The organism is Pseudomonas sp. PA-1-3F (assembly GCF_021609665.1).
GTDB lineage: Bacteria > Pseudomonadota > Gammaproteobacteria > Pseudomonadales > Pseudomonadaceae > Aquipseudomonas > Aquipseudomonas paracarnis.
In genome coordinates this window covers 1-56414 of record NZ_WJZD01000031.1, presented here as the reverse complement: position 1 = coordinate 56414, position 56414 = coordinate 1, and the positions used below count along the sequence as shown (strand labels likewise).

Below are 56414 nucleotides of genomic sequence, written 5' to 3'. Positions count from 1 at the left end.
ATCAGGAGAGCGAATACATGTCGACTCATGATACGTACTACGTACCAGCGCAAAGCAAATGGCCAATAATTGCCACGATTGGCCTGCTGGTCACCGTGTATGGCCTGGCCGTGTGGTTCAACGACTTGAAGGCCGCGCGCCCTGAATCTCACGGGCCGTGGATCTTTTTCGTCGGCGGTTTGCTGCTGGCCTACATGCTGTTTGGCTGGTTTGGCGCGGTGATCAAGGAAAGTCGTGCTGGGCTGTACAGCGCCCAGATGGACCGCTCGTTCCGCTGGGGCATGACCTGGTTCATCTTTTCGGAGGTGATGTTCTTCATCGCCTTTTTTGGTGCGCTGTTCTACGTGCGCGTCTGGGCTGGGCCTTGGTTGGCGGGCGAGGGGCCCAAGGGCATTGCGCACATGCTGTGGCCGAACTTCGAGTTTGCCTGGCCCCTGCTGAACAACCCCGACCCCAAGCTCTACCCTGCGCCCAAAGGCACCATCAGCCCCTGGGGCCTGCCATTGGTCAATACCATCCTGCTGGTGAGTTCCAGCGTGACCATCACCATTGCCCACCATGCCCTGCGCAAAGGCCATCGTGGTGCACTGAAACTCTGGCTGGCGATCACCGTGCTGCTGGGCTTGGCGTTTCTTGGATTCCAGGCCGAGGAATACATCCACGCCTACAAAGAGTTGGGCCTAACCCTGGGTTCAGGCGTGTACGGCGCGACGTTCTTCATGCTCACGGGCTTTCACGGCGCCCACGTGACCATCGGCACCATCATTCTGTTTGTGATGCTGATGCGCATCCTGCGCGGGCATTTCAATGCCGAGCACCAGTTCGGTTTCGAGGCGGCCAGTTGGTATTGGCACTTTGTGGACGTGGTGTGGATCGGGCTGTTTTTCTTTGTCTATGTGCTGTGACGCCGCTTACCACGGCGCATGAGAGACCAATTGGCCGCTGAAAAAGCCCCAGGCGATCAAGCCCACGGTGATCACGGCCAGCGTGACACGCACGGTCAAGGCAGTGACGAGGCGGTTGGAGTTGCCCTCGTCCTTGACCAGGAAGAACAAGCCACTGAACAGGCTCACGACGGTCGCGATCAGCATCAGGGCAATGGCGGCTTTGAGCATGGTCTGGCTCCGGGCTAATTGGGGAGGGGCGATGAGATCGAGTATAGCCAGTGCCATGCAACGCTTTCGTCCGGGCATCGCGCCGACGCTGGTGGTACTGGTGTTGCTGCCATTGATGGTGGGCCTGGGGTTTTGGCAATTGTCCCGCGGGCACGAAAAGCAACGGTTGGTAGACCGTTATGCCGAGCGCCGCGCCGCCGAGCCGGTCAGCAGTGCGCAGCTCAATGACATGGCTGATCCAGCCTTCCGTCGTGTTCACCTTCGCGGGCAACTGGATGGTGAACACAGCGTATTGCTGGATAACCGCATGCGTGACGGCAAGGCGGGTGTCGAGTTGCTGCAACCCTTTCATGACCAGGCCAGCGGCCTGTGGCTGTTGCTCAATCGCGGCTGGCTGCCCTGGCCGGACCGGCGTATCGCGCCCGCCTTTACTACTCCTGAACAGACGCTGAACCTCGACGCCTGGGTGTACGTCGCCCCCGGCGAGACCTTCCAACTGCATGCCGACCCGGCCAGCACGCAATGGCCGCGCCTGCTTACCGCACTGCACCCCGCCGCGCTGTGGGACGAACTGGGGCGCAGCGGTTTTGACTATGAGCTGCGTGCCGAAGCGGGCCCCGGTACCTACGAAACCACCTGGCCCGTCGTCGCCATGGGCCCGGAAAAACACCTGGCCTACGCTGTGCAATGGTTCGCCATGGCCATGGCGTTGCTGGCGCTTTACCTCTACCTCGGATGGCATAACAAAAAGGAGAAGCCCCATGGGAGCGGCCATGAATCCACCCAGCACATCTGACACGCCTGATCGGCGCAAGGGGCGCTGGCAGCTGATTTTGATCTTGATGATGGTGATCGGCCCGATGGCGCTGGCCACCTTCATGTACAAATTGCAGTTCTGGGTGCCGGACAGCCGCAGCTATCACGGCGAACTGATCGGCAACGGCCAGACCCGCGCCGACATTGGCGTGCAGGCCGATGAACAGCGCTGGCAACTGCTGGTCACCGCCCCCGCCGCCTGTGCCGCTGATTGCCAGCAACTGGTGTACCTGGCGCGCCAGCTGCAGATCAGCCTTGGCCGGGATGCATCCCGTGCCAGCCATGCCCTGGCCGGCGCGCAACCGTTGAGCAGCGAATACGAGGCCAAGCTCAAGGCCGAATATCCACAGCTGCAGCGCTACCCGCTGGATGTGTCGACCTTTACCAGGAACGCTGCTGCGCCCGGCGAGGCGCAACTGTGGATCGTCGACCCCCACGGCAATCTGGTGCTGCGCTACGACGCCAAGGTCAAGGGCAAGGACTTGCTCAACGACCTGCGCTTGCTGCTGAAACTGTCGAACATCGGATAAGGGCACCCTCATGGCCAAGCCTGGATTTCGCCTCGCGCTGTTTGCCACGCTTCTGGCGTTGTTTGTCGTGCTGCTCGGCGCCTATACCCGCCTGACTCACGCCGGTCTCGGCTGCCCGGACTGGCCGGGCTGCTATGGCTTTATCAGCGTGCCGCAAAGCGAAGCCCAACTGGCCCATGCCGAGTTGCACTTTCCCGACACGCCGGTGGAGGCCGACAAAGGCTGGGCCGAGATGACCCATCGCTACTTCGCGGGCAGCCTGGGCCTGTTGATCGCGCTGCTGGCGGCGCGTTCGTGGCGTCATCGACGTGATCCGGGCCAGCCCGTGAAGCTGCCGCTGTTCCTGCTGGCGGTGGTGTTCGCCCAAGCGGCGTTTGGCATGTGGACCGTGACCTTGAAGCTCTGGCCGCAAGTGGTCACAGGGCACCTTTTGGGCGGCTTTGCGACCTTGAGCCTGCTGTTTCTGCTGACCCTGCGGCTGTCCGGCGTACTACCGGCGCTGGTCGTGCCCAAGCGCCTGCAATATTGGGCGACGGCGGGCCTGGTGCTGGTGATCGGGCAGATCGCCCTAGGCGGCTGGGTCAGTTCCAACTACGCGGCGGTGGCCTGTGTCGATTTGCCTACCTGCCATGGTCAGTGGTGGCCGACGGCGGACTTTGCCAATGGCTTTCACCTGACCCAGCACATCGGCCCCAATTACCTGGGCGGGCAACTCGACAGCGAAGCGCGCACCGCCATCCACCTGACGCATCGCATCGGCGCTGTGCTGGTCACGCTGGTGCTGCTCGGTTTGGCCTGGCAACTGCGAGCAGTGGGGATGACGCGCCTGGCCGGCCTGCTGTTGATCGCTCTGGCCGCGCAGATCTGCCTGGGGGTGAGCAATGTGGCGTTCGGCCTGCCGCTGCCGGTGGCGGTCGCGCACAACGCTGGCGGGGCAGCGTTGTTGTTGACGCTGGTGCTGGTCAATTATCACGCGCGCACCAGCCTGGTTCGGGTGCGTCACCCGCGCCTGTTCGGCTGGCGTTTTATCCCGCGCAAACAGGTGTCGGGCCTTATCACCCTTAAAGGAGAGCTGCCATGGCGACCGTGATCGGCGCACGTCGCGACCGGGCGATCTGGCGTGACTATTTGGAGCTGACCAAGCCCAAAGTAGTGGTGCTGATGCTGATTACTTCGCTGGTGGGCATGTTCCTTGCCACCCGCGCCGGGGTGCCCTGGACAGTGCTGGTGTTCGGCAACCTCGGCATTGCCCTGTGTGCCGGCGGCGCGGCGGCGGTGAACCATGTGGTCGATCGACGGATTGATGCCGTGATGGCGCGCACTCACAAGCGGCCGATGGCTGAGGGGCGTGTCTCGCCGATGGCGGCGTTAGCGTTTGCGTTGTTCCTGGCTATTGCAGGATTAGCCCTGCTGCTCGCGTACACCAACCCGCTGGCGGCCTGGCTGACCTTGGCTTCGCTGCTGGGTTATGCGGTGATCTATACCGGCTTTCTCAAGCGAGCAACGCCGCAGAATATCGTCATCGGCGGTCTGGCCGGTGCGGCGCCGCCGCTGTTGGGTTGGGTGGCTGTTACTGGGCATGTGAGTGCCGAACCCTTGCTGCTGGTGCTGATCATCTTCGCCTGGACTCCGCCACATTTCTGGGCCCTGGCCATTCACCGCAAAGAGGAATACGCCAAGGCCGACATCCCGATGCTGCCGGTCACCCATGGCGAACACTACACCAAGGTGCATATCCTGCTGTACACCTTCGCCCTGCTGGCGGTGAGCCTGATGCCCTACGTTATCCACATGAGCGGGCTGCTCTACCTGGGCTGTGCGCTGGTATTGGGTGCGCGCTTTCTGCAATGGGCCTGGGTGTTGTACCGTGGCAGCCAGCCGCACGCGGCGATCAACACGTTCAAGTACTCTATCTGGTACTTGCTGCTGCTGTTTATCGCCCTGCTCGTAGACCACTACTTATTGTTGAACCTATGACTCGAACTCAAAAAACCGTCTTCATCCTCGTGGCCCTGGTGGCGTTGATCATGGGCCTGACCGTCAACAAAGTGCTCTCGGGCAAAGGCCAGGGCGATCCCACTGCGCTGATCGACGCCGGCATCATTCTGCTGCCGCAAAGCCGCGAGTTGCCAACGGTGACCATGACCGACCAGGAAGGCCAGCCGGTGGTGGTCAATGAGTTGAAGGGCAAGTGGAGCCTGCTGTTTTTCGGTTACACCTTCTGCCCGGATATCTGCCCGACCACCCTCGCCCAGCTTCGCCAGATCAAGAGTGAGCTGCCCAAAGAGGCTGTGGACAAGTTGCAGGTGATCCTGGTCAGCGTCGATCCACACCGCGATACCCCGGCGCAGCTCAAGCAGTACCTGGGTTACTTCGACCCACAGTTCCAAGGCCTGACTGGCGCTAACGTGGAGGATGTGCAGAAGGTATCGAATGCGGTGAGCATTCCCTTCATTCCGGCGGATACCAGCAAGCCGAACTATACAGTCGACCACAGCGGTAACCTGGCACTGATCGGCCCGGATGGTACTCAGCGTGGGTTTATTCGTGCGCCATTGAACAACCAGAAGCTGGTGGCGCAGTTGCCGGGGTTGCTTCAGCGCAAGTGAGCACCTGATGATCGTTCCCACGCTCTGCGTGGGAATGCAGCTAGGGACGCTCTGCGTCCCCAAGCGTGACGCAGAGCGTCACAAGAGGCGTTCCCACGCGGAGTGGGAACGATCAGATCAGGAGAGATCAGAACGCTGGCTTGATCGCGCCTTTGTACTTCTCTTCGATGAATTTCTTCACTTCAGGCGTGTGCAAGGCTGCAACCAGCTTCTTCACCGCGTCTGCATCCTTGTTGTCTTCGCGGGTTACCAGAATGTTCACGTAAGGCGAGTCGTTGCCTTCGATCACCAGGGCATCCTTGGACGGGTCCAGCTTGGCTTCCAGGGCGTAGTTGGTGTTGATCAGCGCCAGATCGACCTGGGTCAGCACGCGCGGCAAGGTGGCGGCTTCCAGTTCGCGGAATTTCAGGTTTTTATCGTTGCCGGTGATGTCCTTGATGGTCGACAGGATGTTGGTCGGGTCCTTCAGGGTGATCAGGCCGTTCTTGGCCAGCAGCAACAGCGCACGGCCGCCGTTGGTGGCGTCGTTCGGGATCACCACGTTGGCGCCGTCAGGCAGGTCGGCCAGTTTTTTGTACTTGCTGGAGTAAGCGCCCAGAGGTTCGAGGTGCACAGCGCCGACGCTCACCAAGTGAGTGCCTTTGGCCTTGTTGAATTCATCCAGGTACGGCTGGTGCTGGAAGAAGTTGGCATCCAGGCGCTTTTCAGCCACCTGTACGTTCGGCTGCACGTAGTCGGTGAAGACTTTGACCTTCAGATCCACGCCTTCTTTGGCCAGGGCAGGCTTCACGAATTCGAGGATCTCGGCGTGAGGCACCGGCGAAGCAGCGACCGTAATGGTCTCGGCGTGGGCGGAAAACGCAGCCACGGCGGCGAAAGCAACCAGTAGTTTTTTCATCCAGCAAGCTCCTTGTTCGGGCATCTGCCGGCTATGTGCCGGCAATGGCCGTTATTTACGAGAAAAGTGCACCACCAGCCGGTCGCCGACGGTTTGCAGAATTTGCACCAGAATCAACAGCATCACCACAGTGACCACCATCACATCGGTCTGGAAACGCTGGTAGCCAAAACGGATTGCCAGGTCGCCCAGGCCGCCAGCACCGACCACACCAGCCATCGCGGTGTAGGAAACCAGTGTAATCGCCGTCACCGTAATCGCCGCGAAGATGCCAGGGCGGGCCTCGGGCAATAGGGCATTGGTGATGATCTGGCGGGTGGTGGCGCCCATGGCCTGGGTGGCTTCGATGATGCCACGGTCCACTTCGCGCAGGGCGGTTTCCACCAGGCGAGCAAAGAATGGCGTGGCACCGACGACCAGTGGTGGGATCGCGCCGGCGACACCCAGCGACGTGCCGGTGATCAGTACCGTGAACGGAATCATCACGATCAACAGGATGATGAACGGCAGCGAGCGCAAGATATTCACGATCAGCGACAACAGCGCGTACAGGCCTTTTTGTTCGAACAGCTGGCGCGGGCTGGTCAGGAACAACAGCACGCCCAGGGGCAGCCCCAGTAGCACGGTGAAGAACAGCGAGCCGAACAGCATGGTCATGGTGTCGCCGGTGGCGAGCCAGATTTCAGACCAGTCGATATTGGCGAAGAAACTCAGGAAAACGTCCATCAGCGCAGGACCTCCATGTGAACGTCGGCGGCGGTGAAGCGTGCGAACGCGGCTTCCATGTCACCGCCGGTGACGGCGAGGGTCAGTTGCCCGTAAGGGATGTCTTTGATGCGGTCGATACGACCGGCAAGAATGCTGTAGTCCACACCGGTTTCCCGTGCGACGGTACCCAGCAGTGGCGCATAGGTCGCGTCCCCTTGGAACGTCAGGCGCACGATACGGCCTGGCACATGGGCAAAGTCGTCGCGCTGCTCGCCTTCGTCCACCTGTTCGGCTTCTTGTACGAAGCGCTTGGTGGTCGGGTGCTTGGGGTGCAGGAACACGTCGGCCACCGAGCCTTGCTCGACGATTACCCCGGCGTCCATGACGGCGACCTGGTCGCATACGCGGCGGATCACGTCCATTTCATGGGTGATCAACACGATGGTCAGGTTCAACTCGCGGTTGATCTCGGCCAGCAGTTGCAGGACCGACGCCGTGGTTTGCGGGTCGAGGGCGCTGGTGGCTTCGTCACAAAGCAGGATTTTTGGCTTGGTCGCCAGGGCTCGGGCGATGCCGACGCGCTGTTTCTGGCCGCCGGACAACTGCGCCGGGTACTTCTTGGCGTGGTCCGACAAGCCGACGCGGGCGAGCAGCTCAGCCACACGCTGGTCGATTTCCTTGCGCGACAGTTCACCGGCGAGCGTCAGCGGCAGCGCGACGTTGTCGGCCACGGTCTTGGACGCCAGCAAGTTGAAGTGCTGGAAGATCATCCCGACCTGCTGGCGAAAGCGCCGCAGGCCGTTGGCGTCCAGCGCAGTGACTTCTTCGCCATCCACCTTGATCTGGCCGCCACTGGGCTCTTCCAGACGGTTGATCAGGCGCAACAGGGTGCTTTTACCGGCACCCGAGTGGCCAATCAGGCCAAACACCTGGCCGTTCTCGACGCGCAGGCTGGTGGGGTGCAGGGCGGGGATATCCTTACCGGCGACGCGGTAGGTTTTATGGACGTTTTGAAACTCGATCACGTAGCGAACCTTGTGGGGCGCATTGAAAAGGGATCAGCGGTTAGCCGGGCGCGCATTTTAGCCTGTCCATCTAGTGTTTCTTAGCATTTATTTCGTATCCATCCAGCGATTTGGCAATAACGAGACCAAAGGTCATAAAAAAGGAACGGCACAAAACCCCATCAGTCACTACATAAGCAATTCGATGTCCCGGTGCCGTGCCTGGGGTTTCGCTCAAACGAGCCGGGGACCGCTCTGGCCACTTTGACTAAGGAGTTTTGACTGATGAGTACCAAGAAGCCAGCCACCCCGCCCAAGAGTGAACTCGCGGGCACTGATACCCTGGACCGAGGGAATACCAACGCCAAGCTGCAGGCGTTGGAAGAATTCCGTTCCGACGCGACCGGCCAGGCCCTGCGCACCAACCAGGGCGTGAAGATTTCCGACAACCAAAACAGCCTGAAAGTCGGCGCCCGCGGCCCTTCGCTGCTGGAAGACTTCATCATGCGTGAAAAGATCACGCACTTTGACCATGAGCGTATCCCCGAGCGCATCGTGCATGCCCGTGGTACGGGGGCCCATGGCTATTTCCAGAGTTACGGCGACCATTCGGCGCTGACCAAGGCCGGTTTCCTGCGCACGCCTGAACACAAAACCCCAGTGTTCGCACGTTTTTCCACGGTGCAGGGCCCGCGTGGTTCCGGCGACACCGTGCGTGACGTGCGCGGTTTTGCCGTGAAGTTCTTCACCGACGAAGGCAACTTCGACCTGGTGGGCAACAACATGCCGGTGTTCTTCATCCAGGATGCGATCAAATTTCCTGACTTCGTCCACGCGGTGAAACCCGAGCCTCATAACGAGATTCCTACCGGCGGTTCGGCCCACGATACGTTCTGGGACTTTGTTTCGCTGCAACCGGAATCCGCGCACATGGTGATCTGGGCCATGTCCGACCGCGCCATTCCAAAAAGCCTGCGCGCCATGCAGGGCTTTGGGGTACACACCTTCCGTTTGATCAATACCGAAGGTAAGTCCAGCTTCGTGAAGTTCCACTGGCGTCCAACAGTCGGCACCTGCTCGCTGGTATGGGATGAGGCGCAAAAGCTGGCCGGTAAAGATACGGACTACCACCGTCGTGACCTGTGGGAAGCGATTGAAAGCGGCGATTACCCTGAGTGGGAGCTGGGCGTACAGATCGTGGCCGAAGAAGACGAGCACACGTTTGATTTCGACTTGCTCGACCCGACCAAGATCATTCCAGAAGAACTGGTACCGATCACGCCGCTGGGCAAAATGGTGCTCAACCGTAACCCGGACAACTTCTTCGCTGAAGTCGAGCAGGTTGCGTTCTGCCCGGGCCACATCGTGCCGGGCATCGATTTTACCAACGACCCATTGCTGCAGGGCCGGCTGTTTTCCTACACCGATACCCAGATCAGCCGACTGGGCGGGCCGAACTTTCATGAGATTCCAATCAACCGGCCTGTCGTGCCTTTCCATAACGGCCAGCGCGACGCTCAGCATCGCACCGTGATTGATAAGGGTCGTGCGTCCTACGAGCCAAACTCTATTGATGGTGGTTGGCCGAAAGAAACCCCTGCTGGTCCTACCGATGGTGGCTTTGAGTCCTACTACGAGCGCGTCGATGCCAACAAAGTACGTGAGCGCAGCGAATCCTTCGGTGACCATTTCTCCCAGGCGACGCTGTTCTACAACAGCATGAGCCACCACGAGAAAGAGCACATTATCGCGGCCTACAGTTTTGAGCTGGGCAAGGTGGAGCGCGAGTTCATCCGTGCGCGCCAGGTCAACGAGATCCTGGCCAATATCGACCTGGAGCTGGCCAAGCGCGTTGCGCAGAACCTGGGCTTGCCGGCGCCGACCAAGGGCACCGTGCCTGCCCGTGAAACGTCGTTGAAAGAATCGCCAGCCTTGAGCCAGGTGAACTTGCTGTCGGGCGATATCAAAACGCGCAAAGTGGCGATTCTGGCAGCCAACGGCGTTGATGGTGCGGCCATTGACGCGTTAATAGCCGCGCTTGAAGCTGAAGGCGCCCATGCCAAGTTGCTGGGGCCTACTTCGGCGCCGGTGACCACCGCGCAGGGCAAGACGCTGCCGGTCGACGCCTCGATGGAAGGCATGCCGTCCATTGCCTTCGACGCAGTGTTTATCCCGGGTGGCAAAGAGTCCGTGAAGGCGCTGAGCGGTGATGGCGTGGCGTTGCATTACGTACTGGAAGCCTACAAACACCTGAAGGCGATTGCGGTAGCCAGCGATGTGAAGCCGTTGCTGGACCTGCTGAAACTGGAGGAGGATGCGGGGTTGATCGTGGGCGCGGATGCCAAGGCGTTCAAGGCCTTCTTTGCGGCGATTGCCCAGCATCGAGTGTGGGCGCGTGAGCCGAAATCCAAGGCGATTCCGGCTTAACTTATCGGTTGTTTGTTAGATCGTCATCGCAGGCAAGCCAGCTCCCACACTGTTCAAATGTGCGAGCTGGCTTGCCTGCGATGCTTTTAATCCGCCTTGCGCGGAATCAGCACAACCTGCGCCGGAATATGTTTCAGGATTTGCCGGTGAATTTTCAGGTCATACCCCGAATCAATTCGCTTCACCCGCTTGGTCAATAACGTGGCCAGCCACGGGTAATCCTGGGTGCGTGGCACCTGGATGCTGACGTCGCACTGGTAATTCACCACATCGGTGGCGATGGCGTCCAACTGATGGCGCATGTCTTCAACATCCGCAAGGTTCAGCGCCACGGTGGTGCTCGGCGCTGCCGGGTCGATGACCTTGGCGGCAGGCTTGGCCTCAGCGGCTTTCAACGCAGCTTCTGCCTGGTCCAATTCGGCTTTGCGCGCATGGCTGATGGCGCTGTTGACGCCACCGGTCAGCGCAGGGGCCTTGGGCATCAAAGCGCGGGCACGGCTCAGGGCCGTGGCGGCCGCGTTGACGTCGCCTTTTTGCAGCACGATCTGGCTGCGCTGCAGGTAGGCTTCGGCCAATTGACGCTGGTAGGCCTCAAGTGCCGGGTCGTTGGGCGATTGGGCCTGCAATGCAGCCAGTTGGTCTTCGGCGGTGGCCAATTCGCTGCTGGCCAGGTTTTGTTCCAGCTGCGCGATGGCCGCAGCCCGCGGATCCGGAGCCTGGGGGGCAGCGGGCGGCGTACTTTGGCAGGCGCCCAGCAGCAGTGAAAATGCGGCAAGGAGCAGATAACGGGAGGTGAACGGCTTCATTCCTGCGACTCTCTATTTGCGCAAAAAGCGAGCAAGTCTACACCCCTCGACGGGGCAGGACAAAACTCAGCAGAAACAGGGCGGCCGCCGTAACCACAATCGACGGCCCGGCCGGTGTGTCCTTGAACCAGGACAGCGCCAGGCCACCACACACTGCAAGCATCCCCAGGAGGCTGGCGCCAATTGCCATCTGCTCCGGAGAGCGAGCGTGGCGCTGGGCAGCGGCGGCTGGAATGATCAGCAGCGACGTGATCAACAATACGCCGACAATCTTCATCGCGACAGCAATCACCACGGCGATGAGCAACATCAAGGCCATACGCAGGCCTGCGACGGGCAAGCCTTCTACCTTGGCCAGTTCTTCATGCACGGTGATCGCCAGCAACGGGCGCCACAGGGCCACCAGCAACACCAGCACCGCAGCGCTGCCGCCGAGGATCCAGGCCAGGTCGGTCGGGCTGATCGCCAGCAGGTCACCGAACAGGTAGGCCATCAGGTCGATGCGCACTTCATGCATGAAGCTCAGCACCACCAGGCCCAGGGACAAGGTGCTGGGTGCGAGGATGCCCAGCAGGGTGTCGGAGGCCAGTGGCTGGCGTTGCTGCAGGGTCACCAGCAGCACGGCTAGCAGAAGGCAGCCGACGGTCACGGCGATGGCCGGGCTTACATCCAGCAGAAAGCCCATGGCCACGCCCAGCAAGGCGGCATGGGACAAGGTGTCGCCGAAATAGGCCATGCGTCGCCAGACCACGAACGAGCCCAATGGGCCCGCCACCAGTGCCAAAGCCAAGCCTGCCAGCAGGGCGTAGAGCAGAAAATCAGCCATGCTTGCAGCTATCTCCATGAACGTGGGGGGTATCGACGACGGCGCCATGCAGGTCATGGGCGTGGTCATGGTGGTGATGGTAGATCGCCAGGCTCTGGGCGTTCTTGCCGAACAGCTCCACGAACGCCGGGTCGCCACTGACCTGTTCCGGGTGGCCGGAGCAGCACACGTGGCGGTTGAGACAGACCACTTGGTCGGTGGTGCTCATGACCAGGTGCAAGTCGTGGGAGACCATCAGTACGCCGCAACCATGGCGGTCGCGCAGGCGGGTGATCAGGCTGTACAGCTCGGCCTGGCCGGCGACATCGACGCCTTGCACGGGCTCATCGAGTACCAGCAGCTCGGGCTCGCGCAGCAAGGCACGGGCCAGCAGCACGCGCTGCATTTCGCCGCCGGAAATACTTTGCACCGGGTTGTCGATGACGTGTTCGGCGCCGACTTCCTTAAGCGCGGCCTGGGCGCGGGCGCGGTCTACGCCAGGCACCAGGCGCAGGAAGCGCAATACGGAGAGCGGCAATGTCGGGTCCACGTGCAGCTTTTGCGGCATATAGCCCACGCGCAGCTTGGGCTTGCGCCAAACCGTGCCGCTGTGGGGCTTGAGCAGCCCGAGCACGGCGCGCACCAAGGTTGTCTTGCCAGCGCCGTTGGGGCCGATCAGGGTGACGATTTGCCCCGGTTCCACGCTCAGTGCGATGTTCTCCAGCACGTTTTGCCCGGCGAACGTGACCCCGACCTGCTCCAGGCGGATTAACGCATTGCTCATCAAACCCCCTGGCAGCCTGCGCACAGGCCGACCACTTCGACCGTTTGCCCTTCGACCTTGAAGCCGACGTCGGCAGAGCTTTTGATAATGGCGTCGCTGATGCTTTTTTGTTCAAGCTCAATGGCGGCGTGGCACTCGCGGCAGATCAGGAACTGGCCCTGATGCGCGTGCTCCGGGTGGTTGCAACCGACAAAGGCGTTAAGCGAGGCGATACGGTGCACCAGGCCGTTTTCCAGCAGGAAATCCAACGCACGGTAAACGGTGGGCGGCGCGGCGCGGCGGCCGTCCTGCTCGCTGAGGACGCCAAGAATGTCGTACGCGCCCAAAGGCTTGTGGCTCTGCCACACCAGCTCCAGCACCCGGCGACGCAAGGCGGTCAGGCGCAAGCCTTTCTTTGCGCACAGGGTGTCGGCCTCTGACAATGCGGTGTGCACGCAGTGAGAGTGGTCGTGGGGACGGCTGGCAAGCGGTGTTTTAGGCATGAGCGGCGACAGATATTTGATAGAGACGTTATTATGTTACCCGTTCCTACGCCATCGAGTGGTCATCGTGTCCCGACTTTTTCCCGTTTTTGTCGTATTTGTCACCAGTTTGTTCGTTGCCGGTGCCGCTCAGGCCGAGGTCAAGGTGCTGACAAGCATCAAGCCGTTGCAGCTGATTGCAGCTGCCGTGCAGGACGGCGTGGCCGTTCCAGAGGTGTTGCTGCCGCCGGGGGCGTCGCCGCACAACTTCGCTTTGCGCCCATCCGACGTACGGCGTGTGCAGTCGGTGGACCTGCTGTACTGGATCGGGCCCGACATGGAGACCTTTTTGCCGCGCGTGTTGAAAGGCCGTACGGCGCCAACGGTGGCCGTGCAGGACCTACCAGGCATGAAACTGCGCGTCTTCGGCGAAGATAGCCACTCTCATGCCGATGAAGCCGACGAACATGATCACGATCACCGCCCAGGCAGTGTGGATGCGCACCTGTGGCTGTCCACGGTCAATGCACGTGTGATCGCCGCTCGGATGGCGGCCGATCTGAGCGCTGCCGACCCAGCCAATGCCGAGCGTTATCAGAGCAATGCGAAGGCCTTCGAAGAACGCCTGAACGCGCTGGATGCGCGCCTGAAGCAGCGTTTGGCGGGCGTTGATGGCAAACCTTATTTCGTGTTCCACGAAGCCTTTGATTACTTCGAAGAGGCGTACGGTTTGAAGCATGCTGGCGTGTTCAGCGTGGCCGCCGAAGTGCAGCCGGGCGCGCAGCACGTAGCGGCGATGCGCGCGCGTTTGCAGGAAGTGGGCAAGACTTGCGTGTTCAGCGAGCCGCCGTTGCGACCTCGCTTGGCCGAAACCCTGGTGGCCGGGTTGCCGGTGAAGTTGGCGGAATTGGATGCGTTGGGTGGCTATACGCCAGCTACCGCGCAGGGTTATGAGCAGGTACTGGAAAAGCTCGGCAATGACTTGGCCGGTTGCCTGGAGTCGCTCTAACACGCAACACAAAACCCCTGTGGGAGTGGGCTTGCCCGCGATAGCGCAGTGTCAGTCGATACTGCTATTGCAGGCAAGCCAGCTCCCACATTGACCGAGTCGGTCTTTTAAAGGGCGAACGGCAGGTGGACCGTGACCTGTTGACGCTGCGCCAAGCGGTGCTCGAACTCAGCTGGGTCATGAATCAACACATCCTGCCCTGCAAATGATTCGGCCGCGATCAGCCGGGACAGCCAGAACCGTACGCACGCCACGCGCAGCATGGTCGGCCATAGCTCGGCTTCCTTCGCGGTAAACGCCCGTAGCCCCGCGTAAGCGCCCAGCAGCGCCCGGGCACGGTGACCGTCAATCACGCCATCGGAATCCGAGCACCAATCATTCAAGGCGATTGCCACGTCGTAGAGCATCGGCCCCGAACAGGCGTTGTAGAAGTCGATCAGGCCTGTCAGGTGCGTGCCTTCAAACATCGCGTTATCGCGAAACAGATCGGCGTGCACATTCGCCCGCGGCAGGCCGAGGATGTCGGCCTTGTGGGCGTCGATCTCGGCCAGCGCATCGCGCAACAGGCGTTGCTGGGCCTCGTTCAGGTGCGAAATGAGTTGCGCGCCCTCGCAGAGCATCCAATCCAGGCCGCGGTCGGTCTTGCGTTCAAGTACCTTTTCGCCCTGGGTGGCCAAGTGCAGGTGGCCGAGCAGTTCGCCAACCTGGGTGCAATGCTGTGCATTGGCCTCCTTGATGTGCTTGCCCGCCAGGCGCGGTTGCAGCAAGGCCGGTTTGCCCTTGAGTTCGCGCAAAGCGATGCCGTCGGTGGTACGCAGGGCGTACGGCACAGGCAGGTCGGCGTCGTGGAGCACGTCGAGCAGTTCGATGAAGAACGGCATTTCTGCCACCGGGCCACGCTCAACCAGGGTCAGGACGAACTCGCCCTGCTCCAGGCTGATAAAGAAATTGGTGTTTTCGCTGCCGGCGGCAATCCCCTGGAAATCAAGCAGGCGGCCGAGCCCATAAGGGGCGAGAAAGGTTTCCAGCTCAGGCCGAGCCAGGGGGGTGAACACAGACATGGTTAAAACTGCCGTTACGGGCGCTGCGGTGGGCAGCGCCGGTTAAAATTAAGAAATCATTTCCATTCGAAGATCTTCCATGACGGGATCAGCATATCCGGCTGGTCAGAGCGGATGAAGTTCGCGTCGGTGCCGTCCGCACGTACCAGAAAGTACGGTGGTGCGCCCTTCGGGGTGACCTTGATCGCGTACAGAAAGCCGTTTTGGCGGTATTCCTGGATGGTTTTGTCGCCTTCCGTGCGAATGGTAACTTCCGGATCACCTCCAGGGGCATTGTCTGCCGCCATGGCAGCCATCGGAGCGAGTGCAATCAAACCGGTCAACAGCAGGCGATTGAATGTACGCATGATAACCTTGTCCCTTTGTTTTCATTGGTCCGGCTATTCTAGCGCCTGACCCGCCGAAAAGGTTGATCCTGCTCATGAGCCAAGCGCCCCTCGTCCTGGTGGACGGTTCTTCTTATCTGTATCGCGCCTTCCACGCGCTGCCACCGCTGACCACCTCCAAAGGCCTGCCCACCGGTGCGGTCAAGGGCGTGTTGAACATGCTCAAAAGCCTGCGCAAGCAGTACCCGGACAGCCCATTTGCGGTGGTTTTCGACGCCAAGGGTGGGACTTTTCGCGATGAGATGTACGCCGAATACAAAGCCAACCGCCCGAGCATGCCTGATGACATGCGCCTGCAGATCGAGCCGCTGCATCAAAGCGTGATCGCTCTTGGCTTCCCGTTGCTGTGCGTCGAGGGCGTCGAGGCCGATGACGTGATTGGCACCCTGGCCCGCAGCAGCGCGGCCGCCAGCCGCCCGGTGGTGATCTCGACCGGTGACAAAGACATGGCGCAGCTGGTGGACGGCCACATTACCTTGGTCAACACCATGACCGGTAGCTCGATGGACATCGAGGGCGTTAAGGAGAAATTCGGCGTCGCTCCGGAGCAGATCATCGACTATCTGGCGTTGATGGGTGACTCGTCCGACAACATTCCCGGCGTTCCGGGCATTGGCCCCAAGACCGCCTCCGGCTTGCTGGTGGGAGTCAATGGCGGCCTCAAAGAGCTTTATGAGCAGCTGGATATCGTGCCGACCCTGCCTATCCGTGGGGCCAAGACCCTGCCGGCCAAGCTGGAGGAGCACAAGGAGATGGCATTCCTGTCCTATCAGTTGGCGACGATCAAGATCGATGTGCCGCTGGATATCGGGTTGGATGATTTGCACCTGATCGAACCGGATCGCGAAAAGCTGCTGGAGCTGTACACGCTGCTTGAGTTCAAGAGCTGGTACGACGAGATTCAGCGCGATGCCAAGCGTGTCGAGCTCAAATCGGCGAGCGAGGTTGCGCCGGCCGCCGAAATGCCGGTCGAGGCTGTTATATCGGTACCGGTCGAGGCGGTTTACACCACTATTCTGGATCAGGCCACCTTCGACGTGTGGCTGAAAAAACTCCACGATGCGCCGTTGTTTGCTTTCGACACCGAAACCACCGGCATCGACGCCCAGCAGGCGCAATTGGTCGGGGTCTCGTTTGCTGTGCAGCCCCATGAAGCCGCCTACATCCCGCTGACCCATTCCTATATCGGCGCGCCGGATCAATTGGACCGCGACACCGTTCTGCTGGCCCTGAAACCGCTGCTGGAAGACCCGACCAAACTCAAGGTGGGCCAGCACGCCAAGTTCGATATGAACATCCTGGCCAACTGCGCCATTGGTGGCGACCCTGCCCAGGGCATTACCGTGCGCGGCATCGCCTTCGACACCATGCTCGAATCCTACGTGCTCAATTCCACCGCGACGCGGCACGACATGGACAGTCTGGCGAAGAAGTACCTGGACCACGACACGGTCAGCTTCCAGGACATCGCCGGCAAAGGGGCCAAGCAACTCACGTTCGATCAGATCGCCCTTGAGCAAGCCGGCCCCTATGCGGCCGAAGATGCCGACGTGACCTTGCGCCTGCATCAGCACTTGTACGCGCAACTGGCGGCGATCCCGAGCCTGGCCAGTGTGCTGACGGACATCGAGATCCCGCTGGTGCCGGTGCTGGCACGCATCGAGCGCCAGGGCGCACTGGTAGACAAGGACCTGCTCGGCATTCAGAGCATCGAGCTGGGTAACAAGATGGTCGAGCTGGAGCGCCAGGCGTACGAGATCGCCGGTGAAGAATTCAACCTGGGCTCGCCCAAGCAGCTCGGGGCGATCCTGTACGAGAAGCTCGGCATGCCGGTGCTGAAAAAAACCGGCAAGGGCCAGGCATCCACCGCTGAGGAAGTGTTGGCCAAACTGGCCGAAGATGATTTTCCGTTGCCCAAGGTACTGATGCAGTACCGCAGCATGAGCAAGCTCAAAAGTACCTATACCGACCGCCTGCCGGAACAGATCAACCCGCGTACCGGGCGTATTCATACGTCTTACCACCAGGCCGTCGCGGCGACCGGGCGCTTGTCCTCCAGCGATCCGAACCTGCAGAACATCCCGGTGCGCACCGCCGAGGGGCGGCGCATTCGCCAGGCGTTTGTCGCGCCCAAGGGCTACAAACTGCTGGCGGCGGACTATTCGCAGATCGAGCTGCGGATCATGGCGCATTTGTCCAAGGACGAAGGCCTGATGAACGCCTTCCGCAATGACCTGGACGTGCACACGGCCACGGCGGCCGAAGTGTTCAAGGTCGAGTTGAATGAGGTCACGTCCAACCAGCGCCGCAGCGCCAAGGCGATCAACTTTGGCCTGATTTACGGCATGGGCGCCCAGAAGCTGGGCAAGGACATCGGCGTCGATACCAAGACCGCCAAGGCTTACATCGATGTGTACTTCGCTCGCTATCCAGGGGTGCGCGAATATATGGAGCGAACCCGCGCCCAGGCGGCGGATCAGGGGTATGTCGAAACCTTCTTCGGGCGGCGCCTGTACTTGCCGGATATCAACTCCAACAAGCCCCAGGAGCGCGCGGCGGCCGAGCGCACAGCGATCAACGCGCCGATGCAGGGTACGGCGGCGGACATCATCAAGAAAGCCATGGTGCAGGTGGATAACTGGCTGACCGAGTCGGGCCTGGATGCCAAGGTCATCCTTCAAGTGCACGACGAATTGGTGCTGGAGGTGCGTGAAGACCTGGTCGCGCAGGTCAGCGAGAAGATTCGCGAGCATATGAGCGCGGCGGCTCAGTTGGACGTGCCTTTGGTGGTGGACGTAGGCGTAGGCGATAACTGGGACGAGGCGCACTGATTCCGCGGCTTTGCCATCACCGTCAGTGGTGGCGAAGCGGTTTAGATCGGAAACCGTCGTCAGTTATTTCCAATAGTTTTTTGAGCCTGTCGGAACTTAACCTGTGAACTGCCACTCAGAGTTACTGAATGGGTGGTGAAGCCCTTCAATGCTCCTATGTTGTGTTAAGTGTTGGCAGATAATTCCAGACCCCGCCCTAGCGGTCCGGAACTTGAACCCCGAACTTCCCCTCCCCAAAAGAAGTCCGGGGTTTTTTTTGCCCGTAGAAAAGTTACTCGGCGATTTCTGCGCCCTTGTCCGCCAATTCCATCCAGCCGGCCAGTACGGTGTAGGCCTCTTCAAGGCCCATGCGCTTGGGGGCGGAGAACAGCTGAATCGTGATGGTATCGCCCCAGCCCTTACGGATTTCGGACTGCACTTTGAGCAGGGTGTTCTTGGCTGCGCCGTAGGTGAGCTTGTCGGCCTTGGTCAGCAAAATGTGCATCGGCATGCCGCTGGCGACAGCCCAGTCGAGCATCAGCAAGTCGAAGTCGGTCATTGGATGGCGTATGTCCATCATCAGGATCAAACCCTTCAAACTCTCGCGACCGCCCAGGTAAGCCTCAAGGTGACGCTGCCAGTGCAGCTTCAGCGGGATAGGTACTTTTGCATAACCGTAGCCCGGCAGGTCGACCAGACGCCGATCATCGTCTAGCTTGAAGAAATTGAGTAGTTGCGTGCGGCCCGGGGTTTTCGAGGTGCGCGCCAGGCTGGCGTGAGTCAGGGTGTTCAGTGCGCTGGATTTACCGGCGTTGGAACGGCCGGCAAAGGCGACTTCAAAGCCCTCGTCATCGGGGCATTGGTCCACTTTGGCGGCGCTGAGCATGAAGGTGGACTGTTGGCACAGGCCGAGGATGGGGTTCTTGAGTTGCATGAGATTTCCGATGTGGGCGGTGCCGAGAAAGGGTGCGGCAAGCGGTGTCGTTTCCGTTTCAGTAGCGCCAGTATATAATGCCGCAGATTTTGTGTGTGCTTTGTCCCAGCGAAGGATGAGGTTCACGGGAGCGAAAGACCTTTATTGCGCATTAGAACGCAAAACGCTCTCAAACCCTGAATAGGTCGATGTATGGATCGACGGTTGCTCGCTTCTGCTGCCCTGATTCCGCTTTACGGCGCTCAGGCTACACAGGATCAACCGAGTTTGCATGGTCAGGCTGAAGCAGTGCGTGACCCAGGGTTTCAAGGCAATGCCGCCGCGTGGTTTGTGCATGGACTGCAGTACTGAGGATTACCAGGCCGTCATTGATTTGATGGTGAGTAAACCCGGTAGATAACTCTTAAACCCTTAGCCGTAGTTGGATTAGCTGATGAACAAACTGATCGTGAGTCTGCTGTTGACCTTGGGCATCACAGGCGCTGCCGTCGCTGCAGAGGGCCCCGTCAAAGGTGATGCCACTGCCGGTCAAGCGAAGGCCGCCGTGTGTGGTGCCTGCCACGGGCCGGATGGTAACAGCCCGGCGCCGAACTTCCCCAAACTGGCCGGCCAGGGTGAACGCTACCTGAGCAAGCAGATGCACGACATCAAGGACGGCAAGCGCACGGTGCTGGAAATGACCGGCCTGCTGACCAATCTCAACGATCAGGACCTGGCGGACCTCGCGGCGTATTTTGCCAGCCAGAAGGGTAGCGTGGGAGCTGCCGATCCTAAATTGGTCGCCCGCGGAGAGCAGTTGTTCCGTGGCGGTAACCTGGAAAAAGGCTTGCCCGCCTGCACCGGTTGCCACTCGCCCAATGGCGCAGGCAACGCTGCCGCAGGCTTCCCGCACCTAAGCGGCCAGCATGCCACCTACATCGCCAAACAGTTGACCGACTTCCGCAAAGAAGAAGCCGGCCGGGCCAACGATGGGGACGCCATGACCATGCGCACTATCGCTCGCAAGCTGAGCGACGAAGATATCGCAGCCCTCTCCAGTTATATCCAGGGCCTGCACTGACGGGGCTGGGCGTTAACGCTCGATTAATCCCGCGATGCAAGCATAAAAAGGGTGGCTCAGGCCGCCCTTTTTTGTGGCCGCTGCCGTTACACTAACGAACTCATGTCCGCGTAGACCTGTCACAACAAAGGTCGCGTGAGGCGACTTTATTTGTCCAGGAGTAAAGCATGCGTAATCTGATCCTCAGCGCCGCTCTCGTCACTGCCAGCCTCTTCGGCATGACCGCTCAAGCTGCCGATGTGCCGCTTGAAGCCGGTAAAACCTATGTCGAACTGGCTAACCCGGTTCCGGTTGCGGTACCCGGCAAGATCGAGGTGGTGGAGCTGTTCTGGTACGGCTGCCCGCATTGCTACGCCTTCGAGCCGACTATCAACCCATGGGCTGAAAAGCTGCCCAAGGATGTTAACTTCCGTCGCATTCCTGCCATGTTCGGTGGCCCATGGGACGCCCACGGCCAACTGTTCCTGACGCTGGAAGCCATGGGTGTTGAGCACAAGGTCCACAACGCTGTCTTCGAAGCGATCCAGAAACAAGGCAAGCGCCTGACCAAACCGGACGAAATGGCTGACTTCGTTGCTACTCAAGGTGTCGACAAGGACAAGTTCCTGGCGACCTTTAACTCCTTCGCTATCCAGGGCCAAATCAAACAGGCCAAGGAACTCGCGCAGAAGTACGGCGTGCAAGGCGTTCCAACTCTGATCGTCAACGGCAAATACCGTTTCGACCTGGGCAGCACCGGTGGTCCTGAAGCGACCCTGAACGTTGCCGACCAACTGATTGCCAAAGAACGCGCTGCCAAGTAAGGGGCTCGCCATGCGCCGCTGGGGTACCGAGCGTGTCGTTGGCCTGCATGAACCGCAGGTCAACGAGCATCATCTGGAGTCCACAGGCCTGCCGGCAGACAGCCGCTTGCGCCTGCTCAGCTTCAATATCCAGGTGGGCAACAGTACCGAGAAGTATCGGCACTATCTTACGCGTGGCTGGCAGCACCTGCTGCCCCACAAGGGGCGTACCGGTAACCTGCAGAAAATCGGCGACCTGCTCAGCGACTTCGACTTGGTCGCCCTGCAGGAAGCCGACGGCGGCAGCCTGCGCTCCGGCTATATCAACCAGGTGGAACACCTGGCTCAGCTGGGCGCCTTCCCGTACTGGTATCAGCAACTCAACCGCAACCTGGGGCGCCTGGCGCAGCACAGCAATGGCGTACTCAGCCGCCTCAAACCCACGGCTATTGAAGATCATCCCTTGCCAGGCCCCAAAGGGCGCGGGGCGATCCTTGTGCGTTTTGGCGAAGGCCCGGAAGCCTTGGTGGTGGTGATGATGCACCTGGCCCTCGGGGGGCGTACGCGCAACCTGCAACTGGCCTACGTGCGTGAATTGATTGGTAACTACAAGCACCAGGTGCTCATGGGTGACATGAACACCCATGCCAACGACCTGCTGCAGAATTCTCCGCTGCGCGACCTGGGGTTACTGGCCCCGCAAGTCGAAGCCACGTTTCCCAGCTGGCGCCCGCAGCGCTGTCTTGACCATATCCTGCTCAGCCCAAGCCTCACACTGGAAAGTGTGCAGGTGCTAGCGCAGCCCATTTCCGATCACCTGCCGGTCGCGGTAGAGATTCGTCTGCCGGGTTCGCTCACGGCTGATGCATTACCCGCGTTGAGCCCAGGCCCTCGCGGACCCCTTGCATGAGCGACGACGCCCAGCGCTGGAAAGAGAAATACCTCCAGAGCATCGAGCAACAAGACAAACTCGAACGCCGCTGGGCTGCCCGCCTCGATTTGCTGCGCCGCGGGCTGGTGCGCAGCACGCTGGCCGCTGAAGGCACCGACCGCGCCGTCGATCAATGCATGAAGGAAATGCGCGATGTCGTGCGCACGGACGACATGGACGCTGCCCTCGCCGCTTTACTGCCACGCCTGGAAAAGGCCGTGCTGGATTCGGAGCAGCGCCGCGAAACCCGTGTCGACCAGATCAGCACCGCGCTCACCGCCTTGGTCACCCAGTTGCAAAAGCTGCCGTTGCCCCGCGAGGTGGCTCGCCCGCTGAAAACCTTCGCCAAGCAACTCGATGGTCGCGTGGCACAAGCGCGGGAGATACCCCTGCTACTCAGTGAGCTGAGCAGCCTGCAGGGGCAGGCGCTGAATAATCTGGAGCCTGAAGGCGATACCGCACGCCCAGGCCCGGGCCTGTTGCAACGCCTGTTCGGTAGTAAGGAGGCCGCCAGTGAAGCATTGCCGGTTGACGCTGAGCCACTGCCGGCAATGCAATTGGCAGCGCCAAAGCCTGCAGCGCCCAAACCCGCACCCGAACCGGAAGAACCTGCGCAATCGGAAGAGCTGACCCAAGCCTTGCGTGCCTTTGCACCGCTGTCACCCACACCCGTGGCCTTGAAGGCTGCGCCTGTTGCCGCGGCCGAAGGGCAAGAGGTCGCCAGAGAAACGCCGGTATTCGACGCTCCAGAGCTGCCGTCGATTGCGCCTGCGCAATTACCGGAGCCCGACGTGCAGGCGCCACCGGTTGCGGAGCCTGCTCACGAAAGCGCACTCGCTGCCTTTATCGAACCGCCGCCGGCTCCAGTCGAAACGCCGAATGAGACCACCATCGGCAGCCTGTCGCTGCCCCCCGTGCTGGAAAGCCCCGAGCCCGACGAACTGCAACCGGACGGCACCTACGCCCTGCCCGATTCGCCTGAACCATCCTACAGTTCGGTGGCCAAGCACATTGAAGGCACTTTGCTTGGCCTGCTGGACGATCTTTCCCTGCCCGAACGTCACCAGCCCCAGGCCGAGGCAATGCGTGAGCGTCTCGCCCATGGTTTGAATTGGTACGAACTGCTGCCGATCCTGGATGACCTGGCCGTGCTGATGCTGGCGGTCACCGACAGTGGCCAGCATGAGTTCGAGGCTTATCTCAAGCAGCTCAACGAGCGTCTCGAGGCATTCCAGGGTCATCTGCAGGTCGCCAGCGAGGGCCACGCCGACAGCAGCCTGGCCGCGCGGGAGTTGGACACACAGATTCGCGAGCAGGTCGACGGCCTGCAAAGCAGCGTGCAGGACGCCGCCGACTTGGACAGCCTCAAGCAGGTGCTCGAAAGCCATCTTGAAGGCTTGCTCGGTACCATGGATGAACACCAGCAACAGCGTGACCTGCGCGAACAGGAAGTGGCCGCACGCCTCAAAGGTCTGGCTGAACGCGTGGCCCATATGGAACAGGAAGCCCAGGGCTACCGCGAGCACCTGGAGGTACAACGCCAGAAGGCCTTGCTCGATCCGCTCACCGGGTTGCCCAACCGTGCGGCGTGGAGCGAACGCCTCGATTACGAGGTCAATGCCTGGCATCAGCGGGGTAACAGCCTGTCGCTGGCCATGCTCGACCTGGACCACTTCAAGCGCATCAACGACGGCTACGGTCACCTGGCAGGGGACAAAGTCTTGAAGATCATCGCCAATGTGCTGAGCAAACGCCTGCGGCCGACTGACTTCATCGCGCGTTTCGGGGGTGAAGAGTTTGTGCTGCTAATGCCCGACTCAGCTTTGGCGGATGCGTTGGCCGTGGGTGAACTATTGCGTGAGGCCATTGCAGCGTGCCCGTTCCACTTCAAAGGTGAACCGGTAACGATCACGGTGTCCATGGGCGTGGCGCAGTTTCAGGCCGGCGAGCGCAGTGACCTAGCGCTCAAGCGTGCCGACGAGGCGCTCTACAGGGCAAAGGCTGCGGGACGTAATCAGGTGCAGGCGGCATAAAAGATGTTCCATTTTGTGATTTGACCGCCTAGCCATGAACCTTACGTTACACTGTTGCATTATCGTCTTTCAGTGTAATGCCTCTCGCCATGAAATCCTTGTATATCGCTTTAGCGTTTCTTCTGCTCGCCGGCTGCGCCAGCGGCCCGCGCCTGAACACCAGCCATCCTTCGGTCAACCACGACAACCGCGTGCAGTTCGTTGTGGTGCATTACACCTCGACCAACCTTGAACGTTCCCTGGCGCTGTTGACCCATGGCCAGGTCAGCAGCCATTACCTGATCGGCGACGACGCCTCCGGCACCATCTACAAGCTGGTGGATGAAAGCCAGCGCGCCTGGCACGCGGGGGAAAGCGAGTGGATGGGGCGCACCTGGCTCAACTCCAGCTCCATCGGCATAGAGATCGTCAACCCAGGGTTCAGTGATACGCCGACGGGGCGTGTGTGGTACCCGTATTCCGAAGCGCAGGTGCAGTCGCTGATCGTCCTGCTCAAGGACATCAGCAAGCGCAATGGCATCGACCCCAAGAACATCATCGGGCACAGCGACATTGCCCCACTGCGCAAGCTGGACCCAGGCCCGTTGCTCCCTTGGAAACGCTTGGCGGCAGAAGGTCTGGCCGTGTGGCCGGATGCCCAGGCAGTGGCCCGGTTCCAGGTGCAGTACGCCGCGCAGTTGCCGAGCATTACCTGGTTCCAGGAAGAGCTGGCGCGCCTGGGCTACCAGACGCCGCAGACCGGTGAGCTGGATGTGGCCACAAGGCACGTCATCGCTGCGTTCCAGATGCGCTTTCGCCCGTCATTGTTTGACGGCACCCCAGACGCTGAAAGCGCCGCGATCCTGAAGGCCTTGAATCACCGCTGATGGTGTAACAATGTTGGAGCGAGCTTGCTGTGGCGAGGGAGCTTGCTCCCGTTCGACAGCGAAGCTGGAGCCGGCTTTTTTGAGGGGCGCTTCGCACCCCAGCGCAAGCAAGCTTGCTCGCTATAGGGTTCTCGCTCCTACAGGGGCAATGCCATATAGAACTGCGTACCCTGCCCCGGTCGTGAGTACACACCCATGCGGCCGCCGTGCAATTGCACGATTTCCTTGCACAGTGCCAAGCCCAGGCCCGCACCGCCCTTCTTGCGGCCCACCTGTACAAAGGGTTCGAAGATCCGCCCTTGCTGGCCGTAGGCAATGCCTTCGCCGTTGTCCTCGACGCTGATAATCACCCGCTCACCATGCCGTCGTGCCTGCAGGCGAATCTGCCCGCCTTCGGCGGTGTGGCGCAGGGCATTGCCCAACAGGTTGTCGAGCACCCGCTCCAGTTGCACTTGGTCGGCATACAGCCTTGGCAACTCAGGTTGAGCTTCTACCAGCAACTCAATGTGCTGGGCGTTCGCAGGCTCAGCAAACCGAGCCCGTGCGTGCTCCAGCAAGTCGGTGACATCGCACGTGCCCAGGGTGAGTTTCTGCAGGCCGTTCTGGTAGCGCGAGAAGTTGAGCAGGTCGTTGATCAACTGCATCAGGCGCTGCATTTCTTCATTCACCGTATCCAGCAGGTCCGCCTCGCGGGAGTCCGGTGGGAACTTGGCCCGCTCACGGAACAAGCCGAAGGCCATGTGCATGCCGGTAACCGGCGTGCGCAGCTCATGGGAGGCGCGCAACACGAACTCGCTGCGCACCCGTTCGAAGGCGCGCTGTTCAGTCACATCATGCAGCACCATCACGGCCCCGAGAATGTGCCCCTGTGTATGGCTAACCGGGGTCAGGCTGTAGGTCAGCAGGCGCAACTCACCCTCGACTTCCACCTCCAGATCGTCCGGGGCCCGCTCCAGGTTGCCGCCGCGCAGCACCAGTTGCAGCTGTTCATCCATTTCCGCACGACCCATGGCTTCACCAAGGCCTTGACCCAGCCGCTCCTCATCCCAGCCCAATTGGCGCTGCGCTACAGGGTTGAGGTGCTCCAGGCAGCCTTGGCGATCAATCATCAACAGGCCGTCGTCGATACTGTCGAGCACCGCTTGCAGGCGCTGTTGGCCGGCCAGCAGCTCATCGATGTTAGTGGCCTGATGTTGGCGCAACGCTTCGGCCATGATGCCGAAACGTCGGGTCAACAGGTTCATTTCCGCTGCGGAGGAGATCGGCAGCGTGACTTCAAAGTCACCCTGCCCGATCTTGTCGGCGGCCTTGGCCAAGGCTTCGATGGGACCACCGAAACGCCGGGCGATGCCATGGGCCGTGACGAAACCGATGATCAGCACCGCGAGCCCTACCAGCCCGAGCAGGCCCGCTATCAACAGGGCGCGCTCACGGGATTTATGTTCACTGGTACTGATATTTTCCAGGGCCCGCTTGTGGTCGGCGATCAAGCCGTTGCGCAGTATGTTGAAGGTCTCGGTGAGCTTTTCCTTGCTGCCCGCAGGCGGTGATGTCTGCTGGGATTGGTCAAACGCCTTGAGCAGATTCTGGTAATCCGAGCGTGCCTGGCTGAAACCATGGTTTTTGCCGTCGACCTGCTCATGGGCGATGCCCTGGTCCAACAGATCGAAATAATGCTGCTTGGAGGCTTGCAGGGCGTCTGGGTCGGGACGCTTTTCCAGCATCATGATCAACTGGTCGCCCAGGCTCTGACGCAATTTGAGCCCCAGGTCCAGGGTGATGAAATTACTGCGGATCAGCGATTCCTGGGTCTTGGCCATTTGCATGACGCTGACCAAGCCCAGGACCAACCCCAGCAAAGCCACGGTAATCAAGGCTGAGATGCTCAGGAATAACCGGGTGCGCAGTTTCATCGCGAGCTTCATAAGGTCCTGTTCAAAGGTTGTACTGCTTGCGTTTGCGGTACAGCGTCGACGCATCGATGCCGAGTGTGCGGGCCGCTTGGTCCAGTGTGTCGCTGGTCGCAAGTACGGCGCCGATATGGGCTTTCTCCAGCTCGTCAAGGCTCAAAGCCGACCCGATACGCGGTGCATTGTTGGCCGGTTGCTCGGCCATCCCTAGGTGGCTGATCTCAACCTTCTCCTGGGGGCAGATGATGCTGGCGCGTTCCACTACGTTGCGCAGTTCACGAATATTGCCGGGCCAGCGGTAGTTCAGTAGCGCTTCGCGGGCATTATCGCTGAAGCCGCGCGCCGGGCGTGCGTATTCCTTGACGAAGCGGGCAAGGAAGCGGTCAGCCAGGGTCAGGATGTCTTCACTGCGTTCGCGCAGCGGGGGCAAGTGCAAGGTGATGACATTCAGACGGTAGAGCAAGTCTTCACGGAAACGGCCATCGCGCACCATGTCTTCCAGGTTCAGGTTGGTGGCTGCGAGGATGCGCACGTCAGCGCGGCGGGTGACCGGGTCGCCCACGCGCTCATACTCTTTGTCTTGGATAAACCGCAGCAACTTGGGTTGCAACGTGAGGGGGAAATCGCCGATCTCGTCGAGAAACAGCGTACCGCCGTCCGCCTGGTTCACTCGGCCCAGGGTGCTTTCACTGGCGCCGGTGAATGCGCCGCGGCTATGGCCGAACAGTTCGCTTTCCATCAGTTCGGCGGTCAGTGACGGGCAGTTGATGGTCACGCAGGACTTCTTCGAGCGTTTGCTCCAGCCGTGTATCGCCCGGGCCAACTCACCTTTACCGGTGCCGGACTCGCCGAGAATCAAGATATTGGCGTCCGTCCCGGCCACCTGCCGCGCGGTTTCCAACACCACCATCATGGCCGGGCTATGGGAGTCCAGGCCGTCTTTGGGCTGGCGCACCTCGCCTTCCAGCGCTTCCAGCCGCGCAGAGAGCTGACGCACCTCCAGTTGCTTGGCCGTGGCCAGGCGCAGTTGGTCGGGGCTGCAAGGTTTGACCAGGTAGTCGGCGGCGCCAGCCTGGATGGCGTCCACGGCGGTATCCACGGCCGAATGGGCGGTCACAATCACCACGCGCATCCACGGAGCCTGCACGCGCATCTGGGCCAGCACGTCCAGGCCATTGTCCTCGCCCAGGCGCAGGTCGAGGAAGCACAGGTCGAACACCTGACGCTGCATCAGGGCATCGGCCTGGGCGGCGCTGTTCGCGGTGGCGACGGTGTAGCCCTCATCTTCCAGGCAATAGCGGAAGGTGCGCAGGATCGCGGATTCGTCATCCACTAAAAGAATGCGGCCTTGAAGTTCCTTGGCTGAATCCATCTGTCCCGCACTCCTTAACTATAAATGTGATGGTGTTTAGTCCCGGAATAATCGGGCAAGTTGCATGGTTTATTCTGATTCATAAAAGGCTTCTTCGTGCAGCTATCTGCGCGCCTTCCTACAGACGACGTCTGAAGGCATTTTCCCTTCCTTTCACCCTTCGATCCTTCGATGTGTGCGCTGGGTGTCTGGTTCCGACCCCCGACCATCGTGCATTTCGCACGGCCTGCAAGGAGGCATCGTGCAGGATGCTAGGCGACGAATCTATCGAGCAAGTGTAAATGCTTGATTTTATTGTGTTTTATTTTGCAATAAAGCTGGCATGCACTCTGCAATATCTCCCCCAAGAGCGTCATGAACGAATAATCAGAATGCGGGAGTAATGCAGCATGACTCGCCAAAGCCTCAGCCAATTGCGTGTATCGCCGCTGCGCTTGCAGCAGGGCCTGTTCGCCAGCCTGGCCTTGATGGTCACGTTGATTGCCGGCCAGCAGTTGCAGCATTGGCAGGAGCGTGCGCAGCCAGCCCCGCAATTTGAACGTCCTGTCATGACCCAGACCCATTTTCGTTCCATTGGCAGCGCCAGCGCCGATGTGACTGCCCCGCAATTGAGCCTGGTAGACCAGGGTTCCACTCTGGACGAACTGCCGACCCATGACCGTTGGGTGTTCTAGGCAAAAAACGTCGCTCGTGTTGAGCGGCTGCACGGCATCACCGCTGTTACCCCTATAGAAGCATAAGGAGAATCACCATGTTGAGTTGGGCAATCACATTTCTGATCATCGCCATTGTGGCCGCAGTCCTGGGCTTCGGTGGTATCGCTGGCACCGCCACCGGCATCGCCAAGATCCTGTTTGTGGTCTTCCTGGTGATGTTTATCGCTTCGTTCTTCTTTGGTCGCAAAGGCCGAGGTTGAATATGGTCAGCCTGCCTTTTAAAGCCCTTGCTGCCGCCCTGCTGTTGGGCGGCAGCGGCCTGGCCATGGCCGCCAACGACGGCCAGTCCCGGGCTAACGAATTGCTCAGCGCGGATCCGCAGTACCGTGAAACCTGGCAAGACGTGGTGAAGAAAGAGGAACGCCTGCCCGAATGGGTGATGAACCTGTCGGGCACGGCCGAGCAAATGAATGCCGTTGAGGAAGATGGCGACAAGTACTTGGTCGGGCCGCTTTGCGAAACCGCAGACACCTGCCTGAACAAGCGCCTGATCGTTGCCTTCAGCCTCGACAAGGAAGATGCCTACGCCATGTTGGTGGAAGTCCCGGCGGGTTTGCCAGCGGACAAGTCCCCGACACGGCACGCCGATTACCGTTTCCTCGGTAAGCCGGACGAGGGTATGCAAAAGCTGCTGATGGAACAGCTCAAGAAAGATCCGAATTGGTACTAGGTTCCGTCTGACGGAGCCGGCGTCCATAGAAGGAAGCCCTTGTGCTTCTTTCTGTTTGCATCGCTCCTTGAGTGATGCATGACCAGGGGGCCGGGTTGCTCTGATCGATCAGGATCGGCGTGACCTACGGGTACAGGGAGTACCTGCGCAAGGGCCGGGTCAGGCGAAAAGCTGCGACGCAAGTTCACAAGACCTCAAGCTTGCTGAACTTGCGGCGGGCTTACGACTCTCATTCCCGCGTTTCATGCCGCCTATAGCGGCAGTTTTGTTTTTTGCGTCTGGCCAACCATTACCGGGTATGTCGGCGTGACCATCTATCGAGAATTTTTCAATCGCGCTATAGGATCTTTCCGATCCTAGGTAATGGATTTCTCAGACATTTCTGCCAGCCAATCGAAGTCGTCCAGTATCTCTGCGCGAGCCTGATTTGGCTGCTTAACGGCATATTCACCCGCTCGAATGGCGGATACGAACTGACCGTTTGGACAAATATTTTCAAAAAAAGCCATGCCGATTCGGCATAGGGTAGGCGTTTACGGCATTAGACGTCGCTCCCTTGCATGGGAATAGTTGCGCCTTTTTTCGCCTGCCAGTAAGCCATTTCGGCCACGCTGCGGTGACCTTCCATGGAGGCAGATGCACACACTTTTTCGCTTTCGAGCGTTGCAGCTGGCGCATTTGCCGTAAGTCCACTTGAAGCAAGGGTAATGACATGAAGAAGGCAAAGCTAAGCCTCGCCTGGCAGATCCTCATCGGTTTGGTACTGGGCATTGCAATCGGTGCCGTGCTCAACCATTTCAGTGCTGAAAAGGCCTGGTGGATCAGCAATGTGTTGCAGCCGGCGGGCGATATCTTTATCCGCCTGATCAAGATGATCGTGATCCCGATTGTGATTTCTTCGCTGATCGTCGGTATTGCCGGTGTCGGCGACGCGAAAAAGCTCGGTCGTATCGGCGTCAAAACCATCCTCTACTTCGAAATCGTCACCACCATCGCCATCGTGGTGGGCCTGTTGCTCGCCAACCTGTTCCACCCAGGCGCTGGCATCGACATGAGTACCCTGGGTACCGTCGATATCTCCAAGTACCAGGCGACTGCCGCCGAAGTGCAGCATGAACATGCGTTCATCGAGACCATCCTCAACCTGATCCCCTCGAACATCTTCGCCGCAGTCGCCCGAGGCGAGATGCTGCCGATCATCTTCTTCTCGGTGTTGTTCGGCCTGGGCCTGTCGAGCCTCAAGCCTGAACTGCGCGAACCGCTGGTGACCATGTTCCAGGGCGTGTCCGAGAGCATGTTCAAAGTCACCCACATGATCATGAAGTACGCCCCTATCGGTGTATTTGCACTGATCGCGGTGACGGTCGCCAACTTCGGCTTCGCCTCGCTGCTGCCGCTGGCCAAGCTGGTGATCCTGGTTTACGTCGCGATCCTGTTCTTCGCCTTCGCGGTCCTGGGTTTGATCGCACGCCTGTTTGGCTTCTCGATCCTCAAGCTGATCCGCATCTTCAAAGATGAGTTGGTATTGGCTTACTCCACCGCCAGCTCCGAAACCGTGCTGCCGCGTGTGATCGAGAAGATGGAAGCCTACGGCGCGCCGAAAGCGATCTGCAGCTTCGTGGTGCCGACCGGCTATTCGTTCAACCTCGACGGTTCGACCCTGTACCAGAGCATCGCGGCCATCTTCATTGCCCAGCTGTATGGCATCGACCTGTCGATCGGCCAGCAACTGATGCTGGTACTGACCCTGATGGTGACCTCCAAAGGTATCGCCGGCGTGCCGGGCGTGTCCTTCGTGGTGTTGTTGGCGACGCTGGGCAGCGTGGGCATCCCACTGGAAGGCTTGGCGTTTATCGCCGGTGTCGACCGTGTGATGGACATGGCGCGTACCGCCCTGAACGTGATCGGCAATGCCTTAGCCGTACTGGTTATCTCCCGTTGGGAAGGCATGTACGACGACGCCAAGGGCGAGCGCTACTGGAATTCCCTGCCGCACTGGCGCAGCAAGGAAGCCCTGCCTACGGCACAAGCCACCCGTAGCTGATTGCAGATTGATCGAAAACAAACCCCGGAAATTTCCGGGGTTTGTCGTTTCTGCCAGCCCCGTTATCATTCGCCCCATCTTTCGGGGGACTTATCTGATGCTCAATGGCCTGTGGCTTGGCTTCTTTGTCGTGGCAATGGTGTCAGCACTGGCGCAATGGCTGGTGGGCGGTAACGCCGGGATCTTCGCGGCGATGGTCGAAAGCATTTTCGCCATGGCCAAATTGTCGGTGGAAGTCATGGTGCTGCTGTTCGGTACCCTGACGTTATGGCTGGGCTTTCTGCGAATTGCCGAAAAAGCCGGGATCGTCGATTGGCTGGCCAAGGCCCTCGGCCCGCTGTTTCGCCGCCTGATGCCGGAAGTGCCCGCCGGGCACCCCGCGATCGGTTTGATCACCCTCAACTTTGCCGCCAACGGCCTGGGCCTGGACAACGCCGCCACGCCCATCGGCCTGAAAGCCATGAAGGCGCTGCAAGAGCTCAACCCCATCCCCAATACGGCGACCAACGCTCAGATCCTGTTCCTGGTGCTCAACGCGTCCTCGCTGACGCTGTTGCCGGTGACCATTTTCATGTACCGCGCTCAGCAAGGCGCCGCGGACCCGACGCTGGTGTTCCTGCCGATCCTGCTGGCCACCAGCGCCTCAACCCTGGTGGGCCTGCTGTCGGTGGCGGTGATGCAGCGTCTGCGGCTGTGGGACCCTGTGGTGCTGGCCTATCTGGTCCCCGGCGCGTTGATGCTTGGTGGCTTCATGGCGCTGCTGGCGACCCTGTCTGCCACAGCGCTGGCCGGTTTGTCGTCGATCCTGGGCAACCTCACACTGTTTGGCTTGATCATGCTGTTCCTAGTGATCGGCGCGTTGCGCAAGGTCAAGGTGTACGAGGCCTTTGTCGAAGGCGCCAAGGAAGGCTTCGACGTAGCCAAGAACCTGTTGCCCTATCTGGTGGCGATGCTGTGTGCGGTTGGCGTGTTGCGTGCCTCGGGCGCCTTGGAGTTCGGCCTGGAAGGGATTCGCCATGTGGTTGCCTGGACTGGCCTGGATACGCGCTTTGTCGACGCGCTGCCGACCGCGATGGTCAAGCCGTTCTCCGGCAGCGCGGCGCGGGCGATGCTGATCGAGACCATGCAGACCCAGGGTGTTGACAGCTTCCCGGCGTTGGTGGCGGCGACGATTCAGGGCAGTACGGAAACCACGTTTTATGTGCTGGCCGTGTACTTCGGCTCGGTAGGCATCCAGCGGGCGCGGCATGCGGTGGGGTGTGCGTTGTTCGCGGAGTTTGCTGGTGTGGTCGCGGCTATTTCGGTGTGCTACTGGTTTTTTGGTTAAGGCCACAATCGTTATCGCAGGCAAGCCAGCTCCCACAGTTTGATGTGTGAACGCAGTAAAATGTGGGAGCTGGCTTGCCTGCGATGAGGCCTTCAAGGTTTCAGAGCGGTATTGCCCTGGCTGACTACCCAATCCACCACCTGCTTATTCAGCTGATCCCCAGCCTGGCCAAAAGCAGCCACCACCGCTGGCACCTTGGCGTCACTCACTGGCTGCCTCACTTCAAACCGGCGGCTGGCGATAATCCTTTGATCACGCCCACGCACCAATCGCGCGTCGAGGCGAATCACCACCTCCACCGCTTTGCCTCGATACTCACTCTGAAACGCCTGCAACTGCCCGCCCAGTTCATAGTCGGCTTGCAGGTTGGTCTCGTCGGTACTCAACAACGTCACGCGCCCGTCGCGCTGGAAGCCATCCAGCAGGCGATTACGCAGCAGCACCGGCGCCGGGTCGCTCCAGCGTGAATTCGCGTAGTTGCTGATCAAGTTGCCATCTGGCACTACGGCGATGCGCGGGCTATCGAGAAACTCGCTGGTCTGCGGCTTGGTCACGCGCAGCGACCAACTCACCGGCGTGCCTTGGCTGGCCGGTTGGGCGGACGCCAGGCGGTACACGTCCGATGGGTCCGGCTTGGGCAAGATCGAGCACGCGCTGACCAGTGCCAGGGCCATTGGGACGATCATGTGGTAAGCACGCTTCATGGCGTGAACTCCTTGTTCTTGTCACTGCCCAGCAGGTAACCGCTGGGGTTGGCTTCCAGGCGGCGAGAGATGGCGCGCAGCGAGCCGAGGGTTTCACGCAGCTCGCGCACGGCTGGCGCCAGCTCGTTAAGGCCCTGCATGCCGCTGTTCACCGAGTCCTGGTTATTGGTCAGCAAGGTATTGATGGTGGCGGTGCTTTGCTCCAGGGATTTCATCGCCTGCTCGGCGCTCCCGAAGGCTTGCTTGCCTTGTTCACTGAGCAAACCATTGGCGCTGCGCATCAGCACGGTGGTTTGCTCCAGCGCCGCGCCCGCCTGTTTGCTCACCTGCATCAATTGCTGCATCACCACCTTGATGTCGCCGCGTTGCTCGGCAATGGCGCCGGTGGTTTGTTGCAGGTTATCCAAGGTGTTGCTCAGGCGTTCGACGTTTTCCCGCGAGAACAGGTGGTTGGCGTTGTGCAGCAGCAGGTTGACGCTGGTCATCAGGTCGTTGCTGTTATTGAGCAGGCGTGCGATAGGCGATGGCGACGCGATGATTTCCGGCAGGTTGCCGTCCTTGCCCTTGAGCTCCGGGCTCTGCGGGGTGCCCCCACTGAGCTGGATGATCGAGGTGCCGGTGATACCGGTCAGGGCCAGTTTGGCCTGGGTGTCTTCCTTGATTGGCGTTTGCCCGGCCAGGCGGATGCGCGCCAGGACGCGGCGTGGGTCTTTGGGGTCCAGACGCAGGCTGATCACGTCGCCCACCTTGATGCCGCTGTACTGAACCGCACTGCCCTGGGACAGGCCGCTGACCGCTTCGTTGAAGATCACTTCGTAATCCTGGAAGGCGGTATCGACGCTGGACTTGGCCAGCCACAGGCCAAACAGCATCGCGCCGACCACCACAATTACGCTGAACAGTCCGATCATCACATGATGGGCTCGGGTTTCCATGTCATACCTCGTTGAGCGATTGAGCGGCATCCAATGCCGCGCGGCCCCGGGGGCCGTGGAAATATTCGTGAATCCAGGCGTCGTCCGTTTCCGAAACGACATCGATGGCGTCGGCCACCAGCACTTTCTTCTGCGCCAGCACCGCCACACGGTCGGTGATGGTGTACAGCGTGTCGAGGTCGTGGGTGACCAGGAACACACTCAAGCCCAACGCATCGCGCAGGGTGAGGATCAGTTGGTCGAATTGCGCCGCGCCAATGGGGTCGAGACCGGCGGTGGGTTCGTCCAGGAACAGGATGTCCGGGTCCAAGGCCAGTGCGCGGGCCAGGGCGGCACGTTTGATCATGCCGCCGGATAACGAGGCCGGGTATTTGTCGGCCGCCGACAGCGGCAACCCCGCCAGGGCCAGCTTGACCGCCGCCAAGTGCTCGGCATCGGCGCGGCTGAGGCCGGCGTGCTCGATCAATGGCAGAGCCACGTTCTCGGTCACCGTCAGCGAGGAAAACAGCGCGCCCTTCTGGAACAGTACGCCAAAGCGGCGTTCTACCAGTGAGCGTTCATGTTCAGGCAGGCTCGGCAGGTTTTTGCCGAACACCCGTACTTCGCCTTCGCTGGGGCGCCGCAGGCCAACGATGCTGCGCAACAACACGGATTTACCGCTGCCAGAGCCCCCCACCACCGCCAGGATCTCGCCTTTGTACAAATCCAGGTCGAGGTTCTCATGCACGCTTTGGCTGCCAAAGCGATTGCACAAGCCACGCACTTCAATCACCGCCTCAGTGGGCGCACGGTGTAGACGACTCACCAGCCCATCTCCATGAAAAACATCGCCGCGACCGCATCCAGCACGATCACTACAAAGATCGATTGCACCACGCTCGATGTGGTGTGCGCGCCGACTGACTCGGCACTGCCGCTGACTTTGAAACCTTCCAGGCAGCCAATGGCCGCGATCAAAAAGGCAAAGATCGGCGCCTTCACCATGCCCACCAGAAAGTGCTGCACGCCAATGTCCGATTGCAGCAGCGAAAGAAACATCGCCGGCGAAATATCCAGGGCCACCGCACACACCACGCCACCGCCGACGATCCCCGAGAGCATCGCCAGGAAGGTCAGCATCGGCAACGCCACCAGTAGCGCCAGCACGCGCGGCAATACCAACAGCTCCATGGGGTCCAGGCCCAGGGTACGGATGGCGTCGATTTCTTCGTTGGCTTTCATGGAGCCGATTTGCGCGGTGAATGCACTGGCGGTACGGCCGGCGATGAGGATTGCGGTGAGCAACACGCCGAATTCACGCAGGAAGGAGAAGGCCACCAGGTCCACGGTAAAGATCGTCGCGCCGAAGCTCTTGAGCACGGTGGCGCCAAGGAAGGCCACGACGGCGCCGACCAGAAAGGTCAGCAGTGCGACGATAGGCGCCGCATCCAGGCCCGTCTGTTCGATGTGGGCGACCATGGGCGTCAGGCGCCAGCGCTTGGGCCGCCAAATACCGCGGGCGAAGGTTTCGAGGATCAGGCCGATAAAGCCCAACAGCTTCATTGCGTCTTGCCAGACCGTGTCTACTGCGCGGCCGATGCGAGCCAACACTTGAATGCCGGCGGCCTCTTCCGGCTCTTTGATCGGTACGCAAAAGTCATTCAGGGAGCGGTAGACGGTCTTGAGCAGGGCACGGTCGGCGGCTGCCAGGGTGCAGTCAGTTTGTTCGGCAGAATGTTCGATGCGTGCAGGACCCAGCAGCTCCACCAGCAGCGAGGCGCCGGCGGTATCCAGCGCACCGAGACCGTTGAGGTCAATCCGGGCGCCGGCGTCGTATTGGCCGTCGAGTGTGGCCGACAGCTTCTTCAGGTGTGCGTAGTGGGCCAGCGTCCAGTCGCCGGTAATCCGTAGCGAAGGCGGGGTGCTGGACGTATCAAGATGGGCCGCGCCGGCCGTCGTGCGAGTGGTCATAAGCTCCGAGCTTGTTTGGCTATCCACAATTGCTACGTAATAGCACGATCCGGCTTACTTTGGGTTGTCCGCTTGTGCTGTGTCTATCACCTTGAAGCGCAGAACGCCGATGACCTGGCCGTCTTCGGTGAGCACCTGCACTTGCCAGCGCCCCACGGCGTCACCCGGGAAATTCTGCTTGTGGGTCCAGGCGCGATAGCCCTCCTTGCGCCCACCATGGATGTCCAGGGCAATGCGGTCGACTTCCTGGCCGTTGAATTTCCATACATGGTAGATCCGCTCATCCAGCCCGCGTGGCGCGTTGATCGCGGTGTACGCATACAGCCCACCACTGCGCAATTGGGCGGCGGTGACTTGCTTGAGGTCGTCGCCCGGCGTGCGGTCTTGCAGTTGGGTGCTGATGGCGACTTCGGTCATCCACAGGGTGGCGGGCGGTACCCAGCTGCGCAGGAACCAGCCGGCGCAGCCGATGGCGGCCGTTACCCCCAGCAGCATCGCCCAGCCCTTGAGGCTACGCAGCGGCAGGCTGACGGCCAGGCTCGGGATCGACAGGACCATGGCCACGCCCAACGCCAGTTTGTAACTCTGGGCGGTGGTCAGGTGCATGATGATCGGCAGCGCGGTCAGCAACGCGGCGAATAGGGTCAGGGTGTGCAGGGCCAGGAACAGCGAGCGTTTGGGCGCCAGCCATTTGTAATACAGCGGGTCGATGATCGACACCAGCGCCGCCGCACCCAGCAGGCCAGTGAACAGCGATTGGCCGCTGTTCCAGGCGGTGGTGACGAAAAAGAACGGCAGGACGAAAAACAGACTTTCCTGGTGGATCATCTGGGTGGCGTAGCGCAGCAGCGGTTCAGGGATCTCGCGTTTGAAGACCTTGGTGAACAGTTGCGTAAAACTGTTCTCCAGCATCAGCCACAACCAGCTCACCAGCATGATCACCGCAATCCAGCTGGCCATGCCCTGCTGGCGGTCTACCAGGATGAAGCTGCCCACCCCCGAGATGAAACCGCCGAGTGCGATCACCCCTGGGTAGCGCTTGATCAGTTCTATAACGCGCTGGATGAGGGGCGGCAAGTTCGGCATGGGCGGTTCACTGGTTGTGGGAAAAATCTCAGACAGAATAACGCCTTGGCCCGATATTCTGCGCCTCATTACTCAACAGGTTTGCGATAAAGCCTCAGGCCGATCAAACCAAGGATGATCAGGCCCAGTACGCCCGCACCGATCCAGGTCAAGGCGTCATAACTCAACAGCGGTTTTTCGATGCGCCAGTAGCCCGGCTGCTGGAACGCTTCGCGCATGGCCTGGTTGGTTTGCGCCAGGCTCACGGCCTTGATGCGTTTGACCGGGTCGCTGAAACGTCCATTGGAGTAGTCGCCGGCCGCACTCCAGTAATAGTCGGCCAGTGCGCTGTTGCCTTGCACTGCCCAGGCTTGGCGGGCAATGGCGGCTTGTTGCAGGCGTGTGAATACCGTTGGGTCGAGGCCATCCTTGAGCAACTGCGCCTTGAGGCCTTGCAAGACCTGCTCGGCTTCAGGGAGGTTTTCTCGCTCAAGGTCGGCATTCAGGCTGAGGAACCCAACGCCGCCGAGCACTTCGCGTTCCACCCACGGGCCGTAGGACAAACCGTGCTTGAGGCGCAGTTGCCGGTAAAGCGCCCAGTCGAGGTAGTCCTTGAGCAGGTTGTAGGTTTCATCATGCTGGTCGTCCAGCACAGGCTCTGGGAGCAGCCAGTGCAGCTTGGCGCCATCGCCCACCCAGCCGCGGATCAGGTCGCGGTGGCCGGCGGCGGTATGCTGGATTTCCGGGAGGGGGCGATGTTCGCTCGGCTCCACTGGGTCGAGTTGACCATAGGTGCGTTCCAGGTAGGCGGGCAGCAGTTTGTCGAGATCGCCGACGACGATCAGGGTCATGTTGTTCGGCGCGTACCATTCTTTGCGCAGCTTCTCCAACTGGTCGCGGGTGAGGTGGCTGACCTCGGCGCGTTCGGCGCACTTGAGGCCCAACTCCACGGCCAGTTGGTTGCTGGCGCTGTGACCGAGGTCCTGGCGATCCAGCAGGCGTTGCAAGTGTGAATAATGGCCACCGTCTTCTCGCTCCACCACTTGCTTGGCGGCATTGATATGGGCGTCGGTCAGTTGCGTGCGCGTGAGGATTGCCAGCAGCAGGTCCAGCACCTTGCGTTGGTTCTGCGCGGGCGCCTCGATCACGAAGGTGGTGTCGGCGTTGCTGGTGTAGGCGTTCCACTCGCCGCCCAGGGCTTGCATGCGGTCTTCGAGGTCGCCTTCGCCGCCGCCGTCGATACCGCTGAACAGCAAGTGCTCGAACAAGTGCGGCAGCTCTTTTTCTTCGCAACCGAAGTCGTCCAGGCCCACACCAACCACCAGGCGAATAGCGACATGCCCACGCTCGGTGCCCGGTTTGAGCAGCAGTTGCAGGCCGTTGGGCAAGGTGTAGCCCTCGACTTGCAGGCGGTCAAAGGCAAAGGCGTGTACCGAGCCCAAGAGCAGGCAGGCGAGTAACAGGCGACGCATAACAAGCTTCCTGGCGAATGAGGTCCACTGTTTACTGACTTCGCTCGCGGGCGTACGTTCAGGGCGAATGGGTAATGTCGGCAATACTTTCAGCCGAGAGCGCGCCAGTGTCGGACGTTTCCAACACTACATAAGCACTGCTGCAAAACAACGAGTTCAAGCGTTTCATGTCGGCAATCAGTTCCAAGTGCAGGGAACTGGTTTCCAGGCTCTGCACGATCTTGCGCTGCAGGCGGCTGACATGGGCGTGGGCCAGGCGGCGTTCCTGGGCGCGGAAGCGGCGCTTTTCGCGCAGTAATTGGCGGGCGCTTTCCGGGTCGCCGCTGAGAAACACCGACAGGCCCAGGCGCAGGTTGGCGATCAACTGGCTGTGCAGGCCACTGAGTTCCTCCAGGCCCACTTCGGAAAATTGCCGGCGTTGCGAAGTCTTCTGTTGCTGGACTTTGCGCAGCATGCGTTCGATCAGGTCACCGGCCAATTTCAAGTTGATTGATAGCTCGATGATTTCGGCCCAGCGGCGGTTGTCCTGTTCACTCAGGTCTTCACGGGGCATTTGCGCCAGGTAGAGTTTGATCGCGCTGTAGAGCGCTTCGACATCATCGCTCAGGCTGCGCATTTCTTGGGTAACGGCGGTTTGATTGCCGCGCAGCACTTCCTGCATCGAAGTGAGCATATTGTCGATCAAGTCACCCAGGCGCAGGGTTTCGCGGGCGGCGTTCGCCAGGGCCAGGCTTGGGGTATTCAATGAGGCCAGGTCCAGATGGCGTGGCTTGGCCTTGCCATTGGTTTCGGGGCGTTCCGGCAGCAGCCATTCGCACAGGCGTGCCATGGGCCCGATGGTGGGTAACAGGATCAGGCAGCGGCTGACGTTGTAGAGCAGGTGGAAGGTGATGACCATGCCCTGGACGCTGTAGTCCAGGCCGTCCATCCAGCCTACGAGCGGGTCGAGCACCGGAATGATCAGCAACAGACCGATCAATTTGTACAACAGGCTGCCCAGGGCCACTTGACGACCGGCAGTGTTTTGCATGCTGGTGCTGAGAAAAGCCAGTACACCGCTGCCGATGTTGGCGCCGATCACCAAGCCGATGGCCACGTGCAAGCCGATCACGCCGGCACCGGCCAGTGTGGCCGTGAGCAACACCGCAGCAAGGCTGGAGTAGGAAATCATGGCGAACAGCGCGCCGACCAGGGCGTCCAGCAAGATATCGCCGGTCAGCGAAGCGAAGATGACTTTGACGCCCTGGGCATGGGTAATTGGCCCGGCGGCTTCGACGATCAATTGCAGCGCGAGGATGATCAGGCCCAGGCCGATCCCGACCCGGCCCAACTGCCCTGCCCGCGTCTGCTTGCGCGACAGGAAGAAAATCACCCCGAGGAATATCAGCAGCGGCGACAGCCAGGACAAATCGAACGTCAGCACCCGCGCCATCAAGGCCGTACCGACGTCGGCGCCAAGCATGGTGGCCAAGGCCGGCGTGAGGCTCATCAGCCCCTGGCCGACGAACGAAGTCACCAGCATCGCGGTGGCGTTACTGCTTTGCACCATGGCCGTCACCAGGATACCGGCGACAAATGCCAGCCAGCGCTTGGACATGTTCTGCCCGATGACTTGGCGCAAATTGGAACCGTAGACCCGCAGGATGCCGGTTCGGACGATATGCGTGCCCCAGATAAGCAGGGTCACGGCGGAAAGCAGATTGAGCAAGGTCAGCATGCTCGGCCCCCCGTGTGGGTGCGCTCCAGCAGGAGCGAAGGAAAGTTACCGCGTGCCGCTCTACGTCTTGTACCTAAGCTGTAGTTGGCGAATGGGCTCTGCGCCAGCATCGCATAGCTAAACTCGGGATTGAAACAAAACTGTCATGAAGATCGTTCCCCACGCTCGGCGTGGGAACGCATCCTGTGACGCTCTGCGTCACTTTGCGGACGCGGAGCGTCCGAGAGGGCATTCCCACGCGGAGCGTGGGAACGATCACTCGCGGGTCAAATTTACTGACCCGGAATGTCCTTGCGCAGTTTCACTGGGTCCTGCTGTTTCTTCTTTTTCGCGATGGCGGTACGCATCTTGATGTTCACCGCTTCCACCGCCAGCGAGAACGCCATGGCGAAGTAGACGTAGCCTTTTGGCACGTGTACGTCGAAGGATTCAGCGATCAGCACGGTACCCACGACCAGCAGGAACGACAGCGCCAGCATTTTCAGCGACGGGTGCTTGTCGATGAACTCGCTGATAGTGCCGGCAGCCAGCATCATCACCAATACCGCAACGACGATGGCGGCAACCATCACCGGCACGTGGGAAACCATGCCGACGGCGGTAATCACCGAGTCCAGGGAGAACACGATGTCGATGATGGCGATCTGGATAATGGTGTAGATGAACTTGCCACCGGCGCCTTTGGGCTCGTCTTGGGTTTCATCTTCACCTTCCAGCGCGTGGTACATCTCCTGGGAGCTTTTCCACAGCAGGAACAGGCCACCGAAGAACAGGATCAGGTCACGACCGGAGATGCCCTGGCCAAACACCACGAACAGGTCGGCGGTCAGTTGCATGACCCAGGTGATCGACAGCAGCAACAGGATGCGCGTGACCATGGCCAACGCCAGGCCGAAGATCCGAGTGCGTGCCTGCATATGCTTGGGCATGCGGCTGACCAGGATCGAAATCATGATGATGTTATCGATGCCCAGGACGATCTCAAGGGCCGTCAGGGTGAAGAAGGCAATCCAGATTTCCGGATTGGTCAGCCATTCCATGTGTATTCCTTTGAGCAAGTGTTAACCGCGCAAGCTGTAGCGCCGCGCGGTGAGTGAGTCGGTACGATTATAGAGTGCTGAACAGCGGAAAAATCCCCATCAGCAATGCGGCGAACATTATGCACAGGCACACCAACACTGCCCACTTGAGTGTGAAGCGTTGGTGATCGCCGAATTCGATACCCGCCAGAGCAACCAGCAAGTACGTCGAGGGTACCAGTGGGCTGAGCAAATGCACGGGTTGCCCGACGATCGACGCCCGCGCCATTTCCACCGCGGTGATGCCGTAATGGCTGGCAGCTTCGGCCAGTACCGGCAGTACGCCGTAGTAGAACGCATCGTTGGACATGAAGAAGGTGAACGGCATGCTAACCAGCGCGGTGATCACCGCCAGGTAAGGGCCCATCGCTTCTGGGATGACCGCCAACAGGCTCTTGGACATGGCGTCGACCATGCCGGTGCCCGACAGGATGCCTGTGAAGATACCGGCGGCGAAGATCAAGCCCACCACCGCCAATACGCTACCGGCGTGAGCCGCGACGCGGTCTTTCTGCTGCTGCAGGCATGGGTAGTTGACGATCATGGCGATACTGAACGCCACCATGAACAGCACCGGCAGCGGCAACAGGCCGGCAATCAGGGTGCACATCAACGCCAGGGTCAGGGCGCCGTTGAACCAGATCAGTTTCGGACGGCGAGCGTCGGGGAATTGCGACACGCTGATTTCGCTGTGGTCGATCTCGTCGCCCTGCAGGTGCAATTCACCCAGGCGCGCACGTTCGCGCTTGCCGTACATGTAGGCAATCACCAGGATCGCCACCACACCGGCGGCCATGGCCGGGATCATCGGTACGAAGATGTCCGACGGGTCTACATGCAGCGCACTGGCGGCGCGTGCCGTCGGGCCGCCCCAGGGGGTCATGTTCATGACGCCACCGGCGAGAATGATCAGGCCGGCCATGATCCTTGGGCTCATGCCGATGCGCTGGTACAGCGGCAGCATGGCCGCGACGCAGATCATGTAGGTGGTGGCACCGTCACCGTCCAGAGAGACCACCAGGGCCAGTACCGCGGTGCCGACCGACACCTTGAGCGGGTCGCCCTTGACCATCTTGAGGATCTTGCGCACGGCCGGGTCGAACAGGCCGGAGTCGATCATCAAGGCAAAATAGAGAATGGCGAACATCAGCATCACGCCAGTCGGCGCAAGCTTGGTGATGCCTTCGAGCATCATCGGGCCGATCTTCGGTGCGAAACCGCCGAACAGCGCGAACAGGATCGGCACGATGATCAAGGCGATCAGCGCGGACAGGCGCTTGGTCATGATCAGGAACATGAACGTGATGACCATGGCAAAGCCAAGGAAAGTCAGCATAGGAATACTCCAGGCGTAGCGCTGCTAGGGAATGGCGGACCGAGTGGCGGTCAGCGCAGAACGAAAGGCACGAGGCGTACGGGTGGAGTTGGAGCGAACAGGCGGGTACGAGCGGACATCGGGAATCACCATTGTTGTTGTTAACAGCCGGTCTGTTGCCGGCAGTGAGGGCGATCCTAGACGGGGAAGCTTTCAGCCAGCTTTCGCTGAGAAAACAGCTGATGAAGGGCAGGCACCCGTTCTTCAGGTTGACGCAGAACAAAATGTGGCTGGCTTGCTTTTGTAGGAGCGAGCTTGCTCGCGAAAAACGTCAACGATAACGCACGCTTCCTATAGAAACGCGGCGCCTGTTAGTTTTTCGCGAGCAAGCTCGCTCCTACAAGGGCAAGCCGGCTTACACAGTGGTGTTCAGGGCAGTTCGAGGCCACCGGCGGCTTTATGCAGCGCTCGTAGGTGTTCACCTACTTGTTTGAGGTTGGCTTCACAGGCGGCAATCTCGGCGGCGCGGGATGGATCGAGCAGCGCCCTCACCTCTTTATCCAGCTCGCCGGTCAACGACTGCAACTGCTTCTGGCGTTCGGCGCTCTCCGATTCCAGGCGCTTGGCTTCCGAAGGTTGCGGCAGGCCATAACCCCCACTGTCCAGCAACTCGGCCGGGCGACTCAGGAAGCCGCTGTTGGCGAGAATTTGCTGCAGCGTGTTGTTGGCTTTCTCCATGCCGCCGTATTTCAGCTCGCGGGCATTGAGATAGCGTTGTTTGACCTCATCCTGGGCGAGCATCAGTTGTTTGCGATAGCTGGCCTGCTCCAGCAGCAACAGCGCGGCGCTGGTACGCAGGTCGGCCTGGCTGAACCATTGGCGACGCGCTTGCGCATCCAGGGACAACCAGTCTTCGACCTGGGTCTGCTTGATCGGCCGTTGCTTGCGCAGCACATCGAACATGGCCTGGTAGCGCTCGCGGAACGAGTCGAAGTGATACCCCAGCCGCAGTGCCTCGCGCTTGTCATTCAATACGCTGGTATCGGCCAGGCCGCGGGCGCTGAGCACTTCCAGCAAGCCGTTGGGGGTGATGTTGTCCAGGCCGGTCAATTGCGGGTTGGCGCTGCCGCTGCGCAACAGTTTCAGGCTTTCGACCGCACAGTTGTTGGAGATAAAGAAGTAGTTGCCGTCATAGCTCCAGTGCATCTCAGCCGCATGTTCGACGGTGTCGTTGATTTCCTGGCGGCTGAGCTTCAGCGGCACCGACGCCAGGCCACGCAGTTCGGTCTTGGTGTACTCATCAATGACCTGGGCCAGCGGCAGTACGAACAGCCGCGACGGGTATTTGCCCACCAGGCCATCCCAGCTCGACAGCTGGACGTCACCGACGAAGGCGCGGTAAGACAGCACCAGGTGCCGGTCCAGATCCAGCCGGCAATCCGGGCCACGTGGGCGGCCTGGAGCGCAAATCACCAGGCGCAACATGCTATGGCCCCAACGGCTCACCAGGTTCTGGTTGGCTTCGGCAAGCAGATAGTCGATTTCATACACGCGCTCCGGATCGATCTGGCCGAGGGGCGTCTTGGCGAAATCGTTGCCCGCGTTCAGGAAGGCATAGGTGCTGGCGCAGGTGTCCTGTCCGGGCGGTGCCCAGCCGAAGTGATCCTTGTAATAACGGAACAGCGCGGGGCGGCGACAAGCGTAGCTGGGGTCCAGGAGGAAGTACTCCATGTTGACCGCTACGAATTCCAGTGGGCTGGTGGTTTCGTAGATGTCCGGGCTGCGCACCACCTGATGGTTGTGCTGCTCACGCTCGCCGCGGCGACCGACATATTGTGGCCAGCCGGCGAGGTCCAGCAGGCGCGGGTCGTCACTGAGGGTAAAGCGGCGGTCGTTCTGGCCACGGCACTGGTCGGGCAAGCCGATCAAGCCGGTGATGTTGTTCTGGCGGCTGCAGCGCTGGATCAGCGTGCGCTCGTCCTTGGACCACAGGCGCGCACGGTCATAGATGTGGGTCAGTTCATGCAGCACGGTGGCGAGCATCTCCCGGCGCACGGTACCGTGGGGGCGATTGGTTTTCTGGGTGGCGGCGCTGCCGTCAGTCAGGCTGGCGAGCAGGTTCTGGTTGAGGTCCAGCTCGGACACCAGGGATGCCTGGCCGTAGGCGTTTTCAGGCATCTTGTCGGTCCAGCCGACATCGATACGTCGATCCAGCTGCTCGACAAAGCGCGGTGGCAAGGAACGCAGTGCTTCATCGAGCAATGCCTGGCTGGCCTGCTGTTCGGCTGGGCTCAAGCCTTGGGTCTTGAGCCGCAGTTGCAGGCCGGCCTGGGCTGTACTTGCACACAGCAGCACGGCCCCGGCCAGGAGCCAGGTTTTGAGACGCCTCACAGAGCGAGGATAGCTTCGGCGAGGGTCTGGTCGCTGGCATCACGGGCTTCTGGCACGTGGGTGCGAAGGGTATCGAACGCGGCTTCCAGCTGGGCGCCACGGATCTCGCCATTGGTGGCGACGAAACTGGCGGCGTCATCGTGGGCTTCGCGCACGATCTTGGAGTCGCGGATGGAGGTGGTGGTGTCCGAGGTGAAATCAATGGTGCGCGCCGAGGCGCGCACGACGATGTTGCTGGTGGCCTTCAAGGTTTGCGCCTGGGCGACATCGGCCAAAAACAGCAGGCCGAGGGCGGCGACGATCAGCGGGCTACGCATGGGGTGACTCCAATGACAAAGATAGAAATACAACGATGATTATTGGACGAGAATTGCCTGCGCCAGTTCAAGGTCGCTTGCATGAAGTTTTGGCTGGGCGCGGCGTAGATAGTCCAGCGCGGACTCCAGGCGTGCGCCCCGCCATTGGCCGTCAGTGGCAATGAAAGCGGCAGCATCATCCCGAGCGGCCATGACCAACTTATTGTCGAACGGCGCAGAGGTCACTTTGCTGGTGGCATACACGCTGACAACAGTGCTCTGGGTGGACACATCCAACGCTGAAGCCAGGGGTGACCAGCAGGCGCAAAACAGTACAGGAACAATCAATGAACGGTATGAAAAAGCCATGGGACTCGACAACTGAAAGCGAGCGCCAAGGCTAGCGCAACGGCCGGGCGAGAGCCAGCACCGAGCCAGACGGGAGCGGCGGGCGCCCCGTCTGGTTGCCGTGGATCAGATAGCCAGGATGGCCTGTGCCAGCTGTGCATCGGTAGCGGTATTCAATTGCGGCGCTTGTTGGCGGATCTGGGCCAGGGCGCTTTCCAGTTTCACGCCACGGATGGCGCCTTCGCTGGCGACAAAGCTGGCGGCGTCGTCACGGGCTGCTTGTACGACCTTGTTGTCGCGCAGGGATGAAGTGGCATCAGACGTGGCATCGGAGGTTGCCTTCAGAGCGCCGACGATCGAGTCGGTCGTCATGATCAGGCTGCTCGCGTTGGCATTGGCAGCCAAGGTCAGCACAGCGGCAGTGCACAGCAGGCGAAGACGGGACATGGGGTAACTCCTGTAGACGAATAATAAGGTGGCGCGAAACGGCCACAATGAAACGGACTGGGACTGTCGAGCATCAGACGCACGCTCTACAGGGTTCGCCACGTGGTGAGTGGATATTAGGCGTGTACCGGGCTATTCGGAAGCCTGCAATTAAACTGTACCTGTCATATTTTGCTAATTTTAAACTGTATCTGTAGGTTTGGATTGAGTCATTCCAATGCGCTGTCGCAGATACAACAAAGCCCGCCTCCGGTTACCCGGGGCGGGCTTTGCTTTGACAAATCAGGGTGCTGGCAGTGGACCCGTCAGGTCAGGGCCAGCGGGCGCCACTTAGCGCCAGAACGGCTTGCTCAGCTCTTCGTAGCGTTGAGCTTCGCTGATACCGGCGTCAGCCAGCAGACGCGAATCCAGGCGAGCCAGTTGGTGGCGGCTGGAGATGCGGCGCTGCCACAACATCAGGTTGGCGAGAACGCGCAAAGGCAGGGAAGCCTGGGTGTTTACAGCTTTTTCTTCGAAGAACAGTTCGGAACTGAGTGTACGTTCCATGATGACATCCTTCCGCTTGTGGCGGGATTAGGTAGTGGTTTAACTGATGCCAATGATCCTCTTCCGAGGCAAGACTCTCTAGATACAGTTCACCTGTATTGTGAGAGGCCAGTTAACTGTTTAACGAGGCTGTACGGTACGAAATTGGGGCAACTGTACCTGTGCGCACTTAAAGGGTGCGAAATTGCAATTTTTGAGCATGGGTGTGGGATATTTCGGTAGGGAATGACCGGTACAGCAGTACAGTTTTTTTCATAAGTGTGTGTGGGTTCACCGAGCTGATGAAACTGTCTTTGCATCAGCCCGGATCTGTACTCATCAAGCCTTGAGCATGTGCCCGGTTTCTTCCAGGTTGATGTGCCAACTCAGTGCTTCGCGCAGGATGTGCGGCGTATGCCCGCCGATGGCGCAGGCCGCATCGAAGTAAGTGTTGAGCGCATCGCGATAGGCGGGATGCACGCAGTTATCGATGATGACCCGGGCGCGCTCCCGTGGCGCCAGGCCCCGCAGATCGGCAAGGCCTACTTCGGTGACGAGAATGTCCACGTCATGTTCGGTGTGGTCCACATGGCTGACCATCGGTACCACGCTGGAAATCGCGCCGCCCTTGGCAATGGACTTGGTAACGAAGATCGCCAGGTGCGCATTGCGGGCGAAATCCCCGGAGCCACCGATGCCGTTCATCATCCGCGTGCCGCAGACATGGGTGGAGTTGACGTTGCCGTAGATATCGAACTCCAGCGCGGTATTGATGCCGATGATGCCCAGGCGGCGTACCACTTCAGGGTGGTTGGAAATTTCCTGCGGGCGCAGCACCAATTTGTCTTTGTAGTGCTCCAGGTTGCCGAACACATCGGCATTACGCCGCTCCGACAAGGTAATCGAACTGCCGGAGGCAAAGCTCAGCTTGCCGGCGTCGATCAGGTCAAAGGTCGAATCCTGCAACACTTCCGAGTACATGGTCAGGTCTTCGAACGGCGACTCGATCAATCCGCACATCACTGCGTTGGCAATATTGCCGATGCCGGCTTGCAGCGGGCCGAGTTTGTTGGTCATGCGCCCGGCATCGACTTCTTGCTTGAGGAAGTTGATCAGGTGATTGGCGATGCCTTGGGTGTCGCTGTCAGGCGGCGTTACCGTAGAGGCGGAGTCCGCCTGGTTGGTGATGACGATGGCGACGATCTTCTCGGGCGGGATCGGAATCGCGGTGCTGCCAATACGGTCGTCGACTTTCACCAGCGGGATCGGCGTGCGCGTCGGCCGGTAAGTCGGGATGTAGATGTCGTGCAGCCCTTCCAGGTTCGGGTTGTGCGCCAGGTTGATCTCGACGATCACCTGTTTGGCAAAAATCGCGAAGCTGGCCGAGTTGCCTACGGAAGTGGTGGGCACGATATGCCCCTGCTCAGTGATCGCGACGGCTTCGATCACGGCGATGTCGGGCAATTTGAGCTGATTGTTGCGCAGTTGCTCGACGGTTTCCGACAGGTGCTGGTCGATAAACATCACCTCGCCGGCATTGATCGCCTTGCGCAGGGTGCTGTCGACTTGAAAGGGCATGCGTCGTGACAGTACGCCGGCTTCGGTCAACTGCTTGTCCAGGTCATTGCCCAGGCTGGCGCCGGTCATCAGCGTGATTTTGAGCGGCGAAGTCTTGGCGCGTTCGGCCAGGGCGTGGGGGACGGCCTTGGCTTCACCGGCACGGGTGAAGCCGCTCATGCCGACGGTCATGCCGTCTTCGATCAGTGCAGCGGCGTCTGCCGCGCTCATGACCTTGTTCAACAACGAAGGCAAGCGGATACGATCACGGTACATGAATTGTTATCTCTGGCTACGGAAAGCAAGGTGGGCAGTGTAGTGATTTCAAAAAGTTTCGGCCCGCTACCATGGTCGAATGCCAGGTCGCGATTTAGAGCCTTTGGTCGGGTTTCATGTGTGTGCAAAGCGGGACGCGGAACACCCGTTCCCACGCAGAACGGGGGAACCATAAAAAAACCCCAGCCTACGTGAGGCCAGGGTTTCGGGTATTGCGCTGGCGCAGTGTTATTCGACGGCTTTGACCATGTCTTCGATGACCTTCTTGGCATCACCGAACACCATCATGGTCTTGTCCAGGTAGAACAACTCGTTATCCAGGCCCGCATAGCCGCTGGCCATCGAGCGCTTGTTGACGATGATGGTCTTGGCCTTGAACGCCTCGAGGATCGGCATGCCGGCGATGGGTGAGTTCGGGTCGTTCTTGGCGGCCGGGTTGACCACGTCGTTGGCGCCCAATACCAGCACCACGTCGGCCTGGCCGAACTCGGAGTTGATGTCTTCCATCTCGAACACCTGGTCGTAAGGCACTTCGGCCTCGGCCAGCAATACGTTCATGTGCCCCGGCATACGGCCCGCCACCGGGTGGATCGCGTACTTTACGGTGACGCCGTGGTGGGTCAGCTTCTCAGTCAGCTCCTTGAGCGCGTGTTGTGCCCGCGCGACCGCAAGGCCGTAGCCTGGGACGATAATCACGGTGTCCGCGTTGGTCAGCAGGAAGGTGGCGTCATCAGCGGAGCCGGACTTCACCGGGCGTGCTTCTTTGGAGCCCGTCGCAGCGCCAGCATCCGGCGCATTGCCGAAACCGCCCAACAGCACATTAAAGAAGGAGCGGTTCATCGCTTTGCACATGATGTACGACAGGATCGCGCCGCTGGAGCCCACCAGGGAACCGGCGATGATCAGCATCGAGTTGTTCAGCGAGAAACCGATGCCCGCCGCTGCCCAGCCGGAGTAGCTGTTGAGCATCGACACCACCACGGGCATGTCGGCGCCGCCAATCGGGATGATGATCAGCACACCCAGCACGAAGGCCAAGGCCAGCATCAGCGCGAACGCAGTGAGGTTGCCGGTGAACATGAACGCCAAGCCCAGGCCCAGGGTTGCGAGGCCGAGCACCAGGTTCAGTTTGTGTTGGCCGCCGAACTGTACCGGTGCGCCTTGGAACAGGCGGAACTTGTACTTGCCCGACAGCTTGCCGAATGCGATCACCGAGCCGGAGAAGGTGATTGCACCGATAGCGGCACCGAGGAACAGTTCCAGGCGGTTGCCGGCCGGTATCGAATCGCCCAAGTGCTTGACGATGCCCAGGGACTGCGGCTCGACCACGGCGGCAATGGCGATGAACACCGCTGCCAGGCCGATCATGCTGTGCATGAACGCGACCAGCTCGGGCATCTTGGTCATTTCAACACGCTTGGCCATGATCGAGCCGGCAGTACCGCCAACCAGTAGGCCAACGATGACGTAGCCGATACCGGCAGTCGCCAGTTCAGCCCCCAGCTTATAGATGAGGCCGACGGTGGTGAGTACCGCCAGCGCCATGCCGAGCATGCCGAACAGGTTGCCGCGCCGCGAAGTGGTCGGGTGCGAGAGGCCTTTGAGGGCCTGGATGAAACAGATCGACGCGATCAGGTAGAGCGTCGTCACGAGATTCATGCTCATTACTTGGGCGCCTCTTCTTTTACTTTCGGGGCTTTCTTCTTGAACATCTCAAGCATCCTGCGGGTGACCAGGAAGCCACCGAAGACATTTACCGCCGCCAGGGCCACGGCCAGTGTGCCCATAGTCTTGCCCAACGGGGTGACGGTCAGCGCGGCAGCCAGCATGGCGCCGACGATGACAATCGCGGAAATGGCGTTGGTCACGGCCATCAGTGGCGTGTGCAATGCAGGTGTTACGTTCCAGACCACGTGATAACCGACATAAATCGCCAGCACAAAGATGATCAGGTTGTAGATACCGGGGGAGATAAGCTCTTCCATCGTCTGAATCCCTGCTTAGGCGTTTTTGCGGATGACTTGGCCGTCGCGGCACATCAGGCACGCGGCGACGATGTCGTCTTCGAGGTTGATTTCAAACTGCCCTTCCTTGGTGAAGACCAGCTTCAGGAAGTCCAGCAGGTTGCGCGCATACAAGGCCGACGCATCGGCGGCGACAGCGCCCGCCAGGTTGGTCGGGCCGCAGATGATCACGCCGTTTTCCACCACGACCTGGTCGGCCACCGTCAGCGGGCAGTTGCCACCTTGGGCTGCAGCGAGGTCGATGACCACCGAGCCGGGTTTCATCTGCGCCACGGTATCGGCGCTGAGCAGGGTCGGCGCCTTGCGGCCCGGGATGAGGGCGGTGGTGATGACGATATCGGCCTGTTTGGCGCGTTCGTGCACGGCCAGGGCCTGGCGTTGCATCCAACTGCTGGGCATCGGGCGCGCATAGCCACCGACACCGACGGCGCATTCACGCTCTTCATCGGTTTCGTAGGGGACGTCGACAAACTTGGCGCCCAGAGATTCGATCTGCTCCTTAACCGCCGGGCGTACGTCGGACGCTTCGATCACCGCGCCCAGACGCTTGGCCGTGGCGATGGCTTGCAGGCCCGCCACACCGGCGCCGAGGATCAGTACGCGCGCGGCTTTTACAGTGCCGGCAGCAGTCATCAGCATCGGCATGAAACGCGGGTAGTGATGAGCGGCCAGCAACACGGCCTTGTAACCGGCGATGTTGGCTTGCGAAGACAGCACATCAAGGCTTTGAGCGCGTGACGTGCGCGGCGCGGCTTCCAGGGCGAAGGCGGTGATGCCGCGCTCGGCGAGCTTGGCGATGGTTTCGTTGCTGAACGGATTGAGCATGCCCACCAACACGGTGCCACTTTTGATCAGCGCAAGTTCGCTGTCGCTGGGGGCAACCACTTTGAGAATCAGCTCGGCGCCAAACGCGTCGTTGGCGCTGCCAATGGTGGCGCCTGCCGTTTCATAGGCACTGTCGACGATGCTGGCACTGATGCCTGCGCCGCTTTGTACAGTGACCTTATGGCCCTGGCCGATCAGCTTCTTGATGGTTTCCGGGGTGGCAGCCACCCGCGTTTCACCGGTCTGGGTTTCGAGAGGAACACCAATGTGCACGTCAAATCTCCTGCATGATCTTTTTGCTTTTGATCTTTTTGTAAAAAGGCCAGTGCACCGCGAGTGGCGCAACTGGGGCGGCCGATCAGCACGATCCCGCTGAAATGACAGCGGGGCGCGGCATTTTGCAGGCGAACTTTACGGCCATCAAGGGATTATGACGGGTGACGAAAAATTAACTACAAGTCACCCTGTGACTGATTGTCGCAACAGGCTGAAATAACCTCTTTAAATACAGGTCTTTAAAGGCGTTCAGGCGTTTTCGGTGCGTTTTTCCATTGCCAGTGTGAATAGTCGTGCATTGGCCGGTAAGAGTCGCTACGAGCCATGAAATACATGGCTTTTAGCCTTATTTTTGGCTGACAAGTACAGTCTGTTTAAATGCGACATATACGTACATCTGTAGGTTATTAATTTATTTGACTACAAAGTCAGTAATTGCGCTTTGTCCTTCATTTACTTGGGTTGTAGCGTCTTGACTGGTCGACCAGCCAGTCCCTGAATGCATGCAGAGAGGCGGATTCGACCTTTCTGTCAGGAATCATCAGGTAATAAGCCTTTTCGCTGGTCAGTGCTTCGGTGCTGGCGATTACCAATTGTTGCTCCTTCAGCTCCTGCTGGATGAGGAAAGGAGGGATCAGTGCGATGCCCATGTCATGCATGGCCGCTTGAGACAGCATCGAGAATAGCTCGTATCGAGGGCCTGTCATGTCGCGTGGGATGTTCAGCTGTTGGGCGTTGAACCATTGGCGCCAGGCATAGGGGCGCGTGGTCTGTTGCAGCAGCGGCAGCTCTGCGATCTGTTGAGGGGTGAAGTGCGTGCGGTCGCCGAGTAAGCGCGGGCTGCAGACCGGTACTGGGTTTTCGCCCATTAACCTGTGGGATTGCGTACCCGACCAATCGGCATCTCCGAAGTAGATCGCCGCATCGAACTCGGTATCGGCGAACAGGAAGGGGCGTGTGCGGTTCGTCAGGTTCACCGTGACTTCCGGGTGCTGATGTTGAAAGTCCTTCAGGCGGGGGATCAGCCACTGCGTGCCGAAGGTGGGCACCACCGCCAGTTCGATCACATTGGCGCCTTGCTGGCCCATTACCGACAAGGTGTCGCGCTCCACGGCGTCCAGCTGTGTTGCAACCCTGCGGCTATAAGACAGCCCCGCCTCCGTCAGCTTCACGCCGCGGCGTGAGCGGCGAAACAGCTCGACACTCAAAAACTCCTCCAGGCTGGCGATCTGTCGGCAAATCGCGCCTTGGGTGATGGAAAGCTCCATTGCTGCCTTGGTGAAGCTCTCGTGGCGGGCTGCTGCCTCAAAGCTGATGAGTGCGGTCGTACTGGGAATTTTTCGGCGCATGTACATTGCCCTCACAGATAAAGCGCATTTATGGGCTTTTTTAGTGTTACGAAGTGAGAAATTAGCACAAGCCTATGCAAAAACCTCGTTTGCCCTCTTCGCTGACCGCGCCTAGTCTGGTTCCACGACTTCTGATTTTTTCCGCGAGGACTTATTCATGGCTGGCAAGGCAAGCTTCAACTGGATCGATCCACTGCTGCTGGATCAACAGCTCACCGAAGAAGAGCGCATGGTGCGTGACAGCGCCGAGCAATTTGCTCAGGACAAGCTGGCTCCTCGTGTGCTCGAAGCCTTCCGTCATGAAAAGACAGACCCCGCTATTTTCCGTGAGATGGGCGAAACCGGTTTGCTGGGGGCGATGATCCCTGAGCAGTACGGTGGAAGTGGCTTGAACTATGTCAGCTACGGTTTGATTGCTCGGGAGGTGGAGCGTGTCGACTCCGGCTATCGCTCGATGATGAGTGTGCAGTCTTCCCTGGTTATGGTACCGATCAATGAGTTTGGTACCGAGGCGCAAAAACAGAAGTACTTGCCCAAACTGGCCTCTGGTGAATGGATCGGTTGCTTTGGGCTGACCGAGCCCAACCATGGTTCCGATCCGGGTGCGATGATTACCCGTGCACGCAAAGTGGATGGCGGCTACAGCCTGACCGGCGCGAAGATGTGGATCACCAACAGTCCGATTGCGGATGTGTTTGTGGTGTGGGGCAAAGATGATGCCGGGGACATCCGTGGCTTTGTCCTGGAAAAAGGCTGGAAAGGTCTGAGCGCTCCGGCTATCCACGGCAAGGTGGGGCTGCGGGCCTCCATCACCGGTGAAATCGTCATGGATAACGTATTTGTGCCAGAAGAAAATATCTTCCCGGATGTACGTGGTTTGAAAGGGCCGTTTACCTGCCTCAACTCGGCACGGTACGGGATTTCCTGGGGGGCGCTGGGGGCTGCTGAGTTCTGCTGGCATACCGCACGCCAGTACACACTCGATCGCCAGCAGTTTGGTCGCCCATTGGCTGCCACTCAGCTGATCCAGAAGAAGCTGGCAGACATGCAGACCGAGATTACCTTGGCCCTGCAAGGTTGCCTGCGCCTGGGGCGGATGAAGGATGAGGGTACGGCGGCGGTGGAGATCACTTCGATCATGAAGCGTAACTCGTGTGGCAAGTCATTGGACATTGCGCGCATGGCCCGGGACATGCTGGGCGGTAACGGCATCTCTGACGAGTTCGGGGTGGCACGCCACCTGGTCAACCTGGAAGTGGTCAACACCTATGAAGGGACCCATGACGTGCATGCCTTGATCCTGGGGCGCGCGCAAACCGGTCTGCAAGCGTTCTATTAATAGGAGCATGGGCATGGGCGCGCTTTCGCATCTGCGAGTGCTGGATTTGTCGCGAGTACTCGCGGGCCCTTGGTCCGGGCAGATTCTTGCAGACCTTGGGGCCGAGGTGATCAAAGTCGAAAGGCCGGGCAGCGGCGATGACACGCGCGCTTGGGGCCCTCCCTTCCTTAAGGATGCGGATGGCGAGAACACCAGTGAGGCGGCGTACTACCTGTCGGCCAACCGTAATAAAGAGTCGGTGACCATCGACTTTACGCGACCTGAAGGCCAGAAACTGGTACGCGACCTGGCTGCCAAGTCGGACATCCTGATCGAAAACTTCAAGGTGGGCGGCCTTGCGGCGTATGGGCTGGACTACGAGTCCCTCAAAGAGGTTAACCCGGAGCTGATTTACTGCTCCATTACGGGATTTGGCCAGACGGGCCCCTATGCGATGCGCGCCGGTTACGACTTCATGATCCAGGGTTTGGGTGGGCTCATGAGCCTGACGGGGCGGCCTGAAGGGGATGAAGGCGCCGGGCCGGTAAAGGTTGGCGTAGCCTTGACCGATATCTTGACCGGGCTTTATTCGACCGTGGCTATCCTGGCTGCGCTAGCTCATCGCGATCACGATGGTGGTGGGCAGCATATCGACATGGCGTTGCTGGATGTGCAGGTGGCTTGCCTGGCGAATCAGGCGATGAATTACCTGACCACCGGGACGCCGCCCAAGCGCCTGGGCAACGCTCACCCTAATATTGTGCCCTATCAGGATTTCCCCACTGCCGATGGAGATTTCATTCTCACCGTAGGCAATGACGGGCAGTTCCGTAAATTCGCTGAAGTCGCTGGGCAACCACAATGGGCGGATGACGTGCGTTTCGCCACCAATCGCGCACGGGTGGCTAATCGCGCGGAGCTGATTCCCTTGATTCGCCAGGCGACGGTCTTCAAGACGACCGCTGAGTGGGTGTCGCAGCTGGAGCAAGTGGGCGTGCCGTGTGGGCCGATCAATGATCTGGCGCAGGTGTTTTCCGATCCTCAGGTCAAGGCGCGTGGCTTGGCGGTGGAGTTGCCTCATGCATTGGCGGGGATGGTGCCTCAGGTTGCGAGCCCGATACGCTTATCCAAGACGCCTGTAGAGTACCGGAGTGCGCCTCCTCTACTGGGCGAGCACACGCTTCAGGTGCTGCAAGGAGTTCTGGGGCTGGGAGCTGCTCATGTGGCTGCATTGAAGGAAGCAGGTGTTATTTAAGCTTTTCCTTCTATATAGATAGAAGTCCAGTGGAGAGCTGGTTGTTTTTTAGCCGAAGCTAACTTATTGATAGAAAAGCGGAATTAAGAGTTGACGGCGAATTATATCTGTCTATAATTCGCCCCACTTCCGGCGCAGTCGAAACGGAAAACTCCTTGGTAAACAATGAGTTACGCAGTTTTCGGCAGCAAGTTGCTTCAGTTCATCGAAGCCAAAAGGAAGTTGACAAAGAGGTGTTGACAGCAGCGTGTAACGCTGTAGAATTCGCCTCCCGCTTACGAGAGATCGCAAGCGCAAGTGGTTGAAGTTGTTGAAGAAATCTTCGAAAACTTCTGAAAATAACCACTTGACAGCAAATGAGGCTGCTGTAGAATGCGCGCCTCGGTTGAGACGAAAGATCTTAACCAACCGCTCTT

General features: G+C 60.0%; 54 protein-coding genes and 1 pseudogene. 22 read left to right on the top strand and 33 right to left on the bottom strand.

Annotation, left to right across the window (positions count from 1 at the left end):
• Positions 1–17: 17 nt before the first annotated feature.
• Positions 18–905, top strand: a complete 888-nt coding sequence (locus GIV26_RS21030) for a cytochrome c oxidase subunit 3 (RefSeq protein WP_003187344.1) — start codon at positions 18–20, stop codon at positions 903–905.
• 6 nt (positions 906–911) lie between these two features.
• Here GIV26_RS21030 and GIV26_RS21025 read toward each other — a convergent pair whose 3' ends face one another.
• Complete coding sequence (locus GIV26_RS21025) at positions 912–1115, bottom strand: twin transmembrane helix small protein (protein WP_003187345.1); 204 nt, start codon at positions 1113–1115, stop codon at positions 912–914.
• A gap of 31 nt (positions 1116–1146) precedes the next feature.
• Here GIV26_RS21025 and GIV26_RS21020 point away from each other — a divergent pair, with 31 nt between their 5' ends.
• Genes GIV26_RS21020 through GIV26_RS21000 form a run of 5 tightly spaced genes read left to right on the top strand, consistent with a single transcriptional unit; the run spans position 1147 to position 5070 of the window.
• Positions 1147–1911 (top strand): SURF1 family protein, encoded by a 765-nt coding sequence (locus GIV26_RS21020; RefSeq protein ID WP_236282061.1) that lies wholly within the window; start codon positions 1147–1149, stop codon positions 1909–1911.
• The gene (locus GIV26_RS21015) at positions 1877–2461 is read left to right on the top strand and encodes a hypothetical protein (RefSeq protein ID WP_236282059.1); all 585 of its coding nucleotides are present in this window, start codon (positions 1877–1879) and stop codon (positions 2459–2461) included. The genes GIV26_RS21020 and GIV26_RS21015 overlap by 35 nt, the downstream gene beginning before the upstream one ends.
• 10 nt (positions 2462–2471) lie before the next feature.
• Entirely contained in the window at positions 2472–3551 is a 1080-nt protein-coding gene (locus GIV26_RS21010; RefSeq protein ID WP_127880290.1) for a COX15/CtaA family protein, read from the top strand.
• Complete coding sequence (cyoE, locus tag GIV26_RS21005) at positions 3539–4438, top strand: heme o synthase (RefSeq protein WP_054920928.1); 900 nt, start codon at positions 3539–3541, stop codon at positions 4436–4438. Before GIV26_RS21010 ends, cyoE begins: the two co-directional genes overlap by 13 nt.
• A complete protein-coding gene (locus GIV26_RS21000) occupies positions 4435–5070 on the top strand; it encodes an SCO family protein (protein ID WP_236282057.1) in 636 nt (211 codons plus the stop codon). The genes cyoE and GIV26_RS21000 overlap by 4 nt, the downstream gene beginning before the upstream one ends.
• Before the next feature lie 127 nt (positions 5071–5197).
• On the opposite strand, the gene GIV26_RS20995 is transcribed toward GIV26_RS21000, so the two are convergent.
• Genes GIV26_RS20995 through GIV26_RS20985 form a run of 3 tightly spaced genes read right to left on the bottom strand, consistent with a single transcriptional unit; the run spans position 5198 to position 7701 of the window.
• Positions 5198–5968: a MetQ/NlpA family ABC transporter substrate-binding protein gene (locus GIV26_RS20995; RefSeq protein WP_014716331.1), complete on the bottom strand. Its 771-nt coding sequence runs from the start codon at positions 5966–5968 to the stop codon at positions 5198–5200.
• Positions 5969–6019: 51 nt separating this feature from the next.
• Entirely contained in the window at positions 6020–6694 is a 675-nt protein-coding gene (locus GIV26_RS20990) for a methionine ABC transporter permease (RefSeq protein ID WP_003187354.1), read from the bottom strand.
• Positions 6694–7701, bottom strand: a complete 1008-nt coding sequence (locus GIV26_RS20985; RefSeq protein WP_034129230.1) for a methionine ABC transporter ATP-binding protein — start codon at positions 7699–7701, stop codon at positions 6694–6696. Before GIV26_RS20985 ends, GIV26_RS20990 begins: the two co-directional genes overlap by 1 nt.
• 264 nt (positions 7702–7965) lie before the next feature.
• Between GIV26_RS20985 and katE the strand changes: the two genes are divergently transcribed.
• Positions 7966–10107, top strand: coding sequence for a catalase HPII (katE, locus tag GIV26_RS20980; protein ID WP_236282055.1), 2142 nt, complete (start codon positions 7966–7968; stop codon positions 10105–10107).
• 86 nt (positions 10108–10193) lie between these two features.
• On the opposite strand, the gene GIV26_RS20975 is transcribed toward katE, so the two are convergent.
• From GIV26_RS20975 to zur, 4 genes are read right to left on the bottom strand one after another with little or no spacing between them, the layout of a single operon-like run.
• Positions 10194–10913 (bottom strand): PA5502 family lipoprotein, encoded by a 720-nt coding sequence (locus tag GIV26_RS20975; protein ID WP_014716334.1) that lies wholly within the window; start codon positions 10911–10913, stop codon positions 10194–10196.
• Between the two features lie 37 nt (positions 10914–10950).
• A complete protein-coding gene (gene znuB / locus GIV26_RS20970) occupies positions 10951–11739 on the bottom strand; it encodes a zinc ABC transporter permease subunit ZnuB (protein ID WP_034129232.1) in 789 nt (262 codons plus the stop codon).
• Entirely contained in the window at positions 11732–12502 is a 771-nt protein-coding gene (gene znuC / locus GIV26_RS20965) for a zinc ABC transporter ATP-binding protein ZnuC (RefSeq protein ID WP_003187361.1), read from the bottom strand. The genes znuB and znuC overlap by 8 nt, the downstream gene beginning before the upstream one ends.
• Positions 12502–12984, bottom strand: a complete 483-nt coding sequence (zur, locus tag GIV26_RS20960; RefSeq protein WP_014716336.1) for a zinc uptake transcriptional repressor Zur — start codon at positions 12982–12984, stop codon at positions 12502–12504. The genes znuC and zur overlap by 1 nt, the downstream gene beginning before the upstream one ends.
• Before the next feature lie 58 nt (positions 12985–13042).
• On the opposite strand from zur, the gene GIV26_RS20955 reads away from it, so the two are divergent.
• Positions 13043–13972 carry a zinc ABC transporter substrate-binding protein gene (locus tag GIV26_RS20955; protein WP_034129234.1) on the top strand — a complete coding sequence of 310 codons (930 nt, stop codon included), beginning with the start codon at positions 13043–13045 and terminating at the stop codon, positions 13970–13972.
• Between the two features lie 107 nt (positions 13973–14079).
• Here GIV26_RS20955 and GIV26_RS20950 read toward each other — a convergent pair whose 3' ends face one another.
• Together GIV26_RS20950 and GIV26_RS20945 are read right to left on the bottom strand one after the other, a co-directional pair.
• On the bottom strand, positions 14080–15033 hold the full coding sequence (locus GIV26_RS20950) for a homoserine kinase (RefSeq protein ID WP_236282053.1): 954 nt from the start codon (positions 15031–15033) through the stop codon (positions 14080–14082).
• A 56-nt stretch (positions 15034–15089) separates the two neighbouring features.
• Positions 15090–15380 (bottom strand): DUF2782 domain-containing protein, encoded by a 291-nt coding sequence (locus GIV26_RS20945; RefSeq protein WP_054920914.1) that lies wholly within the window; start codon positions 15378–15380, stop codon positions 15090–15092.
• Positions 15381–15454: 74 nt separating this feature from the next.
• On the opposite strand from GIV26_RS20945, the gene polA reads away from it, so the two are divergent.
• Positions 15455–18250 carry a DNA polymerase I gene (gene polA, locus GIV26_RS20940; protein WP_054920911.1) on the top strand — a complete coding sequence of 932 codons (2796 nt, stop codon included), beginning with the start codon at positions 15455–15457 and terminating at the stop codon, positions 18248–18250.
• Between the two features lie 271 nt (positions 18251–18521).
• Here the strand turns inward: polA and yihA are convergent, their stop codons facing one another.
• Positions 18522–19163, bottom strand: coding sequence for a ribosome biogenesis GTP-binding protein YihA/YsxC (gene yihA / locus GIV26_RS20935; protein ID WP_003187369.1), 642 nt, complete (start codon positions 19161–19163; stop codon positions 18522–18524).
• 192 nt (positions 19164–19355) lie between these two features.
• Here yihA and GIV26_RS20930 point away from each other — a divergent pair.
• From GIV26_RS20930 to GIV26_RS20905, 6 genes and pseudogenes are all read left to right on the top strand, one after another.
• Positions 19356–19563 (top strand): annotated as a pseudogene (locus GIV26_RS20930) (cytochrome).
• Positions 19564–19596: 33 nt separating this feature from the next.
• Positions 19597–20223: a c-type cytochrome gene (locus GIV26_RS20925; protein ID WP_014716340.1), complete on the top strand. Its 627-nt coding sequence runs from the start codon at positions 19597–19599 to the stop codon at positions 20221–20223.
• A gap of 167 nt (positions 20224–20390) precedes the next feature.
• Positions 20391–21026, top strand: coding sequence for a thiol:disulfide interchange protein DsbA (gene dsbA, locus GIV26_RS20920; protein WP_003187375.1), 636 nt, complete (start codon positions 20391–20393; stop codon positions 21024–21026).
• 10 nt (positions 21027–21036) lie between these two features.
• The gene (locus tag GIV26_RS20915; protein ID WP_003187377.1) at positions 21037–21915 is read left to right on the top strand and encodes an endonuclease/exonuclease/phosphatase family protein; all 879 of its coding nucleotides are present in this window, start codon (positions 21037–21039) and stop codon (positions 21913–21915) included.
• Complete coding sequence (locus GIV26_RS20910; RefSeq protein ID WP_236282051.1) at positions 21912–23969, top strand: GGDEF domain-containing protein; 2058 nt, start codon at positions 21912–21914, stop codon at positions 23967–23969. Before GIV26_RS20915 ends, GIV26_RS20910 begins: the two co-directional genes overlap by 4 nt.
• Positions 23970–24058: 89 nt before the next feature.
• Positions 24059–24835, top strand: coding sequence for an N-acetylmuramoyl-L-alanine amidase (locus GIV26_RS20905; RefSeq protein WP_236282049.1), 777 nt, complete (start codon positions 24059–24061; stop codon positions 24833–24835).
• 137 nt (positions 24836–24972) lie between these two features.
• Here the strand turns inward: GIV26_RS20905 and GIV26_RS20900 are convergent, their stop codons facing one another.
• Together GIV26_RS20900 and algB are read right to left on the bottom strand one after the other, a co-directional pair.
• Complete coding sequence (locus GIV26_RS20900) at positions 24973–26760, bottom strand: ATP-binding protein (protein ID WP_054897229.1); 1788 nt, start codon at positions 26758–26760, stop codon at positions 24973–24975.
• Positions 26761–26770: 10 nt separating this feature from the next.
• On the bottom strand, positions 26771–28117 hold the full coding sequence (algB, locus tag GIV26_RS20895; RefSeq protein ID WP_034129241.1) for a sigma-54-dependent response regulator transcription factor AlgB: 1347 nt from the start codon (positions 28115–28117) through the stop codon (positions 26771–26773).
• Between the two features lie 389 nt (positions 28118–28506).
• Here algB and GIV26_RS20890 point away from each other — a divergent pair, with 389 nt between their 5' ends.
• From GIV26_RS20890 to GIV26_RS20870, 5 genes are all read left to right on the top strand, one after another.
• On the top strand, positions 28507–28791 hold the full coding sequence (locus GIV26_RS20890; protein ID WP_089041589.1) for a hypothetical protein: 285 nt from the start codon (positions 28507–28509) through the stop codon (positions 28789–28791).
• Positions 28792–28868: 77 nt separating this feature from the next.
• Positions 28869–29033 carry a DUF1328 domain-containing protein gene (locus tag GIV26_RS20885; RefSeq protein ID WP_003187386.1) on the top strand — a complete coding sequence of 55 codons (165 nt, stop codon included), beginning with the start codon at positions 28869–28871 and terminating at the stop codon, positions 29031–29033.
• 2 nt (positions 29034–29035) lie between these two features.
• Complete coding sequence (locus GIV26_RS20880; protein WP_034129242.1) at positions 29036–29503, top strand: inhibitor of vertebrate lysozyme family protein; 468 nt, start codon at positions 29036–29038, stop codon at positions 29501–29503.
• A 712-nt stretch (positions 29504–30215) separates the two neighbouring features.
• Complete coding sequence (gene gltP, locus GIV26_RS20875; RefSeq protein WP_003187390.1) at positions 30216–31547, top strand: glutamate/aspartate:proton symporter GltP; 1332 nt, start codon at positions 30216–30218, stop codon at positions 31545–31547.
• Positions 31548–31644: 97 nt separating this feature from the next.
• Positions 31645–32874, top strand: a complete 1230-nt coding sequence (locus GIV26_RS20870) for a nucleoside recognition domain-containing protein (RefSeq protein ID WP_236282047.1) — start codon at positions 31645–31647, stop codon at positions 32872–32874.
• 92 nt (positions 32875–32966) lie between these two features.
• Here the strand turns inward: GIV26_RS20870 and GIV26_RS20865 are convergent, their stop codons facing one another.
• From GIV26_RS20865 to GIV26_RS20770, 19 genes are all read right to left on the bottom strand, one after another.
• Positions 32967–33578 (bottom strand): ABC-type transport auxiliary lipoprotein family protein, encoded by a 612-nt coding sequence (locus GIV26_RS20865; RefSeq protein ID WP_070415401.1) that lies wholly within the window; start codon positions 33576–33578, stop codon positions 32967–32969.
• Positions 33575–34513 carry an MlaD family protein gene (locus tag GIV26_RS20860; RefSeq protein ID WP_003187394.1) on the bottom strand — a complete coding sequence of 313 codons (939 nt, stop codon included), beginning with the start codon at positions 34511–34513 and terminating at the stop codon, positions 33575–33577. The genes GIV26_RS20865 and GIV26_RS20860 overlap by 4 nt, the downstream gene beginning before the upstream one ends.
• A 1-nt stretch (position 34514) precedes the next feature.
• A complete protein-coding gene (locus GIV26_RS20855) occupies positions 34515–35318 on the bottom strand; it encodes an ABC transporter ATP-binding protein (RefSeq protein ID WP_014716351.1) in 804 nt (267 codons plus the stop codon).
• The gene (locus GIV26_RS20850; RefSeq protein WP_034129245.1) at positions 35315–36463 is read right to left on the bottom strand and encodes an ABC transporter permease; all 1149 of its coding nucleotides are present in this window, start codon (positions 36461–36463) and stop codon (positions 35315–35317) included. The genes GIV26_RS20855 and GIV26_RS20850 overlap by 4 nt, the downstream gene beginning before the upstream one ends.
• Before the next feature lie 54 nt (positions 36464–36517).
• Positions 36518–37549 carry a DUF5924 family protein gene (locus GIV26_RS20845; RefSeq protein WP_236282046.1) on the bottom strand — a complete coding sequence of 344 codons (1032 nt, stop codon included), beginning with the start codon at positions 37547–37549 and terminating at the stop codon, positions 36518–36520.
• A gap of 68 nt (positions 37550–37617) precedes the next feature.
• Entirely contained in the window at positions 37618–39000 is a 1383-nt protein-coding gene (locus GIV26_RS20840) for a M16 family metallopeptidase (RefSeq protein ID WP_236282044.1), read from the bottom strand.
• 58 nt (positions 39001–39058) lie between these two features.
• Positions 39059–40717 carry a Na/Pi cotransporter family protein gene (locus GIV26_RS20835; protein ID WP_003187402.1) on the bottom strand — a complete coding sequence of 553 codons (1659 nt, stop codon included), beginning with the start codon at positions 40715–40717 and terminating at the stop codon, positions 39059–39061.
• A 272-nt stretch (positions 40718–40989) separates the two neighbouring features.
• Positions 40990–41757 (bottom strand): TerC family protein, encoded by a 768-nt coding sequence (locus tag GIV26_RS20830; protein ID WP_003187403.1) that lies wholly within the window; start codon positions 41755–41757, stop codon positions 40990–40992.
• 67 nt (positions 41758–41824) lie between these two features.
• The gene (locus GIV26_RS20825) at positions 41825–43132 is read right to left on the bottom strand and encodes a CitMHS family transporter (protein ID WP_003187405.1); all 1308 of its coding nucleotides are present in this window, start codon (positions 43130–43132) and stop codon (positions 41825–41827) included.
• Positions 43133–43540: 408 nt separating this feature from the next.
• On the bottom strand, positions 43541–45502 hold the full coding sequence (locus GIV26_RS20820; RefSeq protein WP_236282042.1) for a DUF7844 domain-containing protein: 1962 nt from the start codon (positions 45500–45502) through the stop codon (positions 43541–43543).
• A complete protein-coding gene (locus GIV26_RS20815) occupies positions 45499–45819 on the bottom strand; it encodes a DUF2388 domain-containing protein (protein WP_236282040.1) in 321 nt (106 codons plus the stop codon). Before GIV26_RS20815 ends, GIV26_RS20820 begins: the two co-directional genes overlap by 4 nt.
• 39 nt (positions 45820–45858) lie before the next feature.
• Positions 45859–46167 (bottom strand): DUF2388 domain-containing protein, encoded by a 309-nt coding sequence (locus tag GIV26_RS20810; RefSeq protein ID WP_072445709.1) that lies wholly within the window; start codon positions 46165–46167, stop codon positions 45859–45861.
• 105 nt (positions 46168–46272) lie between these two features.
• Entirely contained in the window at positions 46273–46593 is a 321-nt protein-coding gene (locus GIV26_RS20800) for a DUF2388 domain-containing protein (RefSeq protein ID WP_034136006.1), read from the bottom strand.
• A 330-nt stretch (positions 46594–46923) separates the two neighbouring features.
• Complete coding sequence (locus GIV26_RS20795; protein WP_003187413.1) at positions 46924–47139, bottom strand: DUF1127 domain-containing protein; 216 nt, start codon at positions 47137–47139, stop codon at positions 46924–46926.
• 318 nt (positions 47140–47457) lie between these two features.
• Complete coding sequence (locus GIV26_RS20790) at positions 47458–48951, bottom strand: acetyl-CoA hydrolase/transferase family protein (RefSeq protein ID WP_003187414.1); 1494 nt, start codon at positions 48949–48951, stop codon at positions 47458–47460.
• Between the two features lie 228 nt (positions 48952–49179).
• On the bottom strand, positions 49180–50616 hold the full coding sequence (locus tag GIV26_RS20785) for an NAD(P)(+) transhydrogenase (Re/Si-specific) subunit beta (protein WP_054920888.1): 1437 nt from the start codon (positions 50614–50616) through the stop codon (positions 49180–49182).
• The gene (locus GIV26_RS20780; protein WP_003187417.1) at positions 50616–50936 is read right to left on the bottom strand and encodes an NAD(P) transhydrogenase subunit alpha; all 321 of its coding nucleotides are present in this window, start codon (positions 50934–50936) and stop codon (positions 50616–50618) included. Before GIV26_RS20780 ends, GIV26_RS20785 begins: the two co-directional genes overlap by 1 nt.
• Before the next feature lie 15 nt (positions 50937–50951).
• Positions 50952–52073, bottom strand: a complete 1122-nt coding sequence (locus GIV26_RS20775) for a Re/Si-specific NAD(P)(+) transhydrogenase subunit alpha (RefSeq protein WP_236282038.1) — start codon at positions 52071–52073, stop codon at positions 50952–50954.
• Between the two features lie 452 nt (positions 52074–52525).
• Positions 52526–53425, bottom strand: coding sequence for a LysR family transcriptional regulator (locus GIV26_RS20770; protein ID WP_236282036.1), 900 nt, complete (start codon positions 53423–53425; stop codon positions 52526–52528).
• 157 nt (positions 53426–53582) lie between these two features.
• Between GIV26_RS20770 and GIV26_RS20765 the strand changes: the two genes are divergently transcribed.
• Both GIV26_RS20765 and GIV26_RS20760 read left to right on the top strand, forming a co-directional pair.
• On the top strand, positions 53583–54764 hold the full coding sequence (locus GIV26_RS20765; RefSeq protein WP_003187423.1) for an acyl-CoA dehydrogenase: 1182 nt from the start codon (positions 53583–53585) through the stop codon (positions 54762–54764).
• Positions 54765–54777: 13 nt separating this feature from the next.
• Entirely contained in the window at positions 54778–55998 is a 1221-nt protein-coding gene (locus GIV26_RS20760; RefSeq protein WP_236282035.1) for a CaiB/BaiF CoA transferase family protein, read from the top strand.
• Between the two features lie 111 nt (positions 55999–56109).
• Here GIV26_RS20760 and GIV26_RS20755 read toward each other — a convergent pair.
• Positions 56110–56414: hypothetical protein (locus GIV26_RS20755; protein WP_236282033.1), on the bottom strand; the 305-nt coding region annotated here is incomplete at its 5' end.

Coding starts and splice junctions, on each gene's coding strand:
- GIV26_RS20795 (WP_003187413.1), bottom strand. CDS start 47,139: ATGGAACGTACACTCAGTTCCGAACTGTTCTTCGAAGAAAAAGCTGTA.
- GIV26_RS20835 (WP_003187402.1), bottom strand. CDS start 40,717: ATGCTGACCTTGCTCAATCTGCTTTCCGCCGTGACCCTGCTTATCTGG.
- GIV26_RS20845 (WP_236282046.1), bottom strand. CDS start 37,549: ATGCCGAACTTGCCGCCCCTCATCCAGCGCGTTATAGAACTGATCAAG.
- GIV26_RS20815 (WP_236282040.1), bottom strand. CDS start 45,819: ATGCGTAGCCCGCTGATCGTCGCCGCCCTCGGCCTGCTGTTTTTGGCC.
- GIV26_RS20885 (WP_003187386.1), top strand. CDS start 28,869: ATGTTGAGTTGGGCAATCACATTTCTGATCATCGCCATTGTGGCCGCA.
- GIV26_RS20780 (WP_003187417.1), bottom strand. CDS start 50,936: ATGGAAGAGCTTATCTCCCCCGGTATCTACAACCTGATCATCTTTGTG.
- GIV26_RS20770 (WP_236282036.1), bottom strand. CDS start 53,425: ATGCGCCGAAAAATTCCCAGTACGACCGCACTCATCAGCTTTGAGGCA.
- GIV26_RS20790 (WP_003187414.1), bottom strand. CDS start 48,951: ATGTACCGTGATCGTATCCGCTTGCCTTCGTTGTTGAACAAGGTCATG.
- GIV26_RS20995 (WP_014716331.1), bottom strand. CDS start 5,968: ATGAAAAAACTACTGGTTGCTTTCGCCGCCGTGGCTGCGTTTTCCGCC.
- GIV26_RS20870 (WP_236282047.1), top strand. CDS start 31,645: ATGCTCAATGGCCTGTGGCTTGGCTTCTTTGTCGTGGCAATGGTGTCA.
- GIV26_RS20975 (WP_014716334.1), bottom strand. CDS start 10,913: ATGAAGCCGTTCACCTCCCGTTATCTGCTCCTTGCCGCATTTTCACTG.
- GIV26_RS20825 (WP_003187405.1), bottom strand. CDS start 43,132: ATGCTGACTTTCCTTGGCTTTGCCATGGTCATCACGTTCATGTTCCTG.
- GIV26_RS21000 (WP_236282057.1), top strand. CDS start 4,435: ATGACTCGAACTCAAAAAACCGTCTTCATCCTCGTGGCCCTGGTGGCG.
- algB (WP_034129241.1), bottom strand. CDS start 28,117: ATGGATTCAGCCAAGGAACTTCAAGGCCGCATTCTTTTAGTGGATGAC.
- yihA (WP_003187369.1), bottom strand. CDS start 19,163: ATGCAACTCAAGAACCCCATCCTCGGCCTGTGCCAACAGTCCACCTTC.
- GIV26_RS20945 (WP_054920914.1), bottom strand. CDS start 15,380: ATGCGTACATTCAATCGCCTGCTGTTGACCGGTTTGATTGCACTCGCT.
- GIV26_RS20915 (WP_003187377.1), top strand. CDS start 21,037: ATGCGCCGCTGGGGTACCGAGCGTGTCGTTGGCCTGCATGAACCGCAG.
- GIV26_RS21025 (WP_003187345.1), bottom strand. CDS start 1,115: ATGCTCAAAGCCGCCATTGCCCTGATGCTGATCGCGACCGTCGTGAGC.
- GIV26_RS21020 (WP_236282061.1), top strand. CDS start 1,147: ATGAGATCGAGTATAGCCAGTGCCATGCAACGCTTTCGTCCGGGCATC.
- GIV26_RS20925 (WP_014716340.1), top strand. CDS start 19,597: ATGAACAAACTGATCGTGAGTCTGCTGTTGACCTTGGGCATCACAGGC.
- GIV26_RS20890 (WP_089041589.1), top strand. CDS start 28,507: ATGACTCGCCAAAGCCTCAGCCAATTGCGTGTATCGCCGCTGCGCTTG.
- zur (WP_014716336.1), bottom strand. CDS start 12,984: ATGCCTAAAACACCGCTTGCCAGCCGTCCCCACGACCACTCTCACTGC.
- GIV26_RS20880 (WP_034129242.1), top strand. CDS start 29,036: ATGGTCAGCCTGCCTTTTAAAGCCCTTGCTGCCGCCCTGCTGTTGGGC.
- GIV26_RS21030 (WP_003187344.1), top strand. CDS start 18: ATGTCGACTCATGATACGTACTACGTACCAGCGCAAAGCAAATGGCCA.
- GIV26_RS20850 (WP_034129245.1), bottom strand. CDS start 36,463: ATGACCACTCGCACGACGGCCGGCGCGGCCCATCTTGATACGTCCAGC.
- GIV26_RS20760 (WP_236282035.1), top strand. CDS start 54,778: ATGGGCGCGCTTTCGCATCTGCGAGTGCTGGATTTGTCGCGAGTACTC.
- GIV26_RS20860 (WP_003187394.1), bottom strand. CDS start 34,513: ATGGAAACCCGAGCCCATCATGTGATGATCGGACTGTTCAGCGTAATT.
- GIV26_RS20765 (WP_003187423.1), top strand. CDS start 53,583: ATGGCTGGCAAGGCAAGCTTCAACTGGATCGATCCACTGCTGCTGGAT.
- katE (WP_236282055.1), top strand. CDS start 7,966: ATGAGTACCAAGAAGCCAGCCACCCCGCCCAAGAGTGAACTCGCGGGC.
- GIV26_RS20830 (WP_003187403.1), bottom strand. CDS start 41,757: ATGGAATGGCTGACCAATCCGGAAATCTGGATTGCCTTCTTCACCCTG.
- gltP (WP_003187390.1), top strand. CDS start 30,216: ATGAAGAAGGCAAAGCTAAGCCTCGCCTGGCAGATCCTCATCGGTTTG.
- znuC (WP_003187361.1), bottom strand. CDS start 12,502: ATGAGCAATGCGTTAATCCGCCTGGAGCAGGTCGGGGTCACGTTCGCC.
- dsbA (WP_003187375.1), top strand. CDS start 20,391: ATGCGTAATCTGATCCTCAGCGCCGCTCTCGTCACTGCCAGCCTCTTC.
- GIV26_RS20810 (WP_072445709.1), bottom strand. CDS start 46,167: ATGGCTTTTTCATACCGTTCATTGATTGTTCCTGTACTGTTTTGCGCC.
- polA (WP_054920911.1), top strand. CDS start 15,455: ATGAGCCAAGCGCCCCTCGTCCTGGTGGACGGTTCTTCTTATCTGTAT.
- GIV26_RS21010 (WP_127880290.1), top strand. CDS start 2,472: ATGGCCAAGCCTGGATTTCGCCTCGCGCTGTTTGCCACGCTTCTGGCG.
- cyoE (WP_054920928.1), top strand. CDS start 3,539: ATGGCGACCGTGATCGGCGCACGTCGCGACCGGGCGATCTGGCGTGAC.
- GIV26_RS20900 (WP_054897229.1), bottom strand. CDS start 26,760: ATGAAGCTCGCGATGAAACTGCGCACCCGGTTATTCCTGAGCATCTCA.
- GIV26_RS20840 (WP_236282044.1), bottom strand. CDS start 39,000: ATGCGTCGCCTGTTACTCGCCTGCCTGCTCTTGGGCTCGGTACACGCC.
- GIV26_RS21015 (WP_236282059.1), top strand. CDS start 1,877: ATGGGAGCGGCCATGAATCCACCCAGCACATCTGACACGCCTGATCGG.
- GIV26_RS20990 (WP_003187354.1), bottom strand. CDS start 6,694: ATGGACGTTTTCCTGAGTTTCTTCGCCAATATCGACTGGTCTGAAATC.
- GIV26_RS20905 (WP_236282049.1), top strand. CDS start 24,059: ATGAAATCCTTGTATATCGCTTTAGCGTTTCTTCTGCTCGCCGGCTGC.
- znuB (WP_034129232.1), bottom strand. CDS start 11,739: ATGGCTGATTTTCTGCTCTACGCCCTGCTGGCAGGCTTGGCTTTGGCA.
- GIV26_RS20785 (WP_054920888.1), bottom strand. CDS start 50,616: ATGAGCATGAATCTCGTGACGACGCTCTACCTGATCGCGTCGATCTGT.
- GIV26_RS20800 (WP_034136006.1), bottom strand. CDS start 46,593: ATGTCCCGTCTTCGCCTGCTGTGCACTGCCGCTGTGCTGACCTTGGCT.
- GIV26_RS20910 (WP_236282051.1), top strand. CDS start 21,912: ATGAGCGACGACGCCCAGCGCTGGAAAGAGAAATACCTCCAGAGCATC.
- GIV26_RS20865 (WP_070415401.1), bottom strand. CDS start 33,578: ATGAAGCGTGCTTACCACATGATCGTCCCAATGGCCCTGGCACTGGTC.
- GIV26_RS20950 (WP_236282053.1), bottom strand. CDS start 15,033: ATGTCTGTGTTCACCCCCCTGGCTCGGCCTGAGCTGGAAACCTTTCTC.